Source organism: Nocardioides ginkgobilobae, assembly GCF_054781275.1.
Window position 1 is genome coordinate 1 of record NZ_BAAGUS010000021.1, and the last position, 52,014, is coordinate 52,014.

The following is a 52,014-nucleotide window of genomic DNA, read 5'->3' on the forward strand; positions in this document are numbered from 1 at the left end:
CCGCGGACCGCGGCAAGGCAGACGACGTCGTGTCGGGCAGATCCCATGGCCGTCAGTGGGCAGTTCTCATGACCGCCAGCGGGCAGCTTCGTGGCCGTCTCCGGGCAGTTTCTCGCGGCCGCCGACAGTGTCCCGGTTCAACCTGCTTGAACCGGAACGCCACACAGTGGGCGTACCCGGTCTGGAGCGGGACCAGCAGGGCCCTCGCGATCTGCGGCGCCGGCCGGGCCGAGCCGTGGGAACCTCGCGGGGTGCCGGCACGTCGCAAGGTCGTGAGTGGGACGTACGGCGCTCGGCCGGCCGGCAGTGGACGCCGTACCTCGGCGACGCCGGCGTCGGTCGTCCTCGCCCTGCTGGTCGCCTCCGCCCTCGCCGGCTGCGCGGGGTCCGAGTCAGGGACCGGCCCGGAGCCCGACGGGCCCGCGCCCGCCCCTGTCCCTGCTGCCTCTGGTCGAGCCGCCCCTGTCGCCACGGCCCCCGCCCACGAGGACGACCAGTCGGGCGGGATGGGCGTGCCCCAGCTCTCCGCCCCGGACGCCCCGGACGCCCCGCACCGGCCCCGACCCCTGACCGTGCGCCTGCAGGTGTCGGACCGCGGTTGCTTCCTGGGCACCGTCCCGGGGACGTCGGACCCGCTGCTGGTCGTCTGGCCCGAAGGCACAGCGATCGGCGCTTCCGGAGACGAGTACGTCCTGCCCTCGGGTGCCACCGCGACCGACGGGAGCCGCCTGTCCGCTCGCGGCGCCGTGGTGCCGGTGCGCTCGCTGCCGTCGTACGCCGAGGACGGGTACTGGGCGATGGCCGTCGACTTCTGCACGCCCGACGCCGCCCGGGTGCTGGTCCTCACCGAGGTGCGGGTGCGATGAGCGGGACCCTTGCCGCCAGACTGGGATCGTGGAGATCTGGGTGAACCCGGCCTGCTCGAAGTGCCGGGCCGCGACGGCGGCCCTGGACGAGGCGGGCGTGGCGTACACGGTCCGGCGCTACCTCGAGGAGCCGCCGACCCGCGGCGAGCTCGTGGCGGTGCTCGAGCGGCTGGGTCTGGAGCCCTGGGACGTCACCCGCACCGGGGAGCCCTCGGCCGCGAGAGTGGCCGACCTGCCCCGCACCCCCGAGGCTCGCGAGGACTGGCTCGCCGCCCTGGTCGCCGACCCGCGGCTGCTCCAGCGGCCGATCATCACCGCCGACGACGGTACGACGGTGGTCGGGCGCGATCCCGAGTCCCTGGCCCGGGTGCTCCCGCCGGGCTGACGCGGCCGGACCGGTGGCCGCACGAGGCCGGTCAGCCGACGTACCGGATGCCGATCATCAGCAGGGGCGTGTCGTCGCGGACGTCGCGGCCCTCCGAGGCCCAGAACCTGCGGTGCCCCTCGCGCCAGTGCTCGAGGTCGCGGTGCCCCTCCCCCTCCGACTCCGCGAACTCCCACGGCACCTCGCCGAAGGTCGTCCGCTCCACCGACGTCACCTCGACGACTCCGGCCGGGGTGCCGTCGTCGTGCAGCAGCACCAGTCGCTCGCCGACGTGCTCGAACGCCTCGCCCTCCTGCTCGTACTCCTCGACCAGGCCGGCCGTCGCCCGCTTGCGACCCTCGATCACCAGGCCGTTGAGGCGTGCCCGCATCTCCCCGGGGGAGCCGAGCTCGAGCGACCTCAGTCCGTCGACGCGAGGCCAGGTCACGACGACACCCCTACCCGGACGCCGAGCCCCACCAGCACGGCCACGACGAAGGCGATCAGCATCTCCACGACCTCATGGTCGGCACCGCGGCAGGGTCACGCCAGTCCTTTTGCCGAGGCGACGGCTAGGCGTCTCCGGCCAGGCGCACGACGTGTAAGGGATCGATGTCGGCCGTCACAACCCTCGAGGTGTGGCGATAGGCGCCGGCAGGTCCAAGACGCGCGAGTGGCGCAGGCGCCAGACGAGGTACGCCGTGCCAAGGCGCGTGCGCCCGTAGCCCTCGAACGGGTCGAACCCGAGAGTCGCGATCACGGTCTCAAGGCGCGACTGCATCGTGCTGTGGTGCACGCCGGCTTCGCGAGCGGCCTGCCGCAACGAGTGCGACCGGACCACCGAGGACAAGGTCTCCGCGCCCCACGCGTAGGCCATCACTGCGTCGACCAGCGCGACGTCGGGCTGGAAGGAGCCGTCCGGCGCGTCGGCGAGCAGCCCGATCAGTCCGCCGAAGTCGTCGGCCAGAACCGACCCGACCGCCGGCGGATCGCACAGCCGCAGCGCGACGAGAGCTGTGCGGAAGGAGTGGTGGAGGTCCTCCACCTCGGTGGCGACGCCGACCCCGCTGGGTACAGCGGCCACCTCGTGGGCACTGGCCGGAAGGACCAGCGCGTGGATGGCACCGAAACGCGTTGCAACGACGTCCTCGGGGCCCTGGGGGTGCTCGGGCCACACGGCGAAGAGGGGCGCACAGACCACTCGGTAGCGCGTCCCCGGACGCAGTCCGAGGGTGATCGCAGAAACGCAGCGTGCCTGCACGTCCACCTCGGCATCGAGCAGCAGGCTCAGGTCGCGCCGGTGGTCGCTCTCACGCCCGCGGCCGTGCCGCATGCGAACCGCCAGGGCGAGTCGCTCCAGCACGATGGCGTCGTTGGGCTGCCGCTCCCCGTTCCGCTCCAACCACACTGTCAGTCCGTCGCTCGCATCCTGCTGGAACGCCGGGTCCACCTCCGGTCGTACGTCGGCCGCGTGATGGCCGCGGGGATCGATGCGCACGGTCTTTGCCGGCGTCTCGGAGTGGAAGCCGGCGACGCAGCCAGCGAGCGATGCGGCAGCGGCAAGCAGCGCGCGCGTGTTGACGTTGCCGACCATGAGTTCGTCGAAGCAGGCGATGACGCGCAGCCCGAGGCTCGCGCTCGGGTCGAGCCGGGCAATGCGGCCGAGCAGCTCCTGCACGACGACCTCCTTCTGCGAGCGAGCGTAGTCCGGTTCTCAGTCGGCGATGATCCGCTCGACCCAGTCGTTCCTGGCCCGGATCATGGCGCGGCCGACGGAGGTATGGGCGGCAAAGATGTCGCATGCGTGGAAGGCCCCCGACCACACGTGCAGCTCCGCGTCACCGCCCGCACGCCAGATCCCGTCCGCGTAGGCGATCGCCTCGTCGCGGAAGATCTCGGCGGCACCCACGTCGATGAACGCCGGAGGCAGGCCCGAGAGGTCCGTTGCGCGGGCGGGGGCGGCGTACTCTGACACCGCCTCGGTGCCGCGGGCGTCGCCGAGCAGAGCAGTCCAGCCGGTCTCGTTGCTGACGCGGTCCCACACGCCGATGCCGTCGAACTGATGGGTCGAGGCCGTGGTGCCGCGGTCGTCGAGCATCGGGTAGTCGAGTACCTGACCCCGTAGCGCCGGTCCGTTACGGTCGCGGGCTGCGAGCGCAAGGCCTGCTGCGAGCCCACCTCCGGCGCTCGCTCCCGCGACCACGAGGCGGTCACGCCGCAAGCCCCAATCCCCTGCACGCGAGGCAGCGGCCTCGAGCGCGGCGTACATGTCGTCGAAGGGGTACGGGTGCGGGTGCTCAGGTGCCAGCCGATACTCCACCGTCACGAGGACCGCGCCGAAGTCGGACACCCAGTCGAGAACCAGGTCGATCCCGCTGAAGCGGTCGCCGAACATCAGCCCGCCCGAGTGCGCATATATCACCCCCGGGCGCTCACCGGGCGCATCCTTGGGACGCAGCACCGACACGGCGACCTCGTGCCCGTCCGGAGCGACGACCACGTCGTCGGTGCAGACGATGCCCTTGGCGACGAGGAGGTCCTCGATGGGCGGGGCGGCGTACGACACGCGCATGAAGTCGATGAGGTCGGGCGTGATCGTCGGCGGGAACATGCCGCCGACCACCGCCAGGCCGGCCCGCAGTTCGGCGTCGAACGGCGGGCGCGCGACCGGCTGCACCTTGGCTGTCACAGGTCTCTCCACATCGTGCGCAATCAGGGAGTCGCAGTTCGGGCGCCTCAGTAGATCGGCGGGGTGGCCAGCCTGCCACCGCCATGTGGCGGTCGTCACTCCTCCGACTCAGACGTCTTGTCGGTTCCCACTCGCCACGGGTTGCAAGACGGTGGTCGGCAGCCGGACGGAGGAACCGTCCCCGCACTCTGAGGAGCAGCCATGGCCACACACATCGACGGATCCGGGATCGACCGCGTGCTCACCGACGCCGTGTCGGACGGTGCTGTGCCGCACGTCGCCGCGATCGTCGCCGACCGCGACGGCGTCCTCTACGAGGGCGGGGCCGGGATCCGCATAGCGGGAGAGTCTGATGACCCGGTCGGCACCTCCACCCACTTCCGCATCATGTCGATGACCAAGATGGTCTGCACCGTCGCTGCGCTGCAGCAGAAGGAACGTGGCGAGCTCGACTTCGACGCTCCGGTGGAGGAGTACGTCCCGGACTTTGCCGACGTCAAGGTGCTCGAGGGGTTCGACGGGGACGAGCCCATCCTGGTCGAGCCGCGCACGAAGGCCACGGTTCACCACCTCGTGACGCACACCTCTGGCCTGGGGTACTGGTTCTGGAACGACCAGCTCGTGAAGTACGAAGCGGCGACTGGCGTCCCGAACGTCGTACCCGGATCGATGGCCGCCTTCGGTGCACCCATGACGGCGCACCCCGGGGAGAAGTACGTGTACGGCATCAACACCGACTGGCTCGGCCGCGTCGTGGAGGCCGTCGCCGGCAAGAAGCTGGACGCAGTCATCGACGAGGGCATCGCTGGCCCGCTCGGCATGAGCAGCACCACGTTCCACCCGGACCAGACGCAGATGGACAACGCCGTCACCGTCCACGTGAAGGGCGAGGACGGCACATGGGCGTCGGCCGGCAACATCCTCAACCCCGAACCCGACTGGTGGGCGGGCGGCCACGGCCTCTTCTCCACCCCCCGCGACTACATCCGCTTCGAGCAGGCGCTCCTGCGAGGAGGCGAGCTCAACGGCGTGCGCATCCTGGACGAAGCCACGGTCGACGCCGCCTTCACCAACCAGATCGGCGACCTCGACTTCCCCGCCGAGATCCCGACCGCGGACCCGCCGATCACCGACACGATGTATGCCGGACCCGGCAACAAGTGGGGCTACGGACTCCTGCTCAACAGCCACGACATCCCTGGCCGCCGCCGCGCCGGCACCGGGTCGTGGGCGGGGCTCTTCAACACCCACTTCTTCATCGACCGCACGACCGGCATCTGCGCCTCGATCTACACCAACTCGCTGCCCTTCATCACGCGTCACGAGGCCTGGAAGCTCTACGGAGACTTTGAGGAAGCGGTGTACGCCGCGCTCTGATCGGGCTCGTCAGAGGACGTCGGTCACCCGGGGAGTCCCTGCGCGGCCATCCACTCCGGGTCCGGGGCCACGGGCTGCACGAGCTCGACGACGAGACCACCCGGGCCGGAGACCTGGCAGCGCCGCTGCCCCCATGGCTCGGTGCGGGGCGCGGTCAGGACCTCGACGCCGGCCCCCGCCAAGCGGGAGTGGTGTTCGTCCACGGCGTCGACGACCAGCGCCAGCATCGCCCCGGACACAGCGGGCCGGCCCTGCCACGTGTGGTGCCCGCGGTCGACGAAGTCGACGGTCACCGCGACGTCCGGGTGGCGAGTGCTCGCGTACCAGCCGAGGTCGACCAGCACCTCGAACCCCAGGTGCTCGGCGACCCAGCCGCCGGCCCCGCTCGCGTCCTCCACGGCGTACGCCGCCGCGACCTGCTCCACCTTCATGACTGCTCCTCCCGACGGCCAGGAAGTCTGCCGCACGGCGGTCCGGGCCGATCGACCTCCCCCCGGCTCAGCCCGGCTGCTCGCCCGGGTCGCCGGCCCCACCCTGCTCACGGCGCCGCTTCTCCTCGGCCTCGTACCTCGCGCGCGCCCGCTGCTCCTCGGCGCGTGCCCGGACCTGACGCAGGAACTCGGCGTCCTTGGCCGGGTCGGAGGCAATCATCCGGCCGGGCCGCTCGTACTCGGCGTACGGCGAGGACGCCGGAGGCACGGGCTTGGGCCGACCGACGAAGAGGTAGACCAGCGAGCCGACCAGGGGGAAGAGCAGGATCATCACGATCCACGCCCACTTCGGCAGGTTCCGCGGCTCGCGGGTGCCGATCACGTCGACCAGGCAGAAGACGGCCAGGGCGAAGGCCACGACGGCGGGCAGGTAGCGGATCACCCGCGCAGTCTCCCCCGCCCGGGCCGAGGTGTCACGCGGCCCGGGCGCACCTGACATGCTGGCCGGCGTGGACGAACGTGCCGACGAGGGCTACGAGCTGACCCGGCTGGCGAGCGCCGACAACTTCCGCGACGTGGCCGGCCCGGGCTACCTCGCCGCCGACGGCGTGCGGCTGCGCCGCGGCGTGCTCTTCCGCTCCAACGAGCTGCAGCTCAGCGACGTCGACGCCGGGGCGCTGCGCGACCTCGGCATCCGCGACGTGCTGGACCTGCGCGACCACCCGGAGGTCGAGGCCCACCCCGATGCCGAGGTGCCCGGGGCGGCCTGGACGCACGTGCGGGTCCCCGGCATCCCGATGGACGACGTCGCCACCCTCACCTCGCGCGAGGAGGGCCTGGCCACCATGAAGCGGGTCTACCGCGTCTTCGTCGAGGACGACGGCGCCCGGGCCGCGTTCGGCGAGCTGCTCACCGTGCTCGCCGACGCCGAGCACCCGCAGCTCTTCCACTGCACCGCCGGCAAGGACCGCACGGGCTGGGCGAGCGCCCTGCTGCTGCGCGCCTGCGGGGTGCCGGAGGAGACCGTCGTCGAGGACTACCTGCTCACGAACCGCTTCGGCGGGACCTGGGCGAAGTACCTCGGCATGGTCCGCGAGCACCTCGGCGAGGACAAGGTCGCGGTCTACGAGACGGTCATGGTCGCCGACACCGCCTACCTTGCCGAGGCCGACGCCGCCGTCGCCGAGCACTTCGGCGACCTCGAGGGCTACCTGTACGACGGCCTGCGGATCACCCGCGGCACCGTCGAGTCCCTGCGCGCCCGGCTGCGGGGCTGAGCCCGCAGCCCCGGGCGGCCCGGGCGTCCAGGAGGCCCGTCAGGGGGTGCGCCCGTGCGGGGCGTCGTGCGGGGTCTCGCGCGGATCCTCACGCGGAGTCTCGCGCGCGGGCCGCGGCTCGTCGGCCTCCCCGGTCCCGACACCGGCCTCCGCGCCGTCGACGTCCGAGGCCCGCAGCACCGTGGTGGGCGGCTGCTTGCGCAGCTCCTCCAGCCGCGGCGCCGGTTCCACGGCCGCCGCGTCGGTGTCGGTGAAGTGGACGTCGATGACCTCGTTGACCTTGTGACGCTGCGCGCGCACGTAGTAGGTGTACGCGCGGCGGTCGGCGGCGGTGAGTTCGACCTTGTCGGTGAACAGCGTCATCAGCGCGCGGGGGTAGAGCCGGCGCGCCAGCACGACGTTGATCTCCATCCCGATCACGCCCATCACCGCGGCGATGTAGAGCAGCCCCATGAGGCCGAGGACCAGCGCGAACGTGCCGTTCATGCCGCTGGTGCCACTCAGCACCGCGGTGACGTAGAGCGTCCCGACGAACTGCAGCGCCTGCAGCATGAGCGCGACGGAGAAGGCACCGGGCGCGGCCTGCATGAAGCGGAGCCGACGAGCCGCGGCCAGCCGGAACAGGTAGGTCAGCACCAGGCCCACGAGCGCGACCGAGACCAGTCGGATCAGCCAGCGCAGGTTGCCGCTCATGTCGCCGCCGAGGGCGTCGGTCTCCGAGCCGACCGCCGAGAGGATCGAGAGGCCGAGGATCGCCAGGCCGGCCGAGCCGAGGAGCACCAGGCTCTTGAAGCGCAGCACGATCGGGTTGGGCCGGGAGTTGCGCGGCACGGCCCAGGCGATGTTCTGCGCGTTCTGCAGCGCCTGGCCCAGGCCGAGGGAGCCGTAGAGCGCCGTCAGACCACCGACGACCACGGCCGTCGTGGAGCCGGTCAGGCCTTCGGGCCGGCCCAGCTCCTCGCCGATGATCGGGAACTGGCCCAGCGCGGAGCTGAGGACCGCCTCCTGCAGCTGCGGGTCGCCCTGCAGCAGGAAGCCGAGGATCGAGGTGGCCAGCAGCAGGAGCGGGAAGATCGCGATGAACCCGTAGTAGGTGATGATCGCGGCGAGGTAGGGACCCTGGTCGTCGACGTACTTGTAGAAGACCGCGATCGGCACCGACAGCACGCGACGGCGCCGCTGCACACCGTCGAGCGTCGTCGCGATCCGTCCCACGGGGGACGACGGTATCGGTAGGGACCCGGCTCAGGGCTCAGCGATACCCGGTTACCCGGGTGTCCGTGCACATACCGGCCACTGCAACACCACCGAAGTGCGGCGATACCCGGGTACCCGGGTATCGCCGCACCCCCCAGCAGCCTCAGTAGGACTTGGGCAGCCCGAGGGAGTGCATCGAGACGAAGTTGAGGACCATCTCGCGGCTGACCGGGGCGATGCGACCGACCCGGGCTGCGACGAGGAGGGCGGCCATGCCGTACTCCTGCGAGATGCCGAAGCCGCCGTGCGTCTGCACCGCGCGGTCCGCGGTGTCGCACGCTGCCTCCGCAGCGGCGTACTTAGCCATGTTCGCGGCCTCGCCGGCGGCGAACTCGTCCCCCGCGTCGTAGAGCGCGGCGGCCTTCTGGGTCATGAGGCGTGCCATCTCGATCTCGATGTGGCTCTGCGCCAGGGGGTGCGCGATCGCCTGGTGACCGCCGATCGGGCCGTTGAAGACCTCACGCTCCTTGGCGTAGGCCACGGCTCGCTCCAGGGCGTAGCGAGCCAGGCCGGTGCTGAACGAGGCACCCATGATCCGCTCGGGGTTGAGGCCGGCGAACAGCTGGGCGAGCCCGCCGTTCTCGTCGCCCACCAAGGCATCCGCAGGCAGCCGGACGTCGTCGATGAAGACCTGGAACTGGCTCTCCGGGCTGACGATCTCCATCGGGATCGCGGTGTACTCGAAGCCGGGAGCGTCCGTTGGAACGACGAACAGGACCGGCTTGATCTTGCCGGTCTTGGCGTCCTCGGTGCGTGCGACGATCAGGACGTTGTCGGCCTCGTCGACCCCGGAGATCCAGATCTTGCGGCCGTTGAGGACCCACCCGTCGCCGTCCTTGCGGGCGGTGGTGGCGATGTTGTGGGTGTTGGTGCCGGCGTCGGGCTCGGTGATGGCGAAGACCATCGTGCTCGTGCCGTCGCAGATGCCGGGCAACCACTTCTGCTTCTGCGCCTCGGTGCCGTACCGGCTGATCACCGTCCCGCAGATGGCCGGCGAGACGACCATGAGCAGCAGGGGACAGCCGGCGGCTGCGAGCTCCTCGCACACAGCAGCCAGGTCGCCGATACCCCCACCCCCGCCGCCGTACTCTTCGGGGACGTTGATGCCGAGATAACCGGCCTTCCCGATTTCCAGCCACAGGTCCGTGGTCTTCTGGCCGGCACGCGCCTGACCGGTGAAGTAGTCGTGTCCGTACTTGCTCGCCAGACGCGCGACCTGCTTGCGCAGCTCCTGGCGCTCCTCGGACTCGGTGAACGTGCTCATGCCTGCTCCTCTGCTGCTTCGACCACTGCCATGACTTCTCCCGCGGCGACCTGCTGACCGGTCGTCACGCCGAGCTGGGTGACCACGCCGTCGGTCGGTGCGCTCACGGTGTGCTGCATCTTCATCGCCTCCAGCACGAGCACCGGGTCGCCCGCGGCGACCTGCTGCCCCTGCTCGACAAGGACCTTGACCACGCTGCCCGGCATCGGCGCCAGCAGCGAGCCGCTCGCGACCTGGTCGGCCGGGTCCACGAACCGCGGCACCCTGGTCAGGCGGACGTGCCCGCCCGGTCCGTCGACGTCGACGACCTCGCGCCCGGGCAGGCCGGTGACCGTGCAGGCGTACGTCGTCGCGACGCCGTCCCGCTCGAGCGTGACCGTCTCCGGGGCCGCGGCCAGGACGCGCACGTCCTCGGCCGTGTAGCCGTCGCGACCGCCCCACCACTCCGCGGTGACCTCGGTGTCACCGACCGTGAACGTGGTGCGCTGCGGCTGGCTCGGCACGTTGCGGAACCCGACCGGGATCCGCTGCTGGACCGCGCGCGCGACCCGGTGGGCCTCGGCGATCGCCAGCGCGGCCGCGAGCGGCGCGTCCCGGTCGGCCTCCCGAGCCGGCGGCGCCCAGTCGGTGAGGAACGCGGTGCTCACCTCGCCGCGCAGGAACGCGGGGTCGGTGAGGATCGCGACGAGCTGGTCGCGGTTGGTGGTCAGCCCGTGGATCCGGCTGCGGCGCAGGACGCCGGCGAGCTGGCGCGCGGCCTGCCCGCGGCTCGGTGCGTGCACCACGACCTTGGCCAGCATCGCGTCGTAGAAGGTCGAGACCTCGCTGCCGGAGACGAACCCGCGGTCCACCCGCACGCCCGGCTCGGAGCCGTCCGCGCCGGGGATCTCGAAGGTGGTGAGGAGGCCGGACTGCGGCTGGTAGTCCGCGGCCGGGTCCTCGGCGTAGAGCCGGACCTCGATCGCGTGCCCCTGCACGGGTCCGGCAGCCGAGGCCGGTGCGCCCTCGGCCGCCGCCAGCTGCTGGGCGACCAGGTCCACCGCGTGCACGAGCTCGGTGACCGGGTGCTCGACCTGCAGCCGGGTGTTCATCTCCAAGAAGAAGAACCGCTCCGTCTCCTCGTCGTAGAGGAACTCCACTGTGCCGGCGCCGCGGTAGTCGATCGCCTCGGCGGCCGCCCGGGCCGCCTCGTGCATGGCGGTGCGCACGTGGTCGGGCAGACCCGGGGCGGGCGCCTCCTCGACGACCTTCTGGTGCCGGCGCTGGATCGAGCAGTCGCGGTCGCCGTAGACGACCGAGCCGACGACCTGCACCTCGACGTGGCGGCCGCGCTCGACGTACGGCTCGACGAACACGGTGCCGTCACCGAAGGCGGAGGCCGCCTCCTCGCGTGCCTTCGCGATCTCCGTCTCGAGGTCGGCCAGCGACCGCACGACGCGCATGCCGCGGCCGCCGCCACCGGCGGAGGCCTTGACCAGCAGCGGCAGGTCGGCCTCGGTCGGCTGCTCGGGTGCCTCCAGGACGGGCACACCGGCGGCCTTCATCAGCTCCTTTGCGCCGATCTTGGAGCCCATCGCGGTGATCGAGGCCGGGTCGGGCCCGACCCAGGTCAGGCCGGCGTCGACGACGGCCTGGGCGAACTCCGCGTTCTCGGACAGGAAGCCGTAGCCGGGGTGGATCGCGTCGGCGCCGGCGCGGCGGGCCGCGTCGAGGACGCGGTCGACCCGCAGGTAGGTCTCGGCCGGCGTGCTGCCGGGCAGGCGTACGGCGACGTCGGCCTCGGCCACGTAGGGCAGGGCCGCGTCGGCGTCGGAGTGGATCGCCACCGTCTCGATGCCGAGGCTGCGGCAGGTCCGGAAGACCCGGCTGGCGATCTCGGCACGGTTGGCGACGAGCAGTCGCGAGATCTGTCGCTTCATGGGCGGAACACCCCGAATCGGTCGGTGCCGGCGATCGGCTTGTTGCGGATGACGGACAGGCAGATGCCCAGGACCGTTCGGGTGTCGCGCGGGTCGATGACGCCATCGTCGTACAGCATCCCGGAGAGGAAGTGCGGCAACGACTGCTCCTCGATCTGGGCCTCCACGACTTCCTTGATCGCCCTGAATCCCTCGGCGTCGAAGACCTCACCCTTGGACTCGGCTGACTGGCGGGCGACGATCTCGAGCACGCCGGCCAGCTGCGCCGGACCCATGACCGCCGACTTCGCCGAAGGCCAGGTGAAGAGGAAGCGTGGATCGTAGGCGCGGCCGTTCATGCCGTAGTTTCCGGCACCGTAGGAGGCACCCATGATCACCGTCAGGTGCGGCACGGTGGAGTTGGAGATCGCGTTGATCATCATCGCGCCGTGCTTGATGATCCCGCCCTGCTCGTACTCCTTGCCGACCATGTAGCCGGTGGTGTTGTGCAGGAACAGCAGCGGGGTGTCGGACTGGTTGGCCAGCTGCACGAACTGCGTGGCCTTCTGCGCCTCCTCGCTGAACAGCACGCCCTGGGCGTTGGCGAGGATGCCGACCGGCTGGCCGTGGATCGAGGCCCACCCGGTCACCAGCGAGGTGCCGTAGAGCGGCTTGAACTCGTCGAAGGCCACGGCGTTGGTCGGGCTGACCCCGTCGACGATCCGCGCGATCACCTCGCGCGGGTCGAACGGCTCCTTGAGGTCGCTGGGGATCAGGTCGAGCAGCTCCTCGGGGTCGAGGTCGGGCTCGGCGTACGACGGGGCCGGGTCCTTGCGGGCCCGGTCGAGCCGCGCCACGATGCGCCGCCCGATCCGGATCGCGTCGAGCTCATCCTCGGCGAGGTAGTCAGCCAGTCCGGACGTCCGCGCGTGCATCTCGGCACCGCCGAGGCTCTCGTCGTCGGACTCCTCGCCCGTGGCCATCTTCACCAGCGGCGGACCGCCGAGGAAGACCTTGGCCCGCTCCTTGACCATCACCGTGTAGTCGCTCATGCCCGGCACGTAGGCACCGCCGGCGGTGGAGTTGCCGAAGACCAGCGCGACCGTCGGCTCCTTGCGCGCGCTGGCGCGCGTCAGGTCGCGGAACATGCGCCCACCCGGGATGAAGATCTCCTTCTGCGACGGCAGGTCCGCTCCGCCGGACTCGACCAGCGAGATCGTCGGCAGACCGTTCTCCTGGGCGATCTGGGAGGCCCGGAAGATCTTCTTCACCGTGATCGGGTTCGACGCACCCCCCTTCACCGAGGGGTCGTTGGCGCTGATCAGGCACTCGACCCCCTCGACGACACCGATGCCGGTGACCACGCTCGCGCCGACGGGGAAGTCCGTCCCCCAGGCTGCCAGGGGCGAGAGCTCGAGGAACGCCGAGCCCTCGTCGATCAGCAGCTCAATCCGTTCGCGGGGCAGCAGCTTGCCGCGCTTGTGGTGGCGGGCGACGCTGCGCTCACCGCCGCCGGCGACGGCCTTGGCCTGCTCGGCGTGGAGCGCCTCGATCTTGGCCAGCATGGCTTCGCGGCGCGTGGGCGTCTCAGCCACGGGTGCGTCGGTCACTTCTCGAGCACCGCCTTCATCTTCTCCATCGTGGTGCGCATACCCTTCTCGTTGGTCTTCCCGCGCGACCAGCCCAGCAGCAGCCAGTAGATCTTCATCGGGAGCTTGGTCTCGAGCCGGAAGTACTCGGTGACCTTCGAGCCGCCCGAGCCGTCGGGGGCGATCCGGTAGCCCCAGTTGTTGATGGTCACCTCGGGGGTCCCGACGGAGAACTCGAACACGCCCTCGGACGTGTCGGTCGGCGGCTCGCAGCGCGTGACCCTGCAGGCCGACCAGTACGTCGGGCCGACGCCGTTGCGCTTGACGTGGCCCTTGAACGTCGCGCCGACCTCGGGGCCGGTGCTGCCGCGGGTCCAGCGGGCCTCGAAGGTCTCGGGGGAGAACTCCCCGATCCGGGTCACGTCGCTGACCAGGTCCCACACCTCCTGCGGTGCGGCGGCGATGTCGACAGTGACCTGGCCGGTGGGGTGTCCGATGCTCATCGTGCCTCCTCCAGGGGTGACCGGCTCTGCCAACCGATCGGGGCCGGCGATCCTCACTGTTCGACCCTCTTGCGTGGGCTGTAACCGAACAGCTTCGCTGCGAGGTCGGCCAAGACCTCGCTGGCACCGCCGCCGATGGGCAGGATGCGGGAGTCGCGCGCATGTCGCTCGACCTCGGTGCCGTGCATGTAACCGGTGCCTCCGTGCAGCTGGACCGCCTCGTATGTGACCTTGGTGGCAGCATCGACCGCCGTCTGCTTGGCCAGGCAGGCCTGAGCCACGACGTTCTCGCCGGCGATGTGGCGACCGGCGACATCGCGCGCGTAGGCGCGTGCCACCTCGACCTCGCGTCGCATCTCGACCAGCTTGTGCCGGACCACCTGGTTGGCCACCAGCGGACGGCCGAAGGTGTGCCGGTCGTGGGCGTAGGCGACGGTGAGATCCAGCGCGCGAGCCGCGATCCCGTAGGCGTGCACGGCGAGCCCGATCCGCTCGACCACGAACTGCTCGGCGATCTGGTAGAACCCGGTGTTCTCGCGACCGACGAGGTTCTCGACGGGGACCCGCACGTCGACGTAGGCCAGCTCGGCGGTGTCCGAGCAGTGCCAGCCAGTCTTGCGAAGTGCCCGGTCAACGGTGAATCCGGGCGTGTCCTTCTCCACGACGAGCAGTGAGACCCCCGCATGCCCGGGGCCACCGGTACGCACCGCAGTCGTTACGAAGTCGGCCCTCACCCCGGAGGTGATGAAGGTCTTGGCGCCGTTGACCACGTAGTGGTCGCCGTCGCGCACGGCTGTGGTCCGGATTCCCGCGACATCGGACCCGCCGCCCGGCTCGGTCACCGCGAGGGAGCCGATCATCCGCCCCTCGAGTGTGGGTCGGACATACCGCTCCACCAAGCCCGCCCAGTCCGCACCCTCCTCCCGCTGCGCTGCCGCGACCATGTGTGGCAACGCGATCCCGTGGGTGAACAGCGACGCCAGCACGCCGCTGGAGCCGCCGGCGGTCAGCAGCCCCTCCTGGCAGTCGTTGGTGTCTTGCAGATCGCCCCCGGAACCGCCGAACTCCTCGGGGAATCCCACGCCAAGGATCCCTTGCTGGGCGGCACTGCGGTGGAGGTCGCGTGGCAGCATGCCCTCCTCCTCCCACGCATCGAGATGCGGGGCGATCTCTCGTCGAGTGAACTCCGCCCCGAGGGCGAAGACAGGCGAGTCGTTGACGATGGACGGGTTCACAGCAGCTCCTCCTGCACGTGCACGCTCCGGGCGCGCATCCACTCACCGAGGCCCTTGGCCTGCGGGTCGAACCGGGTTGAGGCCGCGACACCGTCGCCGAGCAGCCCCTTGATCACGATGTTCACGGCGCCGAGGTTCGGCAGCATGTGGACCTCGACGGCGTCCTCGCCCAGCGCCGCCGCCTCGGGCACGAGCTCGCGGACCTTGCGCGGGCTCATCAGCTTGGCCAGCCAGGTCACGCGGGCGTCGTACGACGGCGAGCCGTCATGGGCGACCCACAGCCCGACGTTGGCGTCGCCGCCCTTGTCGCCGGAGCGCGCGTGCACGAAGGTCCCCAGTGGCATCCGCCGCGTGAGGGTGTCGGCGGGCGCCGGGAACGGCGTGGGACGCAGCCCGGCGGTGTGGACGGCCTCGGCCGTCACCTCGGGGTCGGGCACGACCTCGCGGGTGCCGTCGGGCAGGACCACGACGTGCTCGACGGCGCTGCGCTCGACGTACGCCGGTCGGTAGACGCCGTACGGCGTGGGCTGGCTGGGCGGGGTGGTCATGGTGAAGCCGGGGTAGGACGCCAGGGCGTTCTCCACCAGCGGGCCGGTGAACCCCTTGCCGCACGGGCCGGGCTCGGGGTCCTTCACCGTGCAGCGCAGCAGCGTGGAGGCGGCCTCCTCGGTGTCGGCGTCGGCCTCGGGGAGGGTCACGCGGCTCCACTCGACGCTCTGCGCGGTGAGGCGCGGCGAGACCTGCTCGCGCACCCAGTCGGCCTTGGCCTCGACGTCGAGACCGGTGAGCACCAGCTCCATGGAGTTGCGCCAGCCGCCGAGCTCGTTGACGCAAACCTTGAGCTTCTCCGGCGGCGGCGACCCGACCGTGCCGGAGATGCCGACGCGGTCGGTGCCGAGCTGCTCGAGCCGGACGGTGTCGAGGTGGGTGGTGACGTCGGGGTTGAGGTAGCGCGTGGACTGGATCTCGTAGACCAGCTGCGCGGTGACGGTGTCGACGGTGACCGCGCCGCCGGTGCCCGCCTGCTTGGTGATGACGCTCGAGCCGTCGGCGTGCAGCTCCGCGACGGGGAAGCCGAGCGGCTTCGTGGGGTCCATGCCGGCCTTCATCAGCGCGCGGAAGCCGCTGAAGTTGCCGCCGGTGGCCTGGGTGCCGCACTCGATGACGTGCCCGGCGACGACCGCGCCCGCGAGGGCGTCGTGGTCGGCCGGGGTCCAGCCGAAGTGGGACGCGCCCGCGCCCACGACGAGCGCGGCGTCGGTGACCCGGCCGGTGACGACGACCTGGGCGCCGGTGTCGAGCGCGCGGGCGATGCCGAAGCCGCCGAGGTAGGCGTTGGCGGTCAGGGCGCCCGGGAATCCCAGCTCCTGCGCGCGGGCACGCAGGTCGTCACCCTCGACGTGGGCGACCGCGACATCGAGCCCGAGACCCTGTGCGAGCTCGCGGACCTTGTCGGCCAGGCCGGCGGGGTTGAGGCCGCCGGCGTTGGTGACGATCCGGATGCCCTTCTCGACCGCGTCGCCGAGGCAGTCCTCGAGCTGGCGCAGGTGGGTCCGGGCGTAGCCCAGGCCCGGGTCCTTCATCGTGTCCTTGCCGAGGATCAGCATGGTCAGCTCGGCGAGGTAGTCGCCGGTGATGACGTCGATCGGGCGGCCGTCCTCGAGGGCGCCGTCGACCAGCTCGCGCATGGCCGAGAGGCGATCGCCGTAGAAGCCGGAGCAGTTGCCGACGAGCAAGCTGCGGGCGGTTTCGGCGCTCATGCCTGCTTCTCCCGTCCGCCGCCGGCCGGGCCGGCGAAGGCCTGCGCGATGGTGAGCCAGTGCTCGGCGTCCTCGCCCATGGCGACCAGGTCGGTGTCGTCGCGGTGCACGCGCTGGGTGACCAGGCAGCAGAAGTCGTACGCCGAGCCGGTCACCCGCTGCGGGGCGTCCTCGGGACCCCACGTCCACACCTCGCCGCTGGGCGCGGTGAGCTCCACGCGGAACTCCTCGCCCGGCGGGGTCTGCTCGTGCACGGAGTAGGCGAAGTCGCGGGTGCGGATGCCCAGGTGCGCGACGTGCTTGATCCGGTCGGTCGGCAGCGGCCGGCCGCCCTCGGCCGCGGGGTTCGCGACGGCGTCGTAGACGTCGAGGGCGTGCGCCCAGGTCTCCATGTAGCGCGCGGTGGCCATGCTGGCCGGGGACATCGGGGGGCCGAACCACGGCATCTTCGCGCCGGCCGGCACGGCCCGAAGTGCCTCGCCCAGCGCCGTACGGCCCTGGTCCCAGCGGGCGAGCAGCTCCGCGGTCGACAGCGCGGCGAGCTCCTCGGCGCCGGCGTCGACGAAGCCGTCGACGTCGGCCAGCGCGGCGGTCACGATCGCGTCCCACGCCGCCTTGCCGTCGGGCCAGCGCTCGGGGTCGGTGGTGCGGGCGGCGGCCACGGCCTGCTCGTCGGTCCAGGCGAGGTGGGCGACCTGGTGGGCCACGGTCCACCCGGGCGCGGGGGTCGGGGTGGACCAGGCGTCGGGGTCCAGGCCGGTCACCACCGCGCGGAGGGCGTCGCCCTCGGCGGTCAGGTCGTCGAGCAGGTCGTCGAGCAGGCTCATCAGGTCGTCTTTCTGGAGGTGGCGTGGTTCGGGTCGTGGGTCGTGCCGGGGGCGGCGCCGAGGGCCTGGTCGATGGTCTGGGCCCAGCGGTCGAGGATCCGCTCGCGGCGGCGGCGGTCGTCGCTGATCGTGTTGGCCAGGCCCAGGCCGCGGACCAGGTCGAGGGTGGCCTGCACCAGCTCGCGCACGCCGGGAACCGACTCGTCGGCGCCGAGCAGCTCGACGGTGAGGCGGTGCACCTCGCGCCCGACCTTCTGCTCCAGCGGCGCCACGGCCTCCATCAGGGCCGGGTCGGTGCGCGCGGCGACCCACAGCTCCAGTGCGGCGGTGAAGACCGGCGAGGTGAAGTGGTCGCCGAGCAGGGTCAGCACGGCCCGGGTCCCGCCACCGCTGGGCAGCGCCGCGGCGGCCGCCTCGAGCTCCGCACCGCGCACGGCGGTGAGGTGCTCGACCGCGGCCACGACCAGGTCGTTCTTGGTCGGGAAGTGGTGCAGCTGCGCGCCGCGGCTCACCCCAGCACGCTCGCTGACCAGCGTCGTGCTGGTGCCCGCGAACCCACGCTCGACGAGCAGCTCGACCGTCGCCTCCAGGAGTCGGGCGCGCATGGCCCGGGAGCGCTCCTCCTGGGGCACCCGGGTCGTCGCTGCGGTCACCACGCGCTCATCCTGGGTGTCGGACTAACAAACAGTCAACCCTGTCTTTTTCTGCTCAGCCAGTTTCGCCGGCCGCCCGCGGCCTCAGTCGACCCGAGCGGTGAGCGGCAGCCGGGAGCGCGCGGTGAGCCCGACGACGGCGGAGGTCAGCACGGGCAGCCCGACCACCACGACGAGGACGAGCAGCCACGGGACGTCGAGGTAGTGGCTGGGCCCGGTGACGGTGCCCGCGCCGGAGTAGTCGACCGGGCCCGTGAGCGGGTAGGTGATCGCCACCCCCGGGACCGCACCCACGAGCGCACCGAGCACGGCCCCGACCAGCCCGACGACCAGCGCGTACGCCGCCGCCACCCCGCGCCGGGTGCGCGGGGCGGCCCCGACGGCCGAGAGCGTGGCGAGGTCCGGGCGGGCGTCGGAGAGCGCCAGGAACGTGGCGGTCAGGGTGCCGCCGAGCATGAGGACCGCGCCCAGTGCACCCAAGACCAGCTGCACGACCGCCGTCTCGGCGGGCGGCTCGTAGCCGCGCTCGACGTAGGTGCTGGAGCGCTGGCCGGCCATGCCCTGCACCACCTCGGAGACGTCCTGCTCGACCGCCCGCGACACCGGGCCCGCCAGCACGAGGCCGGCGTCGTGGACCGGGGCGGAGAGCCGCTCGGCGGCGCGGGTGGACAGCACGCCCTGCATCGGTGCGTAGTCGCCCTCGACCGGCACGAAGAACGTCGGCACCTCCACCACGCGTCGCGAGCCCGCCGGCCCCCGCACCCGCAGCACGACCGCGCTGCGAGCGACTCCTTCCCTGGCACCAGCGGTGTCGTCACCGATGTCGGGCCCGAGACCGTTGCCGGGCCCGGAGAACGCCAGCGCACCGCCCTCGCGGAGCACCTCGTCGGCCGCGGCGCGCTGCTCCTGGTCCAGTCCCACGAGCACGTCGGGCACCTGGTCGGCCACGAGCACGCTGGCGTCGAGGGCACCGCCCCACGAGGAGAGCACGACCTCGCCGGGTCGGTCGCCCGGTCGGTCGCCTGCGGTCCGGAACGAGACCTCCGTGTAGCGCCCGTGATCGGGATCGACCCCGACCAGACGCCGCGTGGCCAGGTCCGGCGCCACGTCGGCCAGGGCGGCTTCGATCTGCTCGTAGTCGGGGTTCCTCCGGTAGTCGACGACCAGGCCGGTGCCCTCGGGCAGGGTCGCGGTGTAGGTCTCGCGGTTCTGGGCCTCGTCACTGCTGATCGCCACGCCCAGCGCCACGACCCCGGCGACGGTGGCGGCGACCGCTGCCACCGCCGGGACGGTGCGGGTGCGGTGCCGCGCGGCGTCGCGGGCCGCCAGCCGCAGGGAGAGCGGCAGGTGCCGGGCGGCCCGGGCGACCGCCGAGACCACGGGCGGCACGAGGAGGATCATCCCGAGCACGCAGACGATCGCCGCGGCGGCGATCGGGACCTCGCCGCCGCCCGCGGTGCCGCGCGAGGCGCCGTACGCCGCAGCAGCGACGCCCGCGCCGAGCAGCGCCACCCCGAGCACGGGCGAGCGTCGTGAGGGCGCCGCGTCGCCGCGGCGACCGGCGAGCACGGCGACGACGTCCTGGCGGGAGGCCAGCCAGGCGGGGACCGCGGCCGCGAGCAGGGCACTGAGCAGGCCGAAGGCGGCCACGCCGAGCAGGTGCCAGGGCTGGACGTCGAAGGGGCCGAAGCGCTGGTCCGTGATGCGCTCGGCGAGCGGGACGGCCGCAGCGCCGCCGAGCACGCCGAGGACCAGTCCCAGCAGGGTGGCCAGCGCGCCGAGCACCACTCCCGAGGCGAGGACCACCCGGCGGGCCTGCCGCGGCGTACCCCCTGCGGCTGCGACCAGCGCGAGCGTGCGGGACTGGCGACGTGCGCCGACCGCGAAGGCCGGACCGGCCAGGAGCACCACCTCGAGCAGCACCATCACCACGACCAGCACGAGGCTGGCCACGAGCGGCCCGTCGAGCAGGTCCTGCCCGTAGCGGACCTCCGGTGCGAGCGCGGACTCCGGCGGCGGGTCGGCCAGCACGGCGCGCGAGGTCACGACGCCGCCGAGCTCGTTGAGGTCACGGACGTCGGCCCACTCGACCGGGTCCCCGCCGACCAGCCAGCTGGAGGGCTCTCCGAGCTCGAAGGCGCCCGGGAGGCCGTACGCGCGGGCGCGGCCCGTGGTCGAGCCGCTCTCGGCGGTGCCGACGATCTCCAGGCTGATCCCGCGGGAGAGCTCGAGCCGCTCGCCAGGCTCCCGGCCCAGCAGGAAGGCGTTGACGACCACCTCGTCGGTGCTGGTCGGCCAGCGCCCGCTCGTGAGCTCGACGAGGCCGGCGGTGAGCGGGTCGTCGAGGGCGGTCTCCAGCACCTCGGCATCACCGCTGCCCAGGGCGGTCTTGTAGCGGACCGAGCCCTCGGAGACCGGCGCCACCGGCCGCTGGCCGAGCAGGTCCTCGACCTCGGCCAGCGTCAGCGGGTCGCCGCCCTGGCCCCCGCCCCAACCCATGCCGTCCTCGGGATCGGGCAGCTGGAAGACGACGGCGTCGCCGCTGGCGTCAGCGGCGTCGACCCGGGCCTGGGCCGCCCCGAGCCGGCGCTCCACCACCTCGAGGCCGGAGACCTCCGCGGTGGCGTAGACGGTGTCGGCGATCGAGACCGCCGTGACCGGCAGGGCGATCATCACCAGGGTCAGCAGGCTGCGCCCGCGGGCGCGACGGGCCTCGCGCGCGGCCAGGCGCAGCGCGAGGCGCCAGCCGACCACCGCTCCCGAGAAGCGCCCGCTCACCCGAGCCGCCCGGCCCCGAGCAGGTCCTCGACCGGCGCACTGCCGGACTCGTCGACGACCACGCCGTCGCGCAGGAAGACCACCCGGTCCGCCCATGCCGCGTGCCGGGCCTCGTGGGTGACCAGCACGCCGGCGGCGCCGGCGTCACACCGAGCGCGCAGCAGCCGCAGGATCTCCTCGCCGGTCTCGCTGTCGAGCGCCCCGGTCGGTTCGTCGGCCAGGACCAGCCGACGCTCGCCGACAACGGCCCGCGCGATGGCGACGCGCTGCTGCTGGCCGCCGGACATGTCGTCGGGGAAGCGGTCGGCCAGCGCGGCGATGCCGACCTCCTCCAGCGCCTCCATGGCCTCGCGGCGGGCGCGGGAGGCTCGGACGCCGTCGAGCTCGCGCGGCAGCGCGACGTTCTCGACCGCGGTGAGGGCCGGGATGAGGTTGAAGCCCTGGAAGACGTAGCCCACCGACGTACGCCGCATGCGGGCCCGCTCGGAGCGGTCGAGCGCGGTCAGGTCGACGCCCTCGACCTCGACCACCCCCGAGCTCGGCTCGTCGAGGCCGCCGGCGATGGTGAGCAGGGTGGACTTGCCCGAGCCCGAGGGGCCCATGACCGCGACGAGCTCGCCGGGGTGGGCGGCGAAGGTGATGCCGCGCAGCGCGTGCACCTGGGCCTCGCCCTCGCCGTGGACGCGGTGGACGTCGAGCAACCGCAGGGCGGCGGTGGGGTCGGCACTCATCGGCCGGCCTCCTCGTCCGAGCCGCGGCGGGGTCGCGGGTCCAGCGCCGTCGAGGAGGGGCGGCGCAGCGGACGGGTGCGGTCGCGCAGCCGCTCGGCGGAGTGCCGCAGCCAGCGGTCCTCGCGGCGCGTCAGCTGTGCAACCAGGGCCACGGGCAGGGCGCGGGGGCTCATCGGCGCGCCCCCTTCCGGGTCGTGCGGTCGTCGTCTCGACGCCCGCTCGTCGCATGCACTCCTCGCGCGAGGGACCCCGGGACAGGCTCGCTCGTCGCTGCCGCCTCCTGGGCAGCGCGGCGCAGCCGGGCCTCGCAGTGGTCGAGCCAGCGGATCTCGGCCTCGGCGGCGAAGACCAGCGAGTCGAGCACCAGGCCCCAGGCCAGGTCGGCGCGCCCGGGGCTCACCTCGGCGCCGGCCTGCCGCTTGAGCCGGGTGTAGTCCTGCAGCGCGGTCATCGAGGCGCTGCGCTGGCGCTGGATCAGGGTGCCGACGTCGACGCCGGGCACGGTGACCGCGAGCGCCAGCTTGATCGCCAGCTCGTCGCGCGGCGGCTGGGTGCGGGCGACCGGCGTCGTGAACCAGGTCGCGACCTCCTCGTGCCCGCTGTCGGTGAGCCGCCAGCGCTCGTGGCCGTCCTCGTCCTCGCCGGCGGCCTCGACCAGGCCGTCGCGCTCGAGCCGGGTCAGGGTCGTGTAGACCTGCCCGACGTTGAGCGGCCAGGTGCCGCCGGTGCGGCTCTCGAACTCCTGCCGCAGCTGGTAGCCGTACATCGGCTCCTGCTCCAGCAGGGACAGCAGCGCGTGCTTGACCGACACGGTCGGCTCCTCCCGAGGTGGCGGGAGCACGGCGCCCATCGCAGTGCCTACCCGGTATGCACTGACCGTAGCCCCCTGCCTACCCGGTATGCAACTGCCATCGCCGAACCGTCGGTTCCGCACCGTCGAACTGTCAGTTCCGAACCCTTGAGACGTCAGTTCCGAACCCTCGCCTCCCGATGTCGTACGCCGCAGCGAGACTGTCCCCATGACCACGACCCTGATCACCGGCGCGAGCTCCGGCCTCGGCGCCGAGATGGCCCGTCAGCTCGCCGCCCGCGGCGAGGACCTCGCCCTCTGCGCCCGCCGCACCGAGCGGCTGGAGGAGCTGCGCGAGGAGATCCTCGCCGCGCACCCCGAGCGCCGGGTGGCGGTGTCCGCCCTCGACGTGACCGACCACGAGGCCGTGCACACGGTGGTGCACGCCCTGCGCGAGGAGCTCGGCGGGCTCGACCGCGTCGTGGTCAACGCCGGTCTCGGCAAGGGTGCGGCGATCGGCACCGGCCGCGCCGACGCCAACCGCGAGACCGCCGTCACCAACTTCCTCGGGGCCCTGGCGCAGACCGAGGCCGCGATGGAGGTCTTCCGCGCGCAGGGCCACGGGCACCTGGTGATGATCTCGTCGATGTCGGCCATGCGCGGGATGCCCAAGTCGCTGACGACGTACGCCGCCACCAAGGCCGGCGTCGCCCACCTCGCCGAGGGCATCCGCACCGAGCTGCACGGCACGCCGCTGCAGAAGAAGATCACGGTGACGGTGCTCTACCCCGGCTACATCGCCTCGGAGATGAACGAGAAGGTCCAGCAGTCGACGCCGCTCATGGTCCCCACCGACAAGGGCGTGCGCGCGATGGTCGCGGCCATCGAGAAGCAGGTCGACTCCGCGTGCGTGCCCGCCCTGCCGTGGGCGCCGCTGTCGGTCGTCATGAAGCACGCGCCGCTGGGTGTGCTCAAGAAGCTCGTCTGACCGGCCGCACCGAACGACCCTCGACCTCCAGCCGCAGCCCGGCCACCGTGTGCGAGAGCCCGCGGTGGTCGGGCACCGTCGTCGCCAGCACGGTGACGAGCAGGTACGCCGCCAGGGCCACACCGCGGCCGGGGACCGGCAGCAGGACGAGCAGGTAGACCGGGCCGAGCCCCGCCGCCAGCTTGAGCACGCGGCCGGGGACGGTCCAGCCCGGCCGGTCGGTCCGGGTCGTGATGGCGACGACCAGCTCACCGAAGGTCCGACCCAGCACCAGCACGCACAGCGCCTGCAGCGCGAACGGCACCGTCCACTGCAGCACCCACTGCACGTCACGGTGCGCCCCGGTGTCGAGGACGAAGACCATGAGGCCGCGCCACAGCACCGCCACGAGCCCGCCGACCATGAGCACGAACAGCGCGTCGCTGACCATCCCGGCGAGCCGGCGCCCCCAGGTGATGCGGGTCGGGAGCGGCCGTGGCACGGCGTCCTCGCGCTTCCAGGGCAGCGAGATCAACGCGCCGGCGATCGCGCCGAGCGTGTTGACGAGCAGGTCGTCCACGTCGAACTTGCGGTAGGCGCAGCCGTAGAAGCCCCAGACACCGGTCCGTTGCGTCATCTCGATCGCCAGCGACACGGCGAGACCGGCGATCGCGGAGACCAGCACCCCGCGGCGCAGGACGAGCCGGACCAGCACGCCGAGGGGCACGAAGAGCAGCACGTTGAGCAGCACCTGCTGGACCGCCTGGTCGCGCAGGAACATCCGTACCCCGTCGTCGGGCAGCCCGACCAGCCCGATGGTGCCGAGCAGGTCGGTCTGCGGGACCTTGCAGCGGAACGACCCGCGGTCCGGCAGCGGGAGCAGCGTGTAGGTCCACAGGGCGATGGAGTAGACCGCGCCGGAGAGCAGGATCGTGAGGTCGCCGGGGCTCATGGTCCCGTCGCGGCGGTACTCGTAGGCGGCGACCGGGACGAACAGGACGACGGCGGCGATCGTGCCGAGGCCGATCGCGGCCACGGCGTTGAAGACCTGGTCGGACACAGCCCGCCAACCTAGCGGTAGGTGAGCAGCTCCCCGGCCAGGTGCTCGTGCTCGTTGAAGGTCAGCAGCCGGGTGCCGCGCGGGCCGACGAGGACCCGGCTGACGCCGGAGTTGACCGCGACGGTGTTGAGCCGCTGCCAGGTGTCGGGCAGGGCGGCGCCGGAGACCCCGAGCAGGCCGGCGGCGACCAGGCCGACGACACCTCCGGACGTCACCACGACGACCGTCTGCCCGCTGCCGCTGCGCGCGACCGCGTCGGCCAGCGCGGCGGAGGTGCGGGCTCCGAAGTCGTGCCAGGACTCGTCGTACCCGTCGCCGCCGGCGGTCCACAGCTCGGTGGCCCGCTCGAAGAGCGCCTGGAACTCCTTGCGGTCCAGGGAGAACGGGTCGGCGGGGAGGTCCGGGAAGCGGGCGACGACGCCGAGGTGGTCGAACTCGTCCCAGCGGGCGTCCTCCTCGACCGCAGGACCGGACCAGCCGGCCCCCTGCACCATCGCCTCGAGGGTCTCGCGGTGGCGCCGCATCCCGCCGCGCAGCAGCACGGTGGGGCGTACGCCGGCAGCTGCGAGGTGCGCGCCGAGCCGACGGCCCTGCTGCCACCCCGTCTGCGACAGCACGTCGTAGTCGTCGGCACCGAAGGAGGCCTGGCCGTGCCGGACGAGCAGCAGCTGCCCCATCAGGCGCCGGGGGCGGTCGCGCCGCCGGCCGCGGTCACCAGGCGCCGGCAGCGCTGCTCGAGGTAGGACACGACCTGCCCGAGCAGGGCGTAGGACTCGTTGGTGGTCTGCTTGTTCACGTAGCGGTACCAGATCTGCTGGGCGATCACCGCGAGCCGGAACAGCCCGAACACCTCGTAGAAGACCAGGTCGCGCTCGCTGGGGGCGTGACCGGTGCGCGCGCAGTAGCGGTCGACCCACTCGCGCCGCGTCCACATGCCCGGCGCGTTCGAGGGCTGGCGGCGGAAGAGCTGGAACAGGTCGTCGTCGTCGGCCTCGACCCAGTAGGCGATCATCGAGGAGAGGTCCATGAGCGGGTCGCCGACGGTCGCGAGCTCCCAGTCGAGCACCGCCCGCACCTGCAGGTCCTCGTCGAGGACGAGGTTGTCGAGCCGGTAGTCGTTGTGGATCAGCACCTGGCCGACGTCGGCCGGCTGGTGCTCCTCGATCCAGGCGAGCACGTCGGACCAGTCACCGGTGTCGTCGGTGCGCGAGCCGTCGAGGCGACGGATCCACCCGCGGACCTGGCGGCCGACGTACCCCTCGCCCTTGCCGAGCGCGGCCAACGCCGGCACCGACGCGACGTCGACGGAGTGCAGGGCGACCAGCACGTCGAGGACCCGCCCGCACAGCGCGTCGGACTCCTCGGGCGCGAGCGGCTCGGGGAGGTCCTGGCGCAGGATCAGCCCGGGGACCTTCTCCATCACGTAGAACTCCGAGCCCAAGACGGACTCGTCCGGCTCGTGGCCGATCATCGTGGCGACGTACGGGAAGACCGGCGCCAGTGCGGCCTGGATGCCGTGCTCGCGCCCCATGTCGTGGGCGCCCGCGGCCTTCTTGCCCGACGGTGGGCGGCGCAGGATGAGGTCCTTGGCGTCCGTGCGCACCAGGTAGGTCAGGTTGGACGCGCCGCCCCGGAACTGCTGGACCTCGGTGACCGGGCCCTCGCCGCGCTCGGCGAGCCAGGCGCTCAGCGCGTCGACGTCGAACGCGTCCTCGTCGCGCACCGGGCGCGCGGTGTTCTCGGCGCTGCTCACGCCTCTCCTCCTGCACTGTCCGCCAGCTTGTCGAGGCTGCGGGCCTGCGCCCGCATCACCGCGTCGTACGACGCCCGGTCGGTGCGCTTGAGCTCGACCGCTCCGCGGGCCGGCTCGTCGGGCACGATCAGCTCCTCACCCGCGTCGAGCCCCGCGAGCACGGCGGCCGCGATGTCCTCGGCGGAGATGGGCGACTCGGTGACCAGCCGGCCGACGACGTGCCCGAGCGCCGTGTCGGCACCGCGCATCGAGTCCAGCAGGTTGGTGCGGAAGAACCCCGGGCAGACCGCGTGCGCGGTGATGCCGTGCGAGGCCAGCTCGTGGCCGGCGGTCTCGGTGAGCGCGATGACCGCGGCCTTGACCGCGTTGTACGACGCCATGCCCGCGGGGTGCACGAGCCCGGCGAGGCTGGCGACGTTGACGAACCGGCCGCTGCCCTGGGCCTTCATCAGCGGCGTGAACGCACGGATGCCGCGCACCATCCCGAAGAGGTTGATGTCGAAGATCCACTGCCACTCCTCGAGCGTGGCGACGTCGAGCCGCCCCCCTCCCGCGACCCCGGCGTTGTTGACCAGGACGTCGAGGCCGCCCCAGGTCTGCTCGACGTGGGCCAGGGCCGCGGCCCAGTCCTCGTCGCTGCAGATGTCGAGGTGGAGGCCGTCGGCCGAGCCGTCGTAGGAGACGTCGGTGCGCAGGACCCGGTCACCCCGGGCCTCGAAGGCGTCCGACAGCGCCGCGCCGAGCCCGGAGGCGGCGCCGGTCACGAGGACCCGCGCGCTCATCGGCGGGCGCCGTACTTGCCGAGCTCGAGGCGGGCCACGACGCCCTGGTGCACCTCGTCGGGCCCGTCGGCCAGGCGCAGCGCGCGGGCGCCGGTCCAGGCGCCGGCCAGCGGGTGGTCGTCGGACATGCCGCCGCCGCCGTGGATCTGCATGGCGAAGTCGATGACCTGCAGGGCCATCCGCGGCACCGCGACCTTGATCTGGGAGACCTCGGACAGCGCGTTGAGGGGGCCGCCGACGTCGAGCTTCCAGGCGGCGTTGAGCACCAGCAGCCGGGCCTGCTCGATGGCGATGCGGGCGTCGGCGATCCGCTCGCGGTTGCCGCCGAGGTTGGCCAGCGGCTTGCCGAAGGCGACCCGGTCCAGGCCGCGGCGGCAGGCGCGCTCGAGCGCCATCTCCGCCAGGCCGATGAGGCGCATGCAGTGGTGGATGCGGCCGGGGCCGAGCCGACCCTGGGCGATCGCGAACGCCTCGCCGGGGCCGAGCAGCAGGTTGGAGACCGGCACCCGCACGTCGGTGAAGGAGACCTCGCCGTGGCCGATCGGCTCGTCGTACATCCCCATCGTCGGCAGCAGCCGCTCGATCTTCACGCCGGGGCTGTCCAGAGGCACGAGCACCATGGTGTGGCGGTGGTGGCGGTCGATGCCGGGCTCATCCTCGAGCTTCTCCGGGGTTTCGCGCAGGCCCATGAAGACCGCGACCTTGCAGTCGGGGTGGCCCACGCCGGTCGACCACCACTTGCGACCGTTGATGACGACCTCGTCGCCGTGCACGACGGCGGTCGCGGCCATGTTGGTGGCGTCGCTGCTCGCCACGTCCGGCTCGGTCATGGTGAACGCGGAGCGGATCTCGCCGGCCAGCAGCGGCTCGAGCCACTGCTTGCGCTGCTCCTCGGTGCCGTACTTCAGCAGCACCTCCATGTTGCCGGTGTCGGGCGCGTTGCAGTTCATCACCAGCGGGGCGAGGTGGCTGCCGCCCGTGGCCTCCGCGACCGGTGCGTAGTCGACGTTCGTGAGCCCCTCCCCCCCGTCGACACCGAACCTCGCGGCGTACTCCCCCGCGTGGTCCTTGGGGATCCACAGGTTCCACAGGCCGCGCGCCCTGGCCTCGGCCTTGAGCTCCTCGATGACCGGCAGCGGCTGCCACGGGTCACCGGTACGCCGCTGCTCGGCCAGGTCGGTGAGGTACTGCTCCTCGGCCGGGGCGACGACCTCGGCGATGAACGCGCGGGTCCGCTCGGTGAGGTCGGCGGCCCGGGGAGAGGGTGCGAAGTCCATGGCGGCGAACCTACCGGGCGCTCGGTCTGTTCTGGGGGGTGCGTCACATCCCGGCCACGGCTGCTCTGCGGCCTCCTCCGGCAACTTCGCCTATCCGACCTGGAGGACGACACGTGAGCCAGGCTCACGCAGCGTCCTCCAGTCGGACCACGCACCCGGCAGAGCGGCACGGCACCGGTGTACCCGTCCATCCGCGTGCCCGCAGCACGCGTCCGACCACCGCCGCAAGGCGGCACGCATAAAGCACCTGCGCCCATCCCGACCGTAGGGTCAGGTCCCCATTGACGGCTGCGTCGAGGTCACGCTGGAGGTCGTCCCAGCGGTCCAGCGCGGCGCTGTGGCCGAGCCGGCCGTCGAGTTCCATGAGCATGCGCTGCCCGCGGTACCTCACGTCGCGCACCACCCACCGCAGCACCTCCCCGTCGACGACGCGCGCCACCTCCCGCACCTGGCGCTCGCCCCGGGGCAGCCCGTGCGCGCGCTCGACGTCGCGCAGGTAGCGGCGCTCCAGCGGCGACTGCGCACCCTCCGCGACGTCGGCCAGCACCTCGCGCAGCAGCGCGCGACGCGGGAGCTTGGGATGCAGGTCCAGGGCCGCGGCCAGTCTGGACGGCGTCGTGGTGCCCTTGCGCACGACGTCGGCGAGCACGGCGACCGCCTCGTCCTCGCGGAACGCGGTCGAGGCGAGCAGCAGAGCCGCGTGCTCGACGCGCAGCCGCGGAGGCGACTGGTCGACGAGCGCCATGGCGTCGAAGCCGCGCAGCTGCATGACGGTGATGCCCGGCCGTCGTCTTGGTGCTCGGCCGTGGGGCAGCGCGAGCTCCACAGGGTCCCCGAGGCGGGTGCTCGTCTCCATCCCGGCGCCCGACATGGCGGCGCGACCGGCGAGCACCGACCCCGGGTGCAGCAGAAGCGCCGCCCACTCCCGCTGCCGGCGCGAGGGTGGCCCCGTGTGGTCGACGTACACGCCGCCGTGCAGTGGCACCCACTCGCGTCGGCGCACGAGCCGCGCCACCTGCACCTCGCTCATCCCTAGGGAGAGCGCCTGCCTCCGGGACACGACGCCGGCCTGCCGGCGCACCAACCGCTGCACCTCGTCCATGTCACCCACGATGTGCCCGTCAAGTTGTCTTCGGCACGGCCGCTTGACGGCCCTGTGGACAAGCCCGTTCGACTGGAGGACGTGGAGTGAACCTGGCTCACCGGCTGTCCTCCACCTCGCGATCCGGCGGTCCAGGCGACGTCGCGAGCTCGTGCTGGAGGACCGCGCGTGAAGCAGGCTCACGGAGTGTCCTTCCAGCTGCCGTCCCCGCGGACCCCGCCCTGACGCGGCCCCGACAGCGACGTGCCTCAAGCGGCGGTGGTCACGACCACCCGGGCCCGCTCGGTGGGGGTGGTCCAGCGGGTGTGGGCGCGGGCGAGCCGGAAGCCGGACCAGCAGAGGAAGGGCACGGCCACGAGCACGGCGGCGAGGGGGTCGTCGAGGCGGGCGAGGGCGGAGAACACCAGCCCGGTGAGGGTGGTGGAGAGTGCGAGGCGGCTGGAGTAGCCGACCATCATCAGCGGCGGGGCGGGGGTGGCGCGGGCGGAACGGAGGTCGACGGCGTACGGGTGGGCCAGCGACCAGCGCATGGCGGCAGCGACGACCTGGACGGTGACGACCGCCAGCATGGCGAGGAGGGCGGTGACCTCGGAGGGGGTGGGTACGCCGGCGCGCAGCGCCCCGAGGACGACGGTCACAAGAGAGGCGACGAGCAGGAACTCCGCGAGCACCCAGGCGCGTGCGGCGAACACCGTCCCGGGGCCGACGGGGAGGCTCTCGCGCCACAGCCCGCCGCGGCCGTCGAGGCACCACGCGTTGACCCCGAAGAGCAGCGCGCCGCCGGAGGCGACCAGCCCGGGCAGGATGATCAGCTGCGCCCACGGCAGCGCACCGAGGAGCGCGATGACGCCGGGGCCGACGGCGAGCACCGCGAGGCCGCGGCGCATCGGCACCGCACGCCAGACCGAGGCGCGGTCGGTGCGCACCAGCACGGCGAGGTCGGTGCGGGGCAGCCGGCGCGCGCGATAGGACCCGGACTCCACGCGCAGCTCGTCGTGCGGGACCCGCCGCGTCGCCAGGTGGGCCGGCACGGCGCCGAGCACGACGGCGGCGAGCGCCAGCCCGGCCAGCGTGCCGACGACCCCGGCCCACGCCCAGGAGGGGCCGCCGACGGAGGTGGCGACGACCCGCACGGTCGGCACCTGGTCGAGCAGCGGCACCAGGTCGCCGCGCACCTGGAGCACCAGCACGGCGGCCACCGAGGCGACGGTCGCCACCCGCAGCGCCCCCTCGCCGAAGCGCAGCCGCCTGAGCCCCTCCAGCGTCCACGCGACGACCTGCCCCAGGGCCGTGGCCAGCACCAGCCACAGCAGCATCGCCACCTGCATCGTGAGCAGCGACCAGCCCCAGCCCGTGCCGTACGCCGCCGCGCCGAGCAACGACCAGGACTGCAGCAGCCACGCGACGTTCAGCGGGGCGAGGACGAGCGCGCCGAGGTGGTCGGTCGTGGGGCTGACCGGGTGGATCGAGGCCGGGTCGCGCGCGAGCAGCTCGCGCCCGCCTCCGGAGGCGACCGCCGCCACCACCGAGACCAGCACCAGGGCGGCCAGGGCGGTCGGCATCACGATCAGCACGTCGCGGGCACGCTCGCCCTCCCCCGCGCCGGGCACGAGGGACGGGACCACCGCGACCGCCGCAGAGCCCAGCGCGAAGAGGAGCAGCCCGGCGCGGAAGGCGCGTGGCCGGCGTACGTGCGCGGCGCGGAAGCGGACCAGGGTGCCGACGTCGGCGACCGCGCGCGCCGCCTCGGCGACGGGATGGTGGCGGTGGGGCTCAGTCGAGGAGCGAGCGGTAGGCACGCGCGCCCTCCTCGCCGGCCATCTCCTCGGCGCTCAGCTCGGCGACCTGGGAGCCGCCGCGCAGCACCGAGACCGTCGAGCAGGCGGCGATCGCGAGCTCGCGCAGGTGCGTGGAGACCAGCACCGCGGCACCGCGGGCCCGGGCGTCGGCGACCACGTCGAGGGTGGCCTCGACGCCGATGGGGTCGACCCCGTCGAAGGGTTCGTCGAGCAGCAGGACCTCAGGCTCGTGCAGGGCGGCCAGCACCACCGAGAGCCGACGGCCCATGCCGTGGGAGAAGCCGGCGGTGACGCGGTGCGCCACGTCGCCGAGCTCGAAGCGCTCGAGCAGGTCGCGTCCCCGGTCCTCCCAGCCGGCAGGCAGCCGGCGGAGCCGGGCCGCGAGCTGGAGGTGCTCCCACGGGGTCGCCCGCGGGACCAGGCCGCCGACGTCGGGGCAGTAGCCGACCGCGCGCTTGGCCGCCAGCGGGTGCCGGTGCACGTCGTGCCCGGCGACGAGCACCGTCCCCGAGGTGGGCGGCACGACCCCTGCGAGCACTCGCATCGTCGTGGACTTGCCGGCGCCGTTGCGTCCGAGGAGCGCCGTCGCCCGGCCGGCGTACGCCGTCAGGTGGACGCCCGCGACGGCCTCGACCTCCCCGAAGCGGACGTGCAGGTCCCGCACCTCGACCAGCGCCCGCGGCTGCTCTCCCTCTCCCACGGCTCCATGGTGACCGGTCCGGGCCCGCCGAGGCGTCACTTTCGAACCCTCCACCCGTCACGGACGAACCCCCGAACCGTCAGCTCCGGGTGCGGAACTGACGGCTCGGGGGTTCAGAAGTGACGGTCCGGCGGTCGGGGGTCAGGCGGGGAAGGACTCGCCCTTCGCCGCGAGGTCGCGGAGGTACTGCGTGGGGCGGAAGCGCTCGCCGTACTTGTCGGCCAGGTCGTCGGCGCGCTTCACGAACGCCGCGAGGCCGATCTCACCGGCGGCGACGGTGCCCTCGGGGCCCTCGTAGCCGGTCATGAACTGCGCGGCGCCACCGGTCATCGGCGGGAAGCCGATGCCCATGATCGAGCCGATGTTGGCGGCCGCCGCCGACTCGATGACGCCCTCCTCGAAGCACTTGGCCGTCTCGACCGCCTCGGCGAAGAGCATCCGCTCCTTCATGTCGACGAAGGGGATCTGCTGCTCGGCGACCGGGTAGACCTCGGCCAGGCCGGGCCAGATCGAGCCGCGCTTGCCGTCGACGTAGTCGAAGAAGCCCGCGCCCTTGAGCCGGGAGGGGCGCTCGAGCTCGATCATCTTCTCCACGACCAGCGAGCCGGGGTGCGGCTCGTAGGTGCCGCCGTCGCGCTCGGCCGCGTCCTTGGTCGCCTTGGCGATCTTGGACATCAGCTCCATGTTGAGCTCGTCGGTGAGCTGCAGCGGGCCGACGGGGTAGCCGGCCTGGGTCGCGGCGCGCTCGATGGAGTACGGCGCCGCACCCTCGGCCAGCATCGCCAGACCCTCGTTGACCATGGTGCCGATGACCCGCGAGGTGTAGAAGCCGCGGCTGTCGTTGACCACGATCGGGGTCTTCTTGATCTGCTGGACCACGTCGTAGGCCTTGGCCAGCGCCTCGTCGGAGGTCGCCTTGCCCTTGATGATCTCGACCAGCGGCATCTTGTCCACGGGGGAGAAGAAGTGCAGGCCGATGAAGTCGGCGGGACGGTCCACGCCCTCGGCGAGCTCGGTGATCGGCAGCGTCGAGGTGTTGGAGCACAGCAGCGCGTCGGGGTTGACGTGCTTGGCGGCCTCGGCGAAGACCTGGTGCTTCAGCGAGGGGTCCTCGAAGACGGCCTCGATGACCAGGTCGCAGCCGGCCAGGTCGGCGTAGTCGTCGGTCGGGGTGATCCGGCCGAGCAGCTCGTCGGACTTCTCCTGCGTGAGCTTGCCGCGCGAGACGGCCTTCTCGTTGATCTTCTCCGAGTAGGCCTTGCCGCGGGCGGCGGCCTCGGCGGAGACGTCCTTCAGCACGACCTCCATGCCGGCGCGGGCGCAGGAGTAGGCGATGCCCGCACCCATCATCCCGGCGCCGAGGACGGCGACCTTCGTGGCCTTCCAGGGCTCGATGCCCTGGGGGCGCAGCTTGCCGGCGTTGATCGCCTGCAGGTCGAAGAAGAACGCCTGGATCATGTTCTTCGAGCCCTGGTTGACGATCAGGTTCGTCAGGTAGCGCGACTCGATCCGCGAGGCGGTGTCGAAGTCACGACTGGCGCCCTCGACCGCGGCCGAGAGGATCGCCCGTGCGGCGGGGTAGACCGCGCCCTTGGTCTGCTTGCGCAGCAGCGCGGGGAACGCGGGCAGGAAGCCGGCCAGGGCCGGGGACTTCGGCGAGCCACCGGGCATCTTGTAGCCGGGGGCGTCCCAGGGGTTCTGGTGCTTGTCGGGGTTCTCGAGGATCCACTTCTTGGCGGCCGGCACGAGCTCCTCGCGGGTGGCGACCAGCTCGTCGACCAGGCCCTTCTCCAGCGCCTGCTGGGGGCTGAACTGCTTGCCCTCGAGCAGCACGCTCATCAGGCCGTCCTGCAGCCCGAACATCCGCACGATGCGGGTGACGCCGCCGCCGCCGGGCAGCAGGCCCAGGCTGACCTCGGGGAGGCCGAGCTTGACCGAGCGGTCGTCGACGCAGACGCGGCGGTTGCAGGCCAGGGTGATCTCGAGGCCGCCACCGAGCGCGGCGCCGTTGATCGCGGCCACGACGGGCTTGGGCAGCTTCTCCAGGCGGCGCAGGCCGGCCTTGACGTCCTCGGCCATCCGGAAGACGTCCTCGGCGTCGGCCGGGCCGGCCTGGACCATGCCCTTGAGGTTGCCGCCGGCGAAGAAGGTCTTCTTCGCCGAGGCGATCACGACGCCCAAGACCTGTGACTCGTCGGCGGCCAGCTCGTCGTAGAGGCGGTCGATCGCGGCGTTGATCGACTCGCGGTAGAGGTCGTTCATGGTGTTGGCCGACGCGGTGGGGTCGTCCAGGGTGAGGGTGACGATGCCGTCGGCGTCCTTCTCGTAGTGGACGGCGGTCTGGGTCTCGGTGGCGCTCATGTGTTCTGTGGGTTCCTGTTCGATTCAGGGAAGTTCTAGGGGCGTACGGCGGCACTCGCCGTGTCCGGCGGGCGTGGTCGCCGTGGGTGCGTACCTCACGCGGTCTCGACACGCGGGTCACGACTTCGTTCCTCAGTCGCGCCGCTCGCTCGACCAACGACGTATCGCACGATCGTCGAAGGTCCTCCTGACGACTTCGTCGTCAGAGGACCTCGACGATCGTCGCGATACCCATGCCGCCGCCGACGCAGAGCGTGGCCAGGCCGCGCTTGAGGTCGCGACGCTGCAGCTCGTCGATGAGCGTGCCGAGGATCATCGCGCCGGTGGCGCCGAGGGGGTGGCCCATGGCGATGGCGCCGCCGTTGACGTTGGTGATCTCGTCGGAGATGCCCATGTCGCGCATGAAGCGCATGGCGACCGCGGCGAATGCCTCGTTGATCTCGAACAGGTCGATGTCCTTGGTCTCCAGGCCGGCCTTGGCGAGCGCCTTGCGGGCGGCCGGAGCGGGACCGGTGAGCATGATCGTCGGGTCGGCGCCCGAGACGGCCATGGAGACGATCCGCGCGCGCGGGGTCAGGCCGAGGTCCTTGCCGACCTGCTCGGTGCCGATGGCCATGAGGGCCGCACCGTCGACGATGCCGGAGGAGTTGCCGGCGTGGTGGACGTGGTTGATCTTCTCGATCCAGTGGTACTTCTCCAGCGCCACGTCGTCGAAGCCCGCGTCGGCCCCGATCTGGGCGAAGGAGGGCTTGAGGCCGGCCAGGCCCTCGACGCTCGTGTCGGGGCGGATCAGCTCGTCGTGGTCGAGGACCGTGACGCCGTTGATGTCCTTGACCGGGATGACGGAGTCGGCGAAGTAGCCGTTGGCCCACGCCTTGGCGGCGCGGTGGTTGGACTCGGCGGCGAAGGCGTCGACGTCCTCGCGGCTCCAGCCCTCGATGGTGGCGATCAGGTCGGCACCGATGCCCTGCGGGACGAACCCGGCCTTGAGCGCGGTGGCGGGGTCCTGGGCCCAGGCACCGCCGTCGGAGCCCATCGGCACGTTGGACATCGACTCCACGCCACCGGCGAAGATCAGGTCCTCCATGCCGCCGCGGATGCGACCGGCGGCCTGGTTCACGGCCTCGAGGCCGGAGGCGCAGAAGCGGTTCAGCTGCACGCCGGCGACGGTGTCGGGGTAGCCGGCGGCCAGCGCGGCGGTCTTGGCGATGTCGCCACCCTGCTCGCCGACGGGGGTCACGACACCGAGGACGACGTCGTCGACGCGGTTCGGGTCGAGGGTGGGGTTGCGCACCTTGATCTCGTCGAGCAGGCCGACCACCAGGTCGACCGGCTTGACCTCGTGCAGCGAGCCCGCCGCCTTGCCCTTGCCGCGCGGCGTGCGGATGTGGTCGTACACGAATGCTTCAGCCATGACCGTCCTCGGGGGTTGCAGTACGTTGTGCGTCGATTGTGACACCGATACTGTCACCGTCGTCAAGGAGCGGACCGGACCGGAGGAGGTGTGATGGCGGACACATCGGAGCGGCCTGCGGCCAAGCCCGAGGAGCTGCTGACCCTCGAGGACCTCACGACCCGGGTCGGCATGAGCGTGCGCAACGTGCGCTTCTACACGACCAAGGGCCTGGTGCCGCCGCCGATCCGGCGCGGTCGCTCGGGCTACTACACCCCCGACCACGTCTCCCGGCTCGAGCTGGTCCGCGAGCTGCAGACCCACGGCTTCACGCTGTCGGCGATCGAGAAGTACCTCGCCGCCGTGCCCGAGGACGCCACCCCCGAGCAGATCGCCCTGCACCGCACGATGCTCGCGCCGTGGCAGGCCGAGGCCACCGTCGAGATGACCACCGCCGAGCTGGTCGCCCGGGCCGGTCGCGACCTGGACGCCGACGCCCTGCGCCTGCTGCAGGCGCTGCGCATCATCCGCCCCGCCGAGGGCCGCCGCGGCGCGTGGTCGGTGACCCCGACCCAGCTGGCCGTGGGGGTCGGGCTGCTCGAGCTCGGCTTCCCCACCGAGGCCGCCGTGGCCGCGGCGGAGATCTACTCCCGCCACGGCCGCCAGGTCGCCGAGGAGCTCAACGACCTGTTCCTGACGCAGGTGTGGCCGGCGTACAAGGAGGCGGGCGCCTCGGCTGAGACGATCCGCGAGGTCGTGGAGCGGATCAAGCCGCTCTCGATCGCCAGCCTGGTCGCGGCGTACGAGCAGGCGATGGACGAGACCCGCCGCGAGCAGATCCGCGCCCGCGCCGAGCGCGGCCGCCCGGACCCGGGCAAGCAGGCCCCGGCTCCCTAGGAGCCGGCTGGACGATCCGGCCTGCCGCGCGTCGCGGTGGACGCACGCTGGCTGCGTTGTCCAGCAGCCTCCCAGGACGGGTGTGTCGTACGCCGGCGCCGGCTCCTAGTCTGGGCGCATGAGCCTCACCGTCCTGGTCACCGGCGCCACCGGCTTCATCGGCCGCCGCCTCGTGCCGGCACTGATCGAGGCCGGCCACGACGTGCGCGCCATGACCCGGCGCCCGGAGTCGTACGACGGCCCCGGCACCCCCGTCGGCGGCGACGTCTTCGACCCCGGCTCGCTGGCCGAGCCGCTGGAGGGCGTCGACGTCGCGATCTACCTCGTCCACTCCCTCGACGACAACGACTTCGAGCGCAAGGACGCCGAGGCGGCGAAGGCCTTCGGAGCGGCCGCGGCTGCCCAGGGCGTGGGGCAGATCGTCTACCTCGGCGGGCTCGGCAAGGACGGGGAGGACCTGTCGCCGCACCTGCGCTCGCGTCGCGAGGTCGAGAAGCTGCTCGGTGAGGCGGGTGTGCCCGTGACGGTGCTCCGGGCCGCGATCGTGGTCGGCTCGGGCGGCATCTCGTGGGAGATGACCCGCGAGCTGGTGAAGAACCTGCCGGTCATGGTCGTGCCCCGCTGGGCCGGCACCCGCACGCAGCCGATCGCCGTGGACGACGTCATCCGCTACCTCGTGGGCGTCACCGGCAACGACGACGCCAAGGACCGGGTCTTCGAGATCGGCGGCGCGGACCAGCTGTCCTACAAGGGGATGCTGCAGGGCGCGGCCGAGGTCATGCACGGGCGCAAGGTGCCGATCCTCCAGGTCCCCATCGGGACCCCGATGCTCTCGGAGTGGTGGATCAAGCTGGTCACCGGCGTGGACGCCACCACCGCCGGCAACCTGATCGAGTCGATGGGCACCGAGGTCGTGCAGACCGACTTCACCATCCGCGACGTGGTCCCGGGCGAGCCGATGACCTACGCCGAGGCCGTGCGCCAGGCGATCGCCGAGGACTGAGCCTGCTCTGTTGGTCGAGCAGGCGAGCGCCAGCGAGCCGTCCGGCACCTGTTGGTCGAGCAGGCGAGCGCCAGCGAGCCGTCGTCGAGACCGCCGCACCGGCCTGTGGTCGCCGACCACAGCCAGCTCACGCGGTCTCGACGACGCCCTCGCTGGCGCTCGGGCTGCTCGACCAACGACCGGCGTCAGAGGAAGATCAGCGGCAGGATCACGAGCATCGACAGCGACCAGGTCAGGTGCGTGATGATCGGCGCGAGGATGCCGCCGGAGGCCCGGCGCTCCAGGCCGACGACGAGGCCGAGGAGCACGGCGGCGAAGCTCAGCATGATGTTGCCGGTGGCGGCGGTGGCGACGGCGTACGCGATGGTCGTGACGTAGACCGGGTGCTTGGTGACCGCGGCGTACGCACCGCCGCGGAAGAAGAGCTCCTCGGCGACGCCGTTGACGGCGGTGATGAGGGCGAGCACCCAGATGTTGCTCTCGCTGGTGTAGGCGAGGACGTCACGGATCTGGGCGGTGAGCGGGTCGAGGAAGGACAGCGACCGCACGAGCAGGCCGCCCAGGGTGAAGACGCCGACCAGGACCGCCCCCACCACGAAGGGGGTGAGGACGGGCCTGACGTAGTCGTCGCGCAGGGCGATGCGGCCCAGGTGCAGGGGTCCGGAGACGAAGGCGCCGACGCTCCACAGCCCGGCCATGGCCAGGGTGAAGACGTAGAACTGGGTCGAGCCGGGCTCGGTGCGCAGGGAGAACCCGAGCACCACGGCCCCGACGAGCACGAAGCCGAGGACGACGAGCTGGCGCCGTCGCAGGGCTTCCTGGCTCTCGCGATGGTCGCGCGGGACCATGTCCCACAACGCCCGACGCACCTGCGACCTCATCAGCGGCTACCCCCTCAGCGGGCCTTGGAGCTGAACGACGCGGCGCTGTGGCGGGAGGTCCCGGACCCAGCGGCGGCAGGACGGCGACCGGAGCGGGCTCCGGCCGACGACTTCTGGGACGACCCGGACGACTTCTGGCCCGAGCCCTGGGCCGACTTCTGGCCGGACCCCTGGGCCGGCTTGCCGCCCGAGCGCGAGGAGGCGCCGCGACCGGAGCCGCCGGTGCCGCCGGCACCCCGGCGACGGCGCGAGCCGCCACCACCGTTGCCGCCGGAGCCGCCGCCGCGCTGCTGGCCCGAGGGCTGCGGCGCGGTGAGGGCCAGGCCGCCGGGGACCAGGGTGCGCTCGCCCGGGGCGAGCTCGGTGAGGACCGGGTGGCCCGGACCGTCGAGGACGGTGATGCGCGGCTTGATGCCGGCGGCACGGGCCAGGTCGCGCACGTCGCGGTCCTGGTCGGGGGTGCTCAGGGTGACGACCGTGCCGGCGGAACCGGCGCGGGCGGTGCGGCCCGAGCGGTGGAGGTAGGCCTTGTGCTCGGCCGGCGGGTCGGCGTGCACCACGAGGGCGACGTCGTCGACGTGGATGCCGCGGGCCGCGATGTCGGTGGCCACCAGGGTGCTGGCGGCCCCGGAGTGGAATGCCTCCATGTTGCGGGTGCGGGCGCCCTGCCCGAGGTTGCCGTGCAGCTCCACCGCGGGCACGCCCGCGCTGTTGAGCTGGCGGGTCAGCGCCTTGGCGCCGTGCTTGGTGCGGGTGAACACGACCGTGCGGCCCGGGGCGCTGGTGAGGTCCACCAGCGTCGGCAGGCGGTGCTCGCGGGCCAGGCGCAGGACGTGGTGGTCCATCTGCTTGACCGGCGACTGCGGCGAGTCGGCCTCGTGGGTGACGGGCTGATCGAGGAACTGGCGCACCAGCACGTCGACGGCCTTGTCGAGGGTGGCGGAGAAGAGCAGCCGCTGGCCGCCCTTCGGGGTCGCGGTCAGCAGCCGGCGCACGGCCGGCAGGAAGCCGAGGTCGGCCATGTGGTCGGCCTCGTCGAGGATCGCGATCTCGATCCGGTCCAGGCGGCAGTGGCCCTGCTTGATGAGGTCCTCGAGCCGGCCGGGGCAGGCGATGAGGACGTCGACGCCCTGGCGCAGCGACTGCACCTGGGGGCCCTGGCCGACACCGCCGAACACGGTGCGGGAGGTGAGGCCCGCGGCCTTGGCCAGCGGGGCCAGGGACTCCTGGACCTGCTGGGCCAGCTCACGGGTCGGCACCAGGACGAGCGCGCGCGGGCGGCTCGAGGCTGCCGGCGTACCACCGGAGAGGCGGGCGACGAGGGGCAGGAGGAAGGCGAAGGTCTTGCCCGAGCCGGTGCGACCGCGGCCGAGGACGTCGCGTCCGGCCAGCGAGTCGGGCAGCGTCGCTGCCTGGATCGGGGTGGGGGTGGTGATGTCGAGGTCCGCGAGGACGCGGACGAGGTCTGCGGGCACGCCGAGGTCGGCGAACGATGCGTTGGTCAAGGGATCTCTTACTGCAGGGTGTCCCACCAGTGCGTCCGCCGTGGATCTCGGGCGGACGTGCCTCCCAGGAGGGAGGGGAGCGGCGCGGTGGCCGACTCGTGAGCCCGGGGCGAGACCGGAACGGGCTGCTCCCCAATGTACGGGGAGCAGCCCGGTGGTCCTATTCGCCATGAGGTGACGTGGTCGACGTCACGTCAGGACGTGAGGCCGTCCTTGAGCTTCTTGCCGGCGTCCTTGACGTCCTCGACGGCGCCCTTGACCTTGCCCGAGGCCTGGTCGGCCTTGCCCTCGGCCTTCAGGTCGTCGTTGCCGGTGGCGTCACCGACGGACTCCTTGCCCTGGCCCTTGAGCTCTTCGGTCTTGTTCGAGATCTTGTCGCCCAGTCCCATGGAAGCACCTCCGAGTGCATAGCGGATGTCTGGCACCAGACTCCTTCCCGGGTACGCCGGAGTCGATCTCACCCCCGCGGGTGCCCGGGCGCGGCGCCGGTCACAGCGGGCCGGTCGCAGCGGCCGGTCACACCAGCTCGAGCACCCCGTCCTCGAGCGGCGCGCGGCGGATGCTGCGGACGTCGACGAGGTAGTTCTGCTTGAGCAGCCACGGCGCCCGATCGCCCTGGACGGGCAAGTCGTCGAGGGCACGCAGGACGTAGCCGGACTGGAAGTCCATGAACGGTCGCTCGCCCACGCTCTCGTCGCGCCGCGGCACGAAGACCTTGTGGCCCGTCTTGTCGAGGTGCTCGAGCATCCGGCAGACGTAGTCGGCGACCAGGTCGGCCTTGAGCGTCCAGGAGGCGTTGGTGTAGCCGATGGTGAAGACGAAGTTCGGCACGTCGGAGAGCATCAGCGCCTTGTAGGCCATCGTGTCGTGCAGCTTGACCTCGGCGCCGTCGACGGTGAGCGGCAGCCCGCCGAACGGCTTCATCTTCAACCCGGTGGCGGTGACGATGATGTCGGCGTCGAGGTGCTCACCCGAGGTCAGCACGATGCCGGTCTCGTCGAAGGTCTCGATCGTGTCGGTGACGATGCTGGCCTGACCACGCTGCAGGGCCTTGAACAGGTCGGCGCTCGGCACGACGCACAGCCGCTGGTCCCACGGGTCGTAGGCGGGCTTGAAGTGCGTGTCGACGTCGACGTGCTCGGGGAGCAGCTTCACGGTCTGGCTGCGGATGTAGCCCCGCGCCCAGCCCGGGAACTTCTGGAACGCCTGGTAGGAGCCGACCTGCATGAGGATGTTGGACCACCGCACGATCGGGTAGCGGACCGACTCCGGCAGCTTCGCCAGCTTGCGCGCGAGCGGGTCCCGCGCCGGCCGGTTGAGCACGTACGTCGGGGAGCGCTGCAGCATCGTGATGTGCTCGGTCTGGTCTGCCATGGCGGGGACCAGGGTGATGGCCGTGGCGCCGGAGCCGATGACCACGACCTTCTTGCCCGCGTAGTCGAGGTCCTCGGGCCAGAACTGCGGGTGCACGATCTCGCCGGCGAACCGCTCCTGGCCGGGGAAGTGCGGCGCGTGGCCGGTCTCGTAGTCGTAGTAGCCCGAGCAGCCCCAGAGCAGGCCGGTGGTGAGCTCCTTCGTGCCGTCCGGCGTCTCGACCGTGACGGTCCACTGCTGCGCCTCGCTGCTCCAGCTGGCCGCAGTGACCTTGTGCTGGTAGCGGATCAGCTCGTCGACGGCGTACTCCTCCGCGACGGTGCGGAGGTAGTCGAGGATCAGCTGGCCGTCGGCGAGGGAGGTGTCGCTGGGCCAGGGGCGCCAGCGGTACCCGAAGGTGAACATGTCGGAGTCGCTGCGGATGCCGGGGTAGCGGAAGAGGTCCCAGGTGCCGCCGAGGCGCTCGCGCGCCTCGAGGACGGCGACCGTGCGGCCGGGGTGGCGGGTGCGCAGCTGCGCGGCGGCTCCGATGCCGGAGAGGCCGGCGCCGATGACGAGGACGTCGACGTGCTCGGGCTGGGTCTGGCTCATGGGGACGACGGTAGCCGAGAACCGGCTCTATTGACAGATGTTCATTAGTAGGACCGCGCGTCGGACGTCGACGTGCGAGGAGCGCGGGCGAGCCGCAGCACCCGGTGGTCGAGCAGGCGAGCGTCAGCGAGCCGTCGTCGAGACCGCGTGAGCTGACTGTGGTCGCCGACCACGGACCGGTGCGGCGGTCTCGACGACGCTCGCTGGCGCTCGCTGCTCGACCAACCCCACCCGGATCACTCCCGCGCGAAGAGCTCCACGAACCGCCGCAGGATCCGGGGCGGCTCGGTGACGCTGGCGGCACGGGCGGCGTCGATGAGCACGTCGGCCCCGCCGGCCTCGAAGTAGCCGTGGTGCTCGTAGACCCGGATGCGGGTGACGAGCTGGTCGGCGTCGAGCTCGGGGTGGAACTGCGTGGCGTAGACCCGGGTGCCGAGGCGGAAGGCCTGCACGGGGCAGGTGGCCGAGGAGGCGAGCAGCACCGCGCCGCGTGGCAGCTCGCGCACCGCCTCCTTGTGGCCGAGGAAGGCGTCGAAGGTCGCGGGGAGGTCGCCGAGCAACGGGTCGGCGCGACCCGCGTCGGTGAGCGTGACGGGCAGGGCGCCGATGGGCTCGCCGTACGTGCGGTCCACGACGCCGCCGAGCAACCGGCCCAGGGTGCCGATGCCGTAGCAGCAGCCCAGGAACGGCACGTCGGCCGCGACGACGCGCTCCGCCAGGATCCTCAGCTCGGCCTCGGCCCGGCGCTGCGTGGGGGACTTGGTGTCCTCGGGGTCGGAGACGTTGAACGGGCCGCCGCCGAGGATGATCCCGGAGAACGCGTCCAGGTCGACCTCCTCCGCGGGAGCCCCCACGGCCTCGGTCAGCGTCTCGCGCTCGAGCCGCACCCGTCGTACGTCGGTGGGCGCGAGCCCGGAGAAGCGCAGGACCGCCTCCACCTCGCCGTCGGCGGCGAGGTCCTCGGCGCGGGTGCCGAGGAAGAGGAACGGCTTCACGGAATCATCATCCGGTGCGTCCGATCAGGCCTGGACCGCGGCCCCGCGCTCGATCAGCCCGTCGACGTCGGCGATGCCCCAGGCGGCGAGCGCCGCGCGGGTGTGGATGCCGGCCTTCTCCGAGGGCGGCAGGTCGAGCGTCGCGGGGGTGCGGGAGAAGCGGGGCGCCGGCTGGGGCTGCACGACGCCGTGGTGCTCGACGAAGACCTCGCGCGCCTTCATGTGCGGGTGGTCCTTGGCCTCGCTCATCGGGATGATGCCGGCGACGCAGGCGTCGGTGCCCTCGAAGAGCTCGACCCACTCGGCCTGCGTGCGCTGCTTGAACGTCTCGGCGAAGAGGACGCGCATCTCGTCGAAGCGGTCGAACTCCATCTGGCCGGGGCAGCGGTCCTCGACGCCGAGCAGCCGCACGAGCTCGGCGAAGAACTGCGGCTCCAGCGCGCCCACGCTCATGTGCCGGCCGTCCGAGGTCTCGTAGACGTCGTAGAACGGGGCGCCGCCGTCGAGCAGGTTGCTGGCGCGCTGCTCGGTGAAGGTGCCGGAGTGCAGGAAGGCCGAGGTCATCGCGTTGAGGCTGGCCGTGCCGTCCACGATCGCGGCGTCCACGACCTGCCCCTGGCCGGAGGCCTTGGCCTCGAGCAGCGCGGCGAGGATGCCGATGACGAGGTACGTCGAGCCGCCGCCGAAGTCGCCGACGAGGTTGGTCGGGAAGTGCGGGCGGCTCTTGTCCTGGCCGAGGCCGAAGAGGGTGCCGGTGATGGCGATGTAGTTCATGTCGTGCCCGGCGGCGGTGGCCAGCGGACCGGTCTGGCCCCAGCCGGTCATCCGGCCGTAGACCAGGCGCGGGTTGCGCTCGTGGCACTGCTCAGGGCCGAAGCCGAGCCGCTCCGCGACGCCGGGGCGCATGCCCTCGACCAGCACGTCGGCCTCGGCGACCAGGTCGAGCACGGTGGCGACCGCCTCGGGGTCCTTGAGGTTGAGCGCCACGCTAGGACGGCCGCGGTTGAGCAGGTCGTGGGAGCCGCCGGTCATGAGCTGCCCGCCGGGGCGGTCGACCCGGATGACGTCGGCGCCGAGGTCGGCCAGCAGCATGCACGCGTGCGGGCCCGGACCGATGCCGGCGATCTCGACGACCTTGACGCCCCTGAGAGGTCCGGAGCCCTGACCCAGGACGATGTGCTGCTCGGCTGCCTCGCTCATGGGCGGCATCCTGACAGAACTACTGTCACGGTGCGAGGACCCGCTTGAGGAACGAACGGGTCCGCTCGTGGGTCGGGTCGCTGAACATCCGCTCCGGCGGACCCTGCTCGAGGATCCGGCCGCCCTCGAGGAAGCAGACCGTCGTCGCGACCTCGCGCGCGAAGGACATCTCGTGGGTCGCCAGCACCATCGTGGTCCCGCCGGCGGCCAGGTCGCGGACGATGTCGAGCACCTCGCCGGTGAGCTCGGGGTCGAGGGCCGCGGTGATCTCGTCGAGCAGCAGCAGGTCCGGCTGGGTGCACAGGGCGCGTACGACGGCGGCCCGCTGCTGCTGGCCGCCCGAGAGCCGGTCCGGGTGCTTGTCGACGTGCTCGGCCAGTCCGAACCTCTCGAGCAGCTCCAGCGCGCGGGTGCGCGCCTCGCGGCGGCGTACGCCGTGGGCCTTGCGCGGCGCGAGCGTGCAGTTCTCCAGCACGGTCAGGTGCGGGAAGAGGTTGTAGGCCTGGAAGACCATGCCCACGCGGCGCCGCACGGCCCGCTCGTCGACCTCGGGGTCGGTGATCTCCACGCCGTCGAGGTGGATCGTCCCGTCGTCGACCGGCTCGAGCAGGTCCAGGCAGCGCAGCAGCGTCGACTTGCCCGACCCCGAGGAGCCGATGAGGCAGACCACATCTCCCGCCGAGACGTCCAGCGACACGTCGTCCAGGACGACCCGCTCGCCGTAGGTCTTGCGCAGGTTCCGCACCTGCAGCAGGGCCGCGCCCTGACCGTGCAGCGGCGCGCTCATCGCAGTCCCGCCCTCTCGCGCTCGACCAGGCGCCGCTGCAGCCAGTCGGTGAGCCGGGCCAAGGGGACCGTCATGACGACGAAGAAGGCAGCGACGACGACCAGGGGCGTGTAGTTGAAGTTGAAGGCGGAGTAGTCGCGGGCGGCGAAGACCGCGTCCAGCACCCCCACCGCGGAGACCAGCGCCGTGTCCTTCTGGAGGGACACGAAGTCGTTGAGCAGGGGCGGCACCACCCGGCGCACCGCCTGCGGGACCACGACGTGCCGCAGCGTCGCGACGTGACCGAGGCCGAGGGCCCGGGCGCTGGCCACCTGGGAGGGGTGGACCGACTCGATGCCCGCGCGGAAGACCTCGGCGACGTAGGCGGAGTAGGAGATGACCAGCGCGACCCCCGCCCAGAAGGTGCGGTCGTTGGTGAGGCCCTGGAGCTGCAGGGCGGGAACGCCGAAGCCGAGCAGCACCACGAGCAGGATCGTGGGGATGCCACGCACCACGTCGGTGTAGACGACGGCCGCGACCCGGGCCGGGGCCAGCCACGGCGACCGGGTGCCGCGGGCGATCGCGATGAGCAGGCCGAGGGGCAGGATCGCCAGCTGGCACAGGAGGAAGAGCCGGATGTTGAGCCAGATGCCGTCGAGGATCGCGGGGAAGGACTCGCGCGCGTCCTCCCAGCTGAAGAAGGTCTGCTGCACCCGCTCCCACCCGGGAGCCGTCACCAGGCCCGCGACCAGGCCGCCGAGGACGAGCAGGGTCGTCAGCGTGGCCACCGCCAGCGAGCGGCGACGCTGACGGCGACGTACGTCGCGCCGACCGAGCTCGTGCTCGCTCGGCGTCCAGGGACTCGTGGTGCCGGCCCCTCCGGGTCCCACTACTGCAGCTCGGGCACGTCGACGACGTCGGAGAGCCACTCGGTCTCGATGTCCGCGAGCGTGCCGTCCTCGGTCATCGCGGCGAGCGCGGCGTCGACGCAGGCCACCAGCGGGGAGCCCTTCTCGAAGAGCATGCCGAACTCCTCCTGCTCACCGGTCTCGGGCTGGAACTGCCCGACGATCACCGAGCCGGGGATCTCGACCGCGGAGATGTAGAAGGCGGTGGGGAGGTCGGCGAGGATCGCGTCGACCTGGTCGTTGTCCAGCGCCTGCTTGGCGGCGTTGGTGTCCTCGAAGACCGACGGGTCCTCGGCGGGCTGGATGATGTCGCGGATCGCGGTGAGCGACGTCGTGCCGGTCTGGGCACCGAGGCGCAGGTCGGCGAGGTCCGCGAGGCTCGTGGCCTCCGCGCCGGCGGTGCCCTCGAGCGCGATGACGGCCTGCGCGGCCTGGTAGTAGCCCGCGGAGAAGTCCACGACCTCGGCCCGCTCGGGGGTGATCGAGATCTGGTTGATGTCGAAGTCGAACTCCTTCGCGCCGGGCGCGTAGGAGGTGTTGAAGGGGACCTTCGTCCAGGTGACCTGGTCCTCGGAGAAGCCGAGCCGCTCGGCCACCTCGTAGGCCACCGCGCTCTCGTAGCCCTCGCCGTTGGTGGGGTCGTTGTCGACGAACCACGGCTCGTACGCCGGGGAGTCGGTGCCCACGGTCAGCACGCCGGGCTCCAGGAGCATGTCGTCGGTGACGCACTCGGCCGGATCCACGCCCGCCTCCTCGGTCGCGCTGGGCGAGCTGCCCGGGTCGGAGGCGGTCGGCTCGTCGTCGACCGGGGCGCAGGCGGTGAGGGCGGAGAGCGTCCCGAGCGCGAGGACGGCAGTGGAGGCGAGGGTGCGGCGCATGCGCAGATCGTAGGGCGCGAGCGGCGGTCGGCGCGCCACGCGCCGTTGGTCGAGCAGGCGAGCGCCAGCGAGCCGTCGTCGAGACCACCGCACCTGACCGTGGTCGCCGACCACGGACGCCTCACGCGGTCTCGACGACGCCCTCGCTGGCGCTCGGGCTGCTCGACCACCGGCCGTGGAGACCGGCGCCACACCGCGGCGGTGTTGCAACTCGTTGCATAGGTCGGTCATGATCTCCCGCATGGCCCTCGAGCACGCCCTGCTGGTCGCGCTGTGCGAGCAGCCGGCCTCCGGGCTGGAGCTGACCAAGCGGTTCAGCCGCTCGATCGGCTACTTCTGGTCCGCCACGCACCAGCAGATCTACCGCGTGCTGGGCCGGATGGACGGCGACGGCTGGGTCTCGGTGTCCGAGGTCGCCCAGGAGGGCCGTCCCGACAAGAAGGTGTACGCCGTGACCGAGCTCGGTCGCGCGGCGCTCGCCGACTGGCTGGCCCAGCCGACCGAGACCCAGTCCCTGCGCTCGGAGCTCGCGCTGAAGATGCGCGCCGCGACGTGGGGGGACCGGGGAGCGGTCCTCGACGTCGTACGCACCAACCTGGCCGACCACCACGCCCGGCTCGAGCGCTACGAGCAGCTCGTGGCGCGCGACTACCCCGATCCCTCGATCCTCACGGGTCTCGAGCTCGACCAGTACCTCGTCCTGCATGGCGGGGTCCTGATGGAGCGGACCTGGATCACCTGGCTGACCGAGTACCTGGAGGCACACGCATGAGCAACGACCAGTACCCCCACCTGCTCTCCCCGCTCACGCTGGCGGGGCTGACCCTGCGCAACCGCGTCGTCATGGGCTCGATGCACACCGGGCTCGAGGACGCGCCGTGGGACGTCCCCAAGCTGGCGGCGTACGTCGGGGAGCGGGCCAAGGGCGGGGTCGGCCTGATCGTGACCGGCGGCTACGCCCCGACCCGGCGCGGCTGGCTGAAGCCCTTCGCCTCCGAGCTGCGCACCCGCCTGCAGGCCGAGCGGCACAAGCAGGTCACCGGCGCGGTCCACGAGCACGGCGGGGCGATCGCGCTGCAGGTGCTGCACGCCGGCCGGTACGGCTACACGCCGATCTCGGTCTCGGCCTCGAACCGCAAGTCGCCGATCACGCCGTTCAAGCCCACCGCCCTGTCCAGCAAGGGCGTCGACAAGACGGCCTCCGCCTTCGCCCGCACCGCAGCCCTGGCGCAGCGCGCCGGCTACGACGCGGTCGAGATCATGGGCTCCGAGGGCTACCTGATCAACCAGTTCCTCGCCGAGCGCACCAACGACCGCACCGACGCCTGGGGCGGGACCGCCGAGAAGCGGATGCGCTTCCCCGTCGAGGTCGTGCGCCGCACCCGCGAGCTGGTCGGGCCGGACCTGCCGATCATGTACCGCATCTCGCTGCTCGACCTGGTCGAGGGCGGCCAGACCTGGGACGAGGTGGCCGAGCTCGCGCACCGCGTCGTCGAGGCCGGCGCGACCGTGCTCAACACCGGCATCGGCTGGCACGAGGCCCGGGTGCCCACGATCATCACCCAGGTCCCGCGCGGCGCCTGGCTGTCGGCGACCGCGCGGCTCAAGGCCGAGGTGTCGGTGCCGGTCTGCGCGTCGAACCGGATCAACACCCCCGAGCTCGCCGAGCAGGTCCTCGCCGACGGCACCGCCGACCTGGTCTCGATGGCGCGCCCGCTGCTGGCCGATCCCTTCTTCGTGGCCAAGGCCGCCGAGGGGCGCGCCGACGAGATCAACACCTGCATCGCCTGCAACCAGGCCTGCTTGGACCACGTCTTCCAGAACAAGAAGGCGTCCTGCCTGGTCAACCCGCGCGCCTGCCGCGAGACCACGCTGGTCCTCTCCCCCACCCGTCGCGCCCGCCGGGTCGCGGTCGTCGGCGCCGGCCCGGCCGGGCTGTCGGCCGCGGTCTCGGCCGCCGAGCGCGGGCACGCCGTCACGCTGTTCGAGGCCTCCTCCGAGCTGGGCGGGCAGTTCCGCCTGGCGATGGCGGTGCCGGGCAAGGAGGAGTTCGCCGAGACGCTGCGCTACTTCACCCGCCGGCTCGAGGTGCTGGGCGTCGACGTGCGCCTGTCGACGTACGCCGCTCCCGACGACCTCGCCGACTTCGACGACGTCGTGGTCGCCACCGGCGTCGAGCCCCGCGAGCTCGACCTGCCCGGCGCCGACCACGAGCGCGTGGTGTCGTACGCCGACGTGCTGGCCGGCCGGGTCGTGCCCGGTCGCCGGGTCGCCGTCATCGGCGCCGGCGGCATCGGTGTGGACGTCTCGCACTGGCTGACCCACGACGAGCGCGACGACTTCATGGAGGTCTGGGGCGTCGGCGACCCGTCCGTGCACCCCGGCGGACTCACCGAGGCCAAGCCGCGCACCGCCGCCCGTGAGGTCACGCTGCTGCAGCGCAAGACCTCGATGATCGGCAAGCACCTGGGCAAGACGTCCGGCTGGGCGCACCGGGCCGTGCTGAAGCAGGCCGGCGTCACGCAGGTCTCCGGCGCGACGTACACCGCCGTGCAGGGCCACCCCGACGGCGTCGAGCTGCTCTACTCCGTCGACGGCGAGGCTCGCTCGCTGGTCGTGGACCACGTCGTCGTCTGCGCGGGCCAGGAGTCGGTGCGCTCGGTCTTCGACGGGCTCGACCACCCCTCCGCACACCTGATCGGCGGTGCCGACGTCGCCGCCGAGCTGGACGCCAAGCGCGCGATCGAGCAGGGCACGGTGGTCGCGGCCGGGCTCTGAGGCCGGCGCTCGGCCCGCGCTGAGCGACGTTCCGTACGCCGCCGGTCGCGGTCGCTGGGTTCCACCCGGTGGCCGCAAGGCCTGTGCCGCGTACGGAACGTCGCTCGACGCGGACCTATGGTCGAGCCATGTCTCGGGCTCGGATGGTGGTCGCGTGGGCGCTGGTCGTCCTGTGGGTGGTGGTGACGGTCATCGGCGTCCGGGACGCCACCCGCGAGTCGTCGTACGCGACGTTCCAGGCCCTGGTCCGGGCCGGTGAGGTCACGGAGGTGACCGTGGTGGGGGACGTGACGACCCCGCGGACGGTGGGCGGCGTGGAGCTGCGCTGGGACGGCGGGATCGTGGACAGCAGTGCCAGCGTCACCGGGGCCCGGCCGGAGGGGATGGCGGAGCGCTCCGGCACCAGGCGACAGGTGCTGCCGGCGCCCGTGGCCGACACGCTGCGTGAGCGCTTCCCCGACCTGACGGTGCGCACGGCCGAGGCTCGGACGCCGCTCTCCGGCTGGTGGACCGTGCTCGGATTCGTCGGGTTCATCGGCACGATCGCGCTCCTGGGGGCCACGCGGCGACCGCTTCGGGCCACGCAGTGGGGCTGGTTCTGGGTCCTCTGGATCCTGCCGCCCGTCGGCATGGTGGCCTTCCTGCTGCTCGGCGGCCCCACCGGCCTGCTCCCCCAGCGCGAGGGCGGGCGACGGCTGACCGGCGGCTGGGCGTTCATCCTGTCGCTCGTGCTCGGGGGTTCGACCCTCGTCGCAGCGCTCGCCGCGTGACGACCAGCTGCTCTGCGCCGGTCCAGGTGCGAGCGCAACGAGCCACGAGACCCCCACCGCTAGCCTCGGCGCCATGAGCGAGCCGTGCGTCTTCTGCAGCATCGTCGCGGGCGACCTGCCCTCCCGGAGGGTCCACGAGGACGACCGGGTGCTGGCGTTCATGGACATCAACCCGATCTCCGACGGCCACCTGCTGGTGATCCCGAAGATGCACGCGCGCGACCTGCACGACGTGCCGGCCGAGGACCTCGCCGCCTGCGCGCTGGTCGCCCAGCAGCTCGCGACCCGCGCCGTCGACCGGCTCGGCGCCGACGGCGTCAACCTGCTGCAGTGCTCGGGCGAGGCGGCCTTCCAGACGGTGTTCCACGTGCACCTGCACGTGATCCCGCGCTACGCGGGCGATCCCGCGCGCGACCGGCTCGGCCAGCAGTGGACCCCCGTCCACACCCCCGGCGACCCGGAGCGGATCGCCGAGGTGGCCGCGCGGCTGGCCTGAGGCCTCCATGCACCACTGCCACAGCAGCGCCCGACGTACGACAGGTCCGGTGCCCTCCTGGCCTGCCGACCGTCGGGCGCGGGTGGGACCGGGCGGCGTGGGCGCGCGACGGCTAGGTTCGGTCCGGTGATCCGCGACTACACCGACGCCGAGGCCCGGGCCGCGCTGCCGTTGAAGTGGGGGCGCGCCCCCGAGGGGACGATCCCGGCATGGGTGGCGGAGATGGACTACGCCCCGGCACCCGCCATCGCCGCGGCCGTGCAGGCCGGGGTGGCGAAGGGGGTGCTCGGCTACCCGCCGTACGCCGACCACCCGGTGGTGACCGGGCTGGAGGAGTCGTTCCGCGGGTTCGCGCAGCGGCACTGGTCCTGGGAGGTGCCGGAGGGCACGAGCACCGTCACCGCCGACGTCATCACCGGCCTCCGGCTGGTGCTGGAGACGCTGTGCCCGCCGGGACCGGTGGTGATCCCGCTCCCGTGCTACCCGCCGTTCCGGAGCGTGGTGGCGCTGGCCGGTCGCGAGGCGGCGTACGTCGAGCTCGACCCGGACGCGGAGACCGCGACCCTCGACCTCGCCGCCGTGGAGCGGCACTTCGAGGCGGGCGCCCGCACGCTGCTGCTCTGCAGCCCGCACAACCCGACCGGCCGGGTCTGGACCCGGGCCGAGCTGGAGGCCGTGCGCGACCTCGCGGCGGCCCACGACGCGCGGGTCGTGGTCGACGAGGTCCACGCGCCGCTGACCCTGCCGGGCGTCGACTTCGTCCCCTACCTCACGCTCGACCCCTCGGCCGTCCTCGTGACCAGCCACTCCAAGTCGTTCAACACCCCGGGCCTGAAGTGCGCACAGGTCGTGACCCTCGACCCGGCCGACACCGAGCGGTTCCGCGCGATCCCGTTCGAGGCCAACCACGGCTACTCGACCCTCGGGATGCTCGCCGGCGCCGCCGCCTGGCGCGACTCCGACCTGTGGCTGCACACCCTGCGCAACCGCCTCGACGTCCTGCGCGAGGACCTCGCCGACCTGCTCGCCAGGCACCTGCCGCTTGCCCGGATGCGGCCCCTCGAGGCGACGTACCTCGCCTGGCTCGACCTCCGCGCGTACGACGTCGGCGACCCCGCCGCGGCCGGGCTGGCCCACGGCGTGATGCTGGCGCCCGGCCACGACTACCACCCCGGCCTCGAGGGCCACGTGCGACTGAACATGGCCACCAGCGCGGCGAGGCTGGAGCAGGTCGTCACGCGGCTGGCCGCGGCGATGGGTTAGCAAGGCACCGGTCCGGCGGGCGCGGCGTCGCGCGCCCCACCAGTCGAACCAGGGGCGGGTCGCCCTCGAAGTAGCGACGGGTCAGCCTCGAAGTAGCGACGGGTCGGTGAGGTCAAAGGAATGTCGCAACACCCCCTACCCCCAAGGGGATGCGACATGTGGGCACGGAACCCGACGATCTCTGATGACCAGCTAGACCTGATCCACTCCCTACTGCGGCGCGGTG

The 52,014-nt window shown here is 72.4% G+C and carries 49 protein-coding genes; 12 read left to right on the forward strand and 37 right to left on the reverse strand.

Going from position 1 to position 52,014, the window contains the following annotated elements; translation table 11 throughout:
- Positions 1-512: 512 nt before the first annotated feature.
- Together ACYVID_RS16155 and ACYVID_RS16160 are read left to right on the forward strand one after the other, a co-directional pair.
- Positions 513-866 (forward strand): hypothetical protein, encoded by a 354-nt coding sequence (locus tag ACYVID_RS16155; RefSeq protein ID WP_460738792.1) that lies wholly within the window; start codon positions 513-515, stop codon positions 864-866.
- Positions 867-894: 28 nt separating this feature from the next.
- On the forward strand, positions 895-1,251 hold the full coding sequence (locus tag ACYVID_RS16160) for an ArsC/Spx/MgsR family protein (protein WP_300644100.1): 357 nt from the start codon (positions 895-897) through the stop codon (positions 1,249-1,251).
- 31 nt (positions 1,252-1,282) lie between these two features.
- Here ACYVID_RS16160 and ACYVID_RS16165 read toward each other — a convergent pair whose 3' ends face one another.
- The 3 genes from ACYVID_RS16165 to ACYVID_RS16175 all read right to left on the reverse strand — a co-directional run bounded on the left by ACYVID_RS16165 (position 1,283) and on the right by ACYVID_RS16175 (position 4,018).
- On the reverse strand, positions 1,283-1,678 hold the full coding sequence (locus tag ACYVID_RS16165; RefSeq protein ID WP_460738795.1) for an ASCH domain-containing protein: 396 nt from the start codon (positions 1,676-1,678) through the stop codon (positions 1,283-1,285).
- A gap of 174 nt (positions 1,679-1,852) precedes the next feature.
- On the reverse strand, positions 1,853-2,908 hold the full coding sequence (locus ACYVID_RS16170) for a CdaR family protein (RefSeq protein ID WP_460738797.1): 1,056 nt from the start codon (positions 2,906-2,908) through the stop codon (positions 1,853-1,855).
- Between the two features lie 36 nt (positions 2,909-2,944).
- Positions 2,945-4,018 carry an alpha/beta hydrolase gene (locus ACYVID_RS16175; RefSeq protein WP_460738799.1) on the reverse strand — a complete coding sequence of 358 codons (1,074 nt, stop codon included), beginning with the start codon at positions 4,016-4,018 and terminating at the stop codon, positions 2,945-2,947.
- Between the two features lie 102 nt (positions 4,019-4,120).
- On the opposite strand from ACYVID_RS16175, the gene ACYVID_RS16180 reads away from it, so the two are divergent.
- The gene (locus tag ACYVID_RS16180) at positions 4,121-5,296 is read left to right on the forward strand and encodes a serine hydrolase domain-containing protein (RefSeq protein WP_460738801.1); all 1,176 of its coding nucleotides are present in this window, start codon (positions 4,121-4,123) and stop codon (positions 5,294-5,296) included.
- 23 nt (positions 5,297-5,319) lie between these two features.
- Here the strand turns inward: ACYVID_RS16180 and ACYVID_RS16185 are convergent, their stop codons facing one another.
- Together ACYVID_RS16185 and ACYVID_RS16190 are read right to left on the reverse strand one after the other, a co-directional pair.
- Complete coding sequence (locus ACYVID_RS16185) at positions 5,320-5,727, reverse strand: VOC family protein (protein ID WP_460738803.1); 408 nt, start codon at positions 5,725-5,727, stop codon at positions 5,320-5,322.
- A 67-nt stretch (positions 5,728-5,794) separates the two neighbouring features.
- Positions 5,795-6,169, reverse strand: a complete 375-nt coding sequence (locus ACYVID_RS16190) for a PLD nuclease N-terminal domain-containing protein (protein ID WP_460738805.1) — start codon at positions 6,167-6,169, stop codon at positions 5,795-5,797.
- A gap of 67 nt (positions 6,170-6,236) precedes the next feature.
- Between ACYVID_RS16190 and ACYVID_RS16195 the strand changes: the two genes are divergently transcribed.
- Positions 6,237-7,004, forward strand: coding sequence for a tyrosine-protein phosphatase (locus ACYVID_RS16195; protein WP_460738807.1), 768 nt, complete (start codon positions 6,237-6,239; stop codon positions 7,002-7,004).
- Positions 7,005-7,043: 39 nt separating this feature from the next.
- On the opposite strand, the gene ACYVID_RS16200 is transcribed toward ACYVID_RS16195, so the two are convergent.
- The 13 genes from ACYVID_RS16200 to ACYVID_RS16260 all read right to left on the reverse strand — a co-directional run bounded on the left by ACYVID_RS16200 (position 7,044) and on the right by ACYVID_RS16260 (position 22,310).
- The gene (locus ACYVID_RS16200) at positions 7,044-8,219 is read right to left on the reverse strand and encodes a YihY/virulence factor BrkB family protein (protein ID WP_300644107.1); all 1,176 of its coding nucleotides are present in this window, start codon (positions 8,217-8,219) and stop codon (positions 7,044-7,046) included.
- Between the two features lie 145 nt (positions 8,220-8,364).
- Complete coding sequence (locus tag ACYVID_RS16205) at positions 8,365-9,525, reverse strand: acyl-CoA dehydrogenase family protein (protein ID WP_300644108.1); 1,161 nt, start codon at positions 9,523-9,525, stop codon at positions 8,365-8,367.
- Positions 9,522-11,444: an ATP-binding protein gene (locus tag ACYVID_RS16210; RefSeq protein WP_460738810.1), complete on the reverse strand. Its 1,923-nt coding sequence runs from the start codon at positions 11,442-11,444 to the stop codon at positions 9,522-9,524. Before ACYVID_RS16210 ends, ACYVID_RS16205 begins: the two co-directional genes overlap by 4 nt.
- Positions 11,441-12,988: an acyl-CoA carboxylase subunit beta gene (locus tag ACYVID_RS16215; RefSeq protein WP_300644154.1), complete on the reverse strand. Its 1,548-nt coding sequence runs from the start codon at positions 12,986-12,988 to the stop codon at positions 11,441-11,443. The genes ACYVID_RS16210 and ACYVID_RS16215 overlap by 4 nt, the downstream gene beginning before the upstream one ends.
- Positions 12,989-13,029: 41 nt before the next feature.
- On the reverse strand, positions 13,030-13,515 hold the full coding sequence (locus ACYVID_RS16220; RefSeq protein WP_300644110.1) for an SRPBCC family protein: 486 nt from the start codon (positions 13,513-13,515) through the stop codon (positions 13,030-13,032).
- Positions 13,516-13,568: 53 nt separating this feature from the next.
- On the reverse strand, positions 13,569-14,750 hold the full coding sequence (locus tag ACYVID_RS16225) for an acyl-CoA dehydrogenase family protein (RefSeq protein ID WP_300644111.1): 1,182 nt from the start codon (positions 14,748-14,750) through the stop codon (positions 13,569-13,571).
- Positions 14,747-16,510 (reverse strand): acyclic terpene utilization AtuA family protein, encoded by a 1,764-nt coding sequence (locus ACYVID_RS16230; protein ID WP_300644112.1) that lies wholly within the window; start codon positions 16,508-16,510, stop codon positions 14,747-14,749. The genes ACYVID_RS16225 and ACYVID_RS16230 overlap by 4 nt, the downstream gene beginning before the upstream one ends.
- Entirely contained in the window at positions 16,507-17,337 is an 831-nt protein-coding gene (locus ACYVID_RS16235; RefSeq protein ID WP_460738812.1) for a TIGR03084 family metal-binding protein, read from the reverse strand. The genes ACYVID_RS16230 and ACYVID_RS16235 overlap by 4 nt, the downstream gene beginning before the upstream one ends.
- A complete protein-coding gene (locus ACYVID_RS16240) occupies positions 17,337-17,993 on the reverse strand; it encodes a TetR/AcrR family transcriptional regulator (protein WP_460738814.1) in 657 nt (218 codons plus the stop codon). The genes ACYVID_RS16235 and ACYVID_RS16240 overlap by 1 nt, the downstream gene beginning before the upstream one ends.
- A gap of 81 nt (positions 17,994-18,074) precedes the next feature.
- Positions 18,075-20,768 (reverse strand): ABC transporter permease, encoded by a 2,694-nt coding sequence (locus ACYVID_RS16245; protein WP_460738816.1) that lies wholly within the window; start codon positions 20,766-20,768, stop codon positions 18,075-18,077.
- Entirely contained in the window at positions 20,765-21,499 is a 735-nt protein-coding gene (locus ACYVID_RS16250) for an ABC transporter ATP-binding protein (protein ID WP_460738818.1), read from the reverse strand. The genes ACYVID_RS16245 and ACYVID_RS16250 overlap by 4 nt, the downstream gene beginning before the upstream one ends.
- A complete protein-coding gene (locus tag ACYVID_RS16255) occupies positions 21,496-21,672 on the reverse strand; it encodes a hypothetical protein (protein WP_460738819.1) in 177 nt (58 codons plus the stop codon). The genes ACYVID_RS16250 and ACYVID_RS16255 overlap by 4 nt, the downstream gene beginning before the upstream one ends.
- Entirely contained in the window at positions 21,669-22,310 is a 642-nt protein-coding gene (locus ACYVID_RS16260; RefSeq protein ID WP_460738821.1) for a PadR family transcriptional regulator, read from the reverse strand. Before ACYVID_RS16260 ends, ACYVID_RS16255 begins: the two co-directional genes overlap by 4 nt.
- A gap of 208 nt (positions 22,311-22,518) precedes the next feature.
- On the opposite strand from ACYVID_RS16260, the gene ACYVID_RS16265 reads away from it, so the two are divergent.
- On the forward strand, positions 22,519-23,277 hold the full coding sequence (locus tag ACYVID_RS16265) for an SDR family oxidoreductase (RefSeq protein ID WP_460738822.1): 759 nt from the start codon (positions 22,519-22,521) through the stop codon (positions 23,275-23,277).
- On the opposite strand, the gene ACYVID_RS16270 is transcribed toward ACYVID_RS16265, so the two are convergent.
- From ACYVID_RS16270 to ACYVID_RS16315, 10 genes are all read right to left on the reverse strand, one after another.
- A complete protein-coding gene (locus tag ACYVID_RS16270) occupies positions 23,261-24,316 on the reverse strand; it encodes a VanZ family protein (protein ID WP_460738824.1) in 1,056 nt (351 codons plus the stop codon). The two genes, ACYVID_RS16265 and ACYVID_RS16270, sit on opposite strands and share 17 nt — an antisense overlap.
- A gap of 11 nt (positions 24,317-24,327) precedes the next feature.
- On the reverse strand, positions 24,328-24,993 hold the full coding sequence (locus tag ACYVID_RS16275; protein ID WP_460738826.1) for a histidine phosphatase family protein: 666 nt from the start codon (positions 24,991-24,993) through the stop codon (positions 24,328-24,330).
- Positions 24,993-26,069 carry a phosphotransferase family protein gene (locus tag ACYVID_RS16280; protein ID WP_460738829.1) on the reverse strand — a complete coding sequence of 359 codons (1,077 nt, stop codon included), beginning with the start codon at positions 26,067-26,069 and terminating at the stop codon, positions 24,993-24,995. The genes ACYVID_RS16275 and ACYVID_RS16280 overlap by 1 nt, the downstream gene beginning before the upstream one ends.
- Positions 26,066-26,851, reverse strand: coding sequence for an SDR family NAD(P)-dependent oxidoreductase (locus ACYVID_RS16285; RefSeq protein WP_460738831.1), 786 nt, complete (start codon positions 26,849-26,851; stop codon positions 26,066-26,068). The genes ACYVID_RS16280 and ACYVID_RS16285 overlap by 4 nt, the downstream gene beginning before the upstream one ends.
- Complete coding sequence (locus ACYVID_RS16290; RefSeq protein WP_460738832.1) at positions 26,848-28,128, reverse strand: acyl-CoA dehydrogenase family protein; 1,281 nt, start codon at positions 28,126-28,128, stop codon at positions 26,848-26,850. Before ACYVID_RS16290 ends, ACYVID_RS16285 begins: the two co-directional genes overlap by 4 nt.
- Positions 28,129-28,252: 124 nt before the next feature.
- Entirely contained in the window at positions 28,253-29,230 is a 978-nt protein-coding gene (locus ACYVID_RS16295) for a type IV toxin-antitoxin system AbiEi family antitoxin domain-containing protein (RefSeq protein ID WP_460738834.1), read from the reverse strand.
- Positions 29,231-29,478: 248 nt separating this feature from the next.
- The gene (locus ACYVID_RS16300; RefSeq protein WP_460738836.1) at positions 29,479-31,029 is read right to left on the reverse strand and encodes a hypothetical protein; all 1,551 of its coding nucleotides are present in this window, start codon (positions 31,027-31,029) and stop codon (positions 29,479-29,481) included.
- Positions 31,004-31,729, reverse strand: coding sequence for an ABC transporter ATP-binding protein (locus ACYVID_RS16305; protein WP_460738838.1), 726 nt, complete (start codon positions 31,727-31,729; stop codon positions 31,004-31,006). The genes ACYVID_RS16300 and ACYVID_RS16305 overlap by 26 nt, the downstream gene beginning before the upstream one ends.
- A 141-nt stretch (positions 31,730-31,870) precedes the next feature.
- Positions 31,871-34,090, reverse strand: a complete 2,220-nt coding sequence (locus ACYVID_RS16310; protein WP_460738840.1) for a 3-hydroxyacyl-CoA dehydrogenase NAD-binding domain-containing protein — start codon at positions 34,088-34,090, stop codon at positions 31,871-31,873.
- Between the two features lie 202 nt (positions 34,091-34,292).
- Positions 34,293-35,504: an acetyl-CoA C-acetyltransferase gene (locus tag ACYVID_RS16315; RefSeq protein ID WP_460738842.1), complete on the reverse strand. Its 1,212-nt coding sequence runs from the start codon at positions 35,502-35,504 to the stop codon at positions 34,293-34,295.
- Between the two features lie 93 nt (positions 35,505-35,597).
- Between ACYVID_RS16315 and ACYVID_RS16320 the strand changes: the two genes are divergently transcribed.
- Together ACYVID_RS16320 and ACYVID_RS16325 are read left to right on the forward strand one after the other, a co-directional pair.
- The gene (locus ACYVID_RS16320; RefSeq protein ID WP_460738844.1) at positions 35,598-36,380 is read left to right on the forward strand and encodes a MerR family transcriptional regulator; all 783 of its coding nucleotides are present in this window, start codon (positions 35,598-35,600) and stop codon (positions 36,378-36,380) included.
- A 118-nt stretch (positions 36,381-36,498) separates the two neighbouring features.
- Positions 36,499-37,383, forward strand: coding sequence for an NAD(P)H-binding protein (locus ACYVID_RS16325; RefSeq protein ID WP_460738845.1), 885 nt, complete (start codon positions 36,499-36,501; stop codon positions 37,381-37,383).
- A 185-nt stretch (positions 37,384-37,568) separates the two neighbouring features.
- On the opposite strand, the gene ACYVID_RS16330 is transcribed toward ACYVID_RS16325, so the two are convergent.
- From ACYVID_RS16330 to ACYVID_RS16370, 9 genes are all read right to left on the reverse strand, one after another.
- A complete protein-coding gene (locus tag ACYVID_RS16330) occupies positions 37,569-38,264 on the reverse strand; it encodes a CPBP family intramembrane glutamic endopeptidase (RefSeq protein WP_460738847.1) in 696 nt (231 codons plus the stop codon).
- A 14-nt stretch (positions 38,265-38,278) separates the two neighbouring features.
- Positions 38,279-39,769: a DEAD/DEAH box helicase gene (locus tag ACYVID_RS16335; protein ID WP_460738849.1), complete on the reverse strand. Its 1,491-nt coding sequence runs from the start codon at positions 39,767-39,769 to the stop codon at positions 38,279-38,281.
- Between the two features lie 194 nt (positions 39,770-39,963).
- Positions 39,964-40,158 (reverse strand): CsbD family protein, encoded by a 195-nt coding sequence (locus ACYVID_RS16340; RefSeq protein WP_300644136.1) that lies wholly within the window; start codon positions 40,156-40,158, stop codon positions 39,964-39,966.
- A gap of 127 nt (positions 40,159-40,285) precedes the next feature.
- Positions 40,286-41,734: a flavin-containing monooxygenase gene (locus ACYVID_RS16345; protein ID WP_460738851.1), complete on the reverse strand. Its 1,449-nt coding sequence runs from the start codon at positions 41,732-41,734 to the stop codon at positions 40,286-40,288.
- 236 nt (positions 41,735-41,970) lie between these two features.
- Positions 41,971-42,729 carry a glutamine amidotransferase gene (locus ACYVID_RS16350; RefSeq protein WP_460738853.1) on the reverse strand — a complete coding sequence of 253 codons (759 nt, stop codon included), beginning with the start codon at positions 42,727-42,729 and terminating at the stop codon, positions 41,971-41,973.
- A 24-nt stretch (positions 42,730-42,753) separates the two neighbouring features.
- Positions 42,754-43,929, reverse strand: coding sequence for a CaiB/BaiF CoA transferase family protein (locus ACYVID_RS16355; RefSeq protein ID WP_460738855.1), 1,176 nt, complete (start codon positions 43,927-43,929; stop codon positions 42,754-42,756).
- Positions 43,930-43,954: 25 nt separating this feature from the next.
- The gene (locus tag ACYVID_RS16360) at positions 43,955-44,716 is read right to left on the reverse strand and encodes an amino acid ABC transporter ATP-binding protein (protein WP_460738857.1); all 762 of its coding nucleotides are present in this window, start codon (positions 44,714-44,716) and stop codon (positions 43,955-43,957) included.
- Positions 44,713-45,585 (reverse strand): amino acid ABC transporter permease, encoded by an 873-nt coding sequence (locus ACYVID_RS16365; RefSeq protein ID WP_460738859.1) that lies wholly within the window; start codon positions 45,583-45,585, stop codon positions 44,713-44,715. The genes ACYVID_RS16360 and ACYVID_RS16365 overlap by 4 nt, the downstream gene beginning before the upstream one ends.
- A complete protein-coding gene (locus ACYVID_RS16370; RefSeq protein WP_460738861.1) occupies positions 45,585-46,481 on the reverse strand; it encodes an ABC transporter substrate-binding protein in 897 nt (298 codons plus the stop codon). The genes ACYVID_RS16365 and ACYVID_RS16370 overlap by 1 nt, the downstream gene beginning before the upstream one ends.
- A 241-nt stretch (positions 46,482-46,722) precedes the next feature.
- Between ACYVID_RS16370 and ACYVID_RS16375 the strand changes: the two genes are divergently transcribed.
- The 5 genes from ACYVID_RS16375 (at position 46,723) to ACYVID_RS16395 (ending at position 51,788) form a co-directional block, all read left to right on the forward strand.
- On the forward strand, positions 46,723-47,253 hold the full coding sequence (locus ACYVID_RS16375) for a PadR family transcriptional regulator (protein WP_460738863.1): 531 nt from the start codon (positions 46,723-46,725) through the stop codon (positions 47,251-47,253).
- Positions 47,250-49,259, forward strand: coding sequence for an FAD-dependent oxidoreductase (locus ACYVID_RS16380; protein ID WP_460738865.1), 2,010 nt, complete (start codon positions 47,250-47,252; stop codon positions 49,257-49,259). Before ACYVID_RS16375 ends, ACYVID_RS16380 begins: the two co-directional genes overlap by 4 nt.
- Before the next feature lie 128 nt (positions 49,260-49,387).
- The gene (locus ACYVID_RS16385; RefSeq protein ID WP_460738867.1) at positions 49,388-50,029 is read left to right on the forward strand and encodes a hypothetical protein; all 642 of its coding nucleotides are present in this window, start codon (positions 49,388-49,390) and stop codon (positions 50,027-50,029) included.
- Between the two features lie 73 nt (positions 50,030-50,102).
- Positions 50,103-50,525: an HIT family protein gene (locus ACYVID_RS16390; RefSeq protein WP_460738869.1), complete on the forward strand. Its 423-nt coding sequence runs from the start codon at positions 50,103-50,105 to the stop codon at positions 50,523-50,525.
- 126 nt (positions 50,526-50,651) lie between these two features.
- Positions 50,652-51,788 (forward strand): MalY/PatB family protein, encoded by a 1,137-nt coding sequence (locus tag ACYVID_RS16395; RefSeq protein WP_460738871.1) that lies wholly within the window; start codon positions 50,652-50,654, stop codon positions 51,786-51,788.
- Positions 51,789-52,014 lie beyond the last annotated feature (226 nt).

What these genes read in the sequence shown, in the direction of transcription:
- ACYVID_RS16355 (WP_460738855.1), bottom strand. Translation starts at nt 43,929, where the DNA reads ATGAGCGAGGCAGCCGAGCAGCACATCGTCCTGGGTCAGGGCTCCGGA.
- ACYVID_RS16265 (WP_460738822.1), top strand. Translation starts at nt 22,519, where the DNA reads ATGACCACGACCCTGATCACCGGCGCGAGCTCCGGCCTCGGCGCCGAG.
- ACYVID_RS16180 (WP_460738801.1), top strand. Translation starts at nt 4,121, where the DNA reads ATGGCCACACACATCGACGGATCCGGGATCGACCGCGTGCTCACCGAC.
- ACYVID_RS16210 (WP_460738810.1), bottom strand. Translation starts at nt 11,444, where the DNA reads ATGAAGCGACAGATCTCGCGACTGCTCGTCGCCAACCGTGCCGAGATC.
- ACYVID_RS16325 (WP_460738845.1), top strand. Translation starts at nt 36,499, where the DNA reads ATGAGCCTCACCGTCCTGGTCACCGGCGCCACCGGCTTCATCGGCCGC.
- ACYVID_RS16315 (WP_460738842.1), bottom strand. Translation starts at nt 35,504, where the DNA reads ATGGCTGAAGCATTCGTGTACGACCACATCCGCACGCCGCGCGGCAAG.
- ACYVID_RS16205 (WP_300644108.1), bottom strand. Translation starts at nt 9,525, where the DNA reads ATGAGCACGTTCACCGAGTCCGAGGAGCGCCAGGAGCTGCGCAAGCAG.
- ACYVID_RS16290 (WP_460738832.1), bottom strand. Translation starts at nt 28,128, where the DNA reads ATGGACTTCGCACCCTCTCCCCGGGCCGCCGACCTCACCGAGCGGACC.
- ACYVID_RS16370 (WP_460738861.1), bottom strand. Translation starts at nt 46,481, where the DNA reads ATGCGCCGCACCCTCGCCTCCACTGCCGTCCTCGCGCTCGGGACGCTC.
- ACYVID_RS16345 (WP_460738851.1), bottom strand. Translation starts at nt 41,734, where the DNA reads ATGAGCCAGACCCAGCCCGAGCACGTCGACGTCCTCGTCATCGGCGCC.
- ACYVID_RS16275 (WP_460738826.1), bottom strand. Translation starts at nt 24,993, where the DNA reads ATGGGGCAGCTGCTGCTCGTCCGGCACGGCCAGGCCTCCTTCGGTGCC.
- ACYVID_RS16375 (WP_460738863.1), top strand. Translation starts at nt 46,723, where the DNA reads ATGGCCCTCGAGCACGCCCTGCTGGTCGCGCTGTGCGAGCAGCCGGCC.
- ACYVID_RS16360 (WP_460738857.1), bottom strand. Translation starts at nt 44,716, where the DNA reads ATGAGCGCGCCGCTGCACGGTCAGGGCGCGGCCCTGCTGCAGGTGCGG.
- ACYVID_RS16380 (WP_460738865.1), top strand. Translation starts at nt 47,250, where the DNA reads ATGAGCAACGACCAGTACCCCCACCTGCTCTCCCCGCTCACGCTGGCG.
- ACYVID_RS16285 (WP_460738831.1), bottom strand. Translation starts at nt 26,851, where the DNA reads ATGAGCGCGCGGGTCCTCGTGACCGGCGCCGCCTCCGGGCTCGGCGCG.
- ACYVID_RS16220 (WP_300644110.1), bottom strand. Translation starts at nt 13,515, where the DNA reads ATGAGCATCGGACACCCCACCGGCCAGGTCACTGTCGACATCGCCGCC.
- ACYVID_RS16385 (WP_460738867.1), top strand. Translation starts at nt 49,388, where the DNA reads ATGTCTCGGGCTCGGATGGTGGTCGCGTGGGCGCTGGTCGTCCTGTGG.
- ACYVID_RS16255 (WP_460738819.1), bottom strand. Translation starts at nt 21,672, where the DNA reads ATGAGCCCCCGCGCCCTGCCCGTGGCCCTGGTTGCACAGCTGACGCGC.
- ACYVID_RS16340 (WP_300644136.1), bottom strand. Translation starts at nt 40,158, where the DNA reads ATGGGACTGGGCGACAAGATCTCGAACAAGACCGAAGAGCTCAAGGGC.
- ACYVID_RS16295 (WP_460738834.1), bottom strand. Translation starts at nt 29,230, where the DNA reads ATGGACGAGGTGCAGCGGTTGGTGCGCCGGCAGGCCGGCGTCGTGTCC.
- ACYVID_RS16235 (WP_460738812.1), bottom strand. Translation starts at nt 17,337, where the DNA reads ATGAGCCTGCTCGACGACCTGCTCGACGACCTGACCGCCGAGGGCGAC.
- ACYVID_RS16310 (WP_460738840.1), bottom strand. Translation starts at nt 34,090, where the DNA reads ATGAGCGCCACCGAGACCCAGACCGCCGTCCACTACGAGAAGGACGCC.
- ACYVID_RS16230 (WP_300644112.1), bottom strand. Translation starts at nt 16,510, where the DNA reads ATGAGCGCCGAAACCGCCCGCAGCTTGCTCGTCGGCAACTGCTCCGGC.
- ACYVID_RS16250 (WP_460738818.1), bottom strand. Translation starts at nt 21,499, where the DNA reads ATGAGTGCCGACCCCACCGCCGCCCTGCGGTTGCTCGACGTCCACCGC.
- ACYVID_RS16390 (WP_460738869.1), top strand. Translation starts at nt 50,103, where the DNA reads ATGAGCGAGCCGTGCGTCTTCTGCAGCATCGTCGCGGGCGACCTGCCC.
- ACYVID_RS16215 (WP_300644154.1), bottom strand. Translation starts at nt 12,988, where the DNA reads ATGCTGGCCAAGATCGAGGCGCTCCACGCCGAGCAGGCCAAGGCCGTC.
- ACYVID_RS16185 (WP_460738803.1), bottom strand. Translation starts at nt 5,727, where the DNA reads ATGAAGGTGGAGCAGGTCGCGGCGGCGTACGCCGTGGAGGACGCGAGC.
- ACYVID_RS16330 (WP_460738847.1), bottom strand. Translation starts at nt 38,264, where the DNA reads ATGAGGTCGCAGGTGCGTCGGGCGTTGTGGGACATGGTCCCGCGCGAC.
- ACYVID_RS16320 (WP_460738844.1), top strand. Translation starts at nt 35,598, where the DNA reads ATGGCGGACACATCGGAGCGGCCTGCGGCCAAGCCCGAGGAGCTGCTG.